Origin of the sequence: Bacillus sp. MYb56 (assembly GCF_002976445.1) — a bacterium.
GTDB lineage: Bacteria > Bacillota > Bacilli > Bacillales > Bacillaceae_G > Bacillus_A > Bacillus_A mycoides.
This window is the reverse complement of sequence record NZ_PCOH01000012.1, coordinates 1-57,671: the sequence shown is the minus strand read 5'-3', so window position 1 is coordinate 57,671 and position 57,671 is coordinate 1. Positions and strand designations below refer to the sequence as shown.

Sequence of the window (57,671 nt, the reverse complement as noted above, 5' to 3'; positions counted from 1 at the left end):
ACTTCCTATCGAAAGCGTGCGAACATCTTGCAACAGGGACTGTATATGCTGTGTTTGCCGGAGCTGGTACGGTTGGTACTTTCCTAATGGATGTATTCCTTTTCGGCGGCAGTTTCAGTTTAGGAAAGCTATTCTTTATCGTAATGGTCGTAGCGGGCGTGATCGGTTTAAAATTAGCTGATAATAAAGAAGAAACCGCGGAAGAAATTGTGAAAGGAGCTGCTTAAAAATGGGTTGGATTTTCGTATTTTTTGCTGCAATTAGTGAAATAGTCGGTGTGATAGGCCTTAAAATGTATAGTAAAGATAAGACGTTAACAAATGGAGCGATTTATATAGGTGGATTTGCAACTTCCTTTGCATTCTTATACACATCTTTCTTGTTCTTACAAGTAAGTGTAGCTTATGCGGTTTGGATTGGCATTGGAACAGCAGGAGCTGTTTTATTAAATATGTTTCTGTTTGGTGAATCGAAAAGTAAGGCACGTTTGATTAGTGTAGCTCTTATCGTATGTGGAGTTACGGGATTAAAGGCTCTTTCATAAGAAAAGGATATTAAAGTTAAATCTCCTAACGATTTGTTGGGAGATTTTTATTATGAAAAGTGCACGATGATTGACAGTACAGCTAGTTATTTTATAAAATGAGTGACAGTCATTCAATACGCGTGTGAAAGGGTTTAGATGATGAATAAAAAAGAAAAAATTGTCTATGCAGCTATTGAGGTGTTTCAGGAAAAGGGCGTTGAAAAAACGAAGATTTCTGATATCGTGAAATTGGCTGGCATTGCACAAGGAACTTTCTATTTATATTTTCCTTCTAAGTTATCTGTTATGCCTGCAATAGCAGAAGTGATGGTTGAGAAGATGATACTTGCAGTGAAAGAAAAAGTACAGAACGATTCACCTTTTTCAAGTAAAGTTGAGCAAGTAATAGATGCAGTATTTACCTTTATAGCTGAATATCGTGAAATACAAGCATTAATGTATGCGGGCCTTGCATCAACTGAACATATAAAAGAATGGGAAGCTGTATATGAGCCTCTTTATATATGGCTAAGTGACTTTTTAAGTGAGGCAAAAGAATCAGGTGAAATTCGTGATTCGGTTCACGCTGAGCGAACAGCGAAGTTATTTATCGCTCTTGTTGAATCAGCAGCGGAACAAGTTTATTTATATGATCATAAAGATGATGAGCAAGTCGAGCTACAAAAGGCAGAAGTACTAGATTTTTTAACACATGCACTACATATAAAGAAGTAGTAAGATGAACCTGTCTGAAAAGGTAGGTTCATTTCTGCGGGAAACTGAATGATAGTCATTCACCCTGTGTTTATGTATGTGTGGAAGGATAGAGTGAAATTCTAATGAGTGGGGACATCTTTACTCAGTGTGAGCCCACAAATAGCAGGATAAAGAAAAAGCTTCTTGGGCATTATTTTTGAGAGGAACTACGGGAAGAGGTGTTAAAAATTGAAGAAACCGATAAAAGAACAAAAGATGGTATTGATCATTCTTTTGAGTAATATATTTATCGCTTTTTTAGGGATTGGATTAATCATTCCGGTTATGCCGTCCTTTATGAATGATATGAATTTAACAGGAAAGACGATGGGTTATCTCGTTGCAGTGTTTGCAATGGCGCAGCTTATTACTTCACCTATTACGGGTCGTTGGGTCGACATTTACGGTAGGAAGAAAATGATAATCATTGGATTATTTATTTTTGGTGTTTCAGAGCTTCTTTTTGGATTAGGTACAGATGTGTGGATGCTTTATGCAGCTAGGGTGTTAGGCGGAATTAGTGCCGCGTTTATTATGCCGGGTGTTACGGCATATGTTGCTGATATTACTTCTATTCAAGAACGTCCAAAGGCGATGGGATATCTTTCAGCGGCTATTAGTACCGGATTTATTATAGGGCCTGGAATCGGCGGGTTTATTGCAGAATACGGTATACGGGTGCCGTTCTTTGTGGCAGCAGTGATTGCCTTTGTTGCATGCGTGATTTCTATATTTATTTTGAAAGAGCCGTTAACGAAAGAAGAACTTGCAGAGATTGCAGCTAATACGAAAGAATCCAGCTTTATCGGAGATTTAAAGAAATCATTAAATCCAATGTATGCAATCGCATTTATTATTGTATTTGTACTCGCATTTGGATTATCAGCATATGAAACTGTGTTTAGCCTGTTCTCTGATCATAAGTTTGGTTTCACACCGAAAGATATTGCTGCAATTATTACGATTAGCTCCATCTTTGGGGTAGTTGTGCAAGTATTTATGTTTGGCAAATTGGTTGACATGTTCGGTGAGAAAGTATTAATTCAAATATGTTTAATTGTAGGTGCAGTATTAGCATTCGTCTCAACTGTAGTCTTTAATTATTGGATTGTACTTCTCGTTACTTGCTTTATTTTCCTAGCATTTGATTTGCTTCGTCCAGCTTTAACGACGTTTTTATCAAAAGCAGCTGGAAAAGAGCAAGGATTCGTTGCTGGTATGAACTCAACGTATACGAGTTTAGGAAATATCGCAGGACCAGCGATGGGCGGAATATTATTTGATATAAACATTAATTATCCATATGCATTTTCAGGTGTTGTTTTAATCGTTGGTCTCGGCATTACATTTATGTGGAGAGAGAAACAACTAGCTCAAAGTTTTGCGAAGTAATGTAGTGAATAACGAAAAGCCTCTTACTATTTTTATGGTAAGGGGCTTTTCGTTTATAAACTTAATCCAAACCGCTTTAATTCAATAAATATCCCCTCTAATTGCTTTCCTTTATCCGTTAACGTGTACTCTACGCGAGGCGGAACTTCTGGGTATACTTTTCTCGTTATAATCCCTTGCGTTTCCAATTCTTTTAGGCGAAGCGATAAAGTTTTCGGACTAATCCCATCCATTGATTTTTGTAAATCGCTAAATCTTAATGTTCCTTCGATAAGAAGATCGCGAATGATTAAAAACGTCCATTTTGTACTAATTACGTCAAGAGTTTTAGCGATAGGACAAGGTATACCAGGTAAACCTTTCGTTAATACAACTGGATCTATATTGCTCATGGAAATAGCCTCCATAAAAATTTTTTGAATGAATTTTCCTTATCGTATCACAAAACTATACTTTTGGTAACTATATGAAAAAAATATCACTACTTCCATAAAGGAAGTTAGTGCATATACAATAGCAATACGAAATACAAAGGGTTTGTATGAGGAGGAGGTGATTTTCATGGGTATGAAAAAGTTGTTTATGTTTCTTAGTTTTTTTGTCATTTGTATTGTGCTTGTAGCATGTAGTGTTGAGCAAAAAAATGGAATTCAGTTATTAAAGGAAATGCCGAAGCCAAAAGCAATGACAATTGATTCTTCATTAAGTAAAAAGGAAGCGACAGAAATCGTGCATGCAGCTCAGCGTTTTTATGCATTTTGGGATACAGGTAAAGAGGAGCTTATTCCGCAGACGGTTACTGAAAATTTTTTCGATAACACACTGCCGAAAGGTCGACCACAAGGCACTGAAGGATTAAAGCTTGCGGCGCAAAACTTTCGTAAAGTAGTTCCAGACATACATTGTGAAGTTGAAGATTTATTAGTGGTTGGTGATAAAGTAACAGCTCGTCTTTCTTTTACAGGAACTCATAATGATAAGAAAATCAATTTTTTTGCAATTGATATTTTGCATGTGAAAGACGGAAAGATAACGGAAGATTGGCATTTAGAAGATAATCTTACGCTGAAGCAGCAACTCGGCTTAATAGCTGAAGAGTAAAATAAGGGAGAGAAAAGTGATGAAAAATATATTCATTATAAATGGGCATGAAAAATACGGTACGAAAGAAGGACGATTAAATAGAACGTTAGTTGATTATATGGTAACTGTATTAAGTGAGAATCATCATGTGAAAACAACAACGATTCAAGATGGATACAGTATTAAGGAAGAGCAAGAAAAGTTTTTATGGGCTGATGTTGTAATTTATCAAACACCTATTTACTGGTTTAGTGTACCGGGATTATTTAAAACATATATGGATGAAGTGTATGAATACGGTTTGTTCTTTAAAGGTGCAGATGAATACGGAACAGGTGGTTTATTAAAAGAGAAGCAGTATATGTTTTCTACAACTTGGAATGCACCTGAAAAAGCATTCGGAGATAAGACGAAGTTCTTTGAAGGAGAAAGTTTAGAATCAGCACTTAGTCATTTACATCGTGTGCAGAAGTTTCTTGGTATGAGTCCGTTAAAGAGTTTTGCTTGTTATGATGTAGTGAAAAATCCGGATATTGAGCAATATTTATTGAACTTGAAAGATCACTTAGATAGAGTAATTAAATAATAGTTTGTATCTGTATGTGAAGAAGGTACTACTAAGGATGTAGTACCTTCTCTTTCATGAAATACGTTGAAAATCTTTACTTATACAGGACGGTTTTAGTTTTTTTGATTTGATTAAATGTTTAATATCAGAGATGTTATCGTATGAAAGCTGAGTATGATAATAGTTAATGTACTCAAGTAATGCAAAAATATAAATAAATAGAGTGAATGATACCCCGCCTAAAGGTAAGTGGGGATACCAAATTACAAAATCAATAGTAAACGTAATAAATCCCGTGATAAGTAATGCTATATTTATCTTTTTAAGTATTTTTAAATATTGAATCATCCTAATGGGTGTAACAGATGTTTTCTCTTTTTTTAGTCGTTTCCACTTTACGTACCAGTAAAGTGTTCCTTGTAATAAGATAAACTCTAAAAGAAGAAATGAGATCCAAAAAGAATATAAGGAATATAAATGTAACGTAGGATAAGCATAATTAAGTAAGTAACTTGTGAAAATAAAAGTAATGACTGAAAATAACTCACCTGTGTATAGATAGGAAAGCCTTTTTTCTAGGTTGCTTTTCATGGTTCTTCTCCTTTTATAAAAAACTTCACATTTTAATGCGGGGATGGCTGTATCCATAACTTCGCAAAATTCGCCCAACCGAATGAATCAATTGTTACGTTTTTTAAAGAAGAAGGGTATGTTTTTCTTTTTAAAACGTGATAGTTAAATAAAATGATGTTTTCAGCTTGTAAAAACTCTTCAATCTCATACATGAGCTTATACCGTTTTTCTTTATTGTCTTCTAATAAAAAGGTATCAAGTAAACAATTAATTTGTTTTGCATAGTGTGGGTCCATGAATCGATTTACGAAGCAACTTTTATTTTTAAATACATTTAAAAATGCAATTTCATGATCGGTAGCAAATACTTCCCCCATGAAAATAATATCCGCATGTTTATCAATAGAACGATCCATATAATCTGAAACGAGAAATGGGTGAAGCTCTACTTGTATACCTAAACTTTCACACCGTTCTTTTAGGAAATGTGCGTCATTTTCACTATCTTTAAATGCGAAGAAATAAATATGTATCGTTTCTCCGTTATAGGTGCTCTTTTTTAAATACGCTTTTGCTTTTTCTAAAGAGTAGGACCTTTTAGTAGCTTGGCGGCTTCTTTCAGGAAAAAAGCTTGATGCAGCAATTGTCCGTCGACCCTCTATGCTACGAAGTATCGTTTCAACGTCATATAGTTCTCTCCAAGCTTTTCGAAAGTACATGTCGTGATGAGGACCAGGTTTTGTAAAGTTGAAGCTAGCATAAATACAACCTATTTCTTCTATTTGTATATTATGTCTTTCATTTTCTTCTTCATTTGGTAGTTCATAATCAGCATCTATTTGCACATGATCAGGAATACCCCAAAATTCAATACGCTCTAGTAACGCGCGCTCTTTAAAATAGTGGGTGAACGCTTCGAGGACGATATTGTCTTCAGAGTAATGAGCAAGTTTGAAAGGTCCAGTACCTACATAATGATGATTTTGAATGACTGCATCATGTGGTAAAATCGCGAGTTGAATGGAACTCACATAACGTAAGAAAAAAACGTTAGGTTTTGCTAAATGAAATCGTATTTGCAGTGGTGATGGTGTTTCAATTTGAACAATTTCCTGTGTTAACCATGCGTAAGGAGATTGAGCTTGCTGCAATCTTTCAAATGAAAATTGTACATCTTTAGAAGTTAGAACAGTTTCGTTATGAAAATATATATCTTTTCGTAAATGAAACGTCCACGTAAGCCCGTCTTCGCTTAATTCCCACGTATGTGCAATGTGTGGTTCCATTTTTTCTGTAATATCGTTATAAATGACTAATGTATCAAAAATTTGGTTAATAAGATGACCCTCTGTTGTTACAGCCGTAAAAGCGGGATCTAATGGTAATATCTTTCTTGATATAGGGATCTTCAATATGTCATACATATCATTTGAAGGTTCGTATCCAAAATGATGATGTAGTTTATTTTCTATCTTTTTTTGAATTGCAAGAGGAAGGGGCTCTTTTAAAAGAAGAAAGACATCTTTTAATTTTTCTTGGGTCAACAGTTCATCTGTATAGGATTCAATCGCTTCTGCTAAAGTATGTGCAAATATAATTTCTGTTTTATTTCCGCGACCACGCCCTGGTGTCCACTTAATGAATTGCTCCTCGTTCATTTTCTTTAATAAAATCTTTACGTTTTTCGTACTGCAATATAAAACATCCGCTAATTCTTGTAAGCTATTTCGTATATGCTGTTGGTCTTGTGCATGTAATCTTAAACGAATGTAATAGTCCATAATTTTCATATATACACTTCCTTCTATAATAAAGTGAAACTTTAATCAGTGGGGGACGCCCCCCACTGATTATTAGCCTTCACTAATCGGGCTTTTACGGGCAGTTGATCCCCATCTAACTTCTTTGCTTTCGCTGAATTTTGAGGTGGGGGTCTTACTGCCCGTTAATGCGGGATAAAAGGGGAAACTCTTTAGAATATTCTAACCTTTTTCTTCCTCTTTTTCAAAGTAAAATGAATAAGCATAAGGAGGGGGAAACAATGGGATTTTGGAGTATGCACCGAAATATAAAAATTAGAATTATAACTTCGTTTTTAACACGCACTGTATCCACAATGATTTTTCCATTTATGGCAATTTACTTTTCAATAAAGTTAGGTAGTGCGATTGCTGGTGCTTTATTACTCATCAATGTGCTAGCTGCATTAATTATCGGTTTATATGGTGGGTATGTTGGAGATCGGCTCGGTCGTAAAAAAGTAATGATTATCGGCCAAAGTATACAAGTCGTTTCCATAGCTTGTATGGGAGTTGCGAACTCAGATTATGTAGATTCACCGTGGCTAACATTTGTGTTTATGTTAGTGAATAGTTTAGGATCTGGACTTATGAATCCAGCGACGGAAGCGATGTTAATAGATGTGAGTACACCTGAAAATCGAAAAGTGATGTACAGCATTAACTACTGGGCTATTAACTTATCAATTGCGATTGGAGCAATATTTGGCGGATTACTATTTGAGAACTATAGATTGCAATTGTTTATCGGATTAACAGTTATTGCAGTTATTACTTTATATGTGATGGCTGTATATATGGAAGAAGTGTATGTGGCACGAAAAACGGTGGAGAAGAAAAATGTATTAAAAGATATGGCAGATAGTTATAAAGTCGTGATGAAAGATAGAGCGTTTTTAATTTTTTGTGCAGCAAGTATATGTACACTATCGTTAGAGTTTCAAATTAATAATTATTTAGGGATACGTTTACAGAAGGAATTTGAAACGGTGCACTTTTTCTTTGGGAATGGTTTTACATTCGATTTAACAGGTATTCGAATGCTCAGCTGGATATCGGCAGAGAATACAATTTTAGTTGTGTTATGTTCAGCGCTTCTTATTAAAATGCTGAAAAGATTCAATGATTTGAAAATCTTATATGTAGGTTTGTTCATTTATACAATTGGATTTACAATACTCGGAACGAGCAATAGTTTATGGATCTTATTAATCGCAGGGCTTTTCCAAACTGTAGGAGAGATGATGTATGTGCCAGTTCGTCAATCTATAATGGCGGACATGGTGCCGGATGAGGCAAGAGGTTCATATATGGCGATTAACGGAATGGTCTTTCAAGTGGCGAAAATGAACGGTGCATTAGGAGTTATGTTAGGTTCATTTATTGCATCTTGGGGCATGAGCACTCTATATTTCATCGTTGGTATGAGCAGTATTTTATTATTTATGAAGGCGATAGGGAAAGAGAAGTATCAGAATGAAGGAAATGTTTCTCAGATTGGATGAAACTATATAAAAGCGAACCAGTTATACTGGGACTCGCTTTTTATATAATTTTTAAAACGGATCAACTTCAGCTAAATCAGGATTGGCGTTAGGGTTTGTTAATAAGGTTTTCAGCTCACCTACTTCTGAGAGAGCGACGAGGATATAACCACTAATAAGGACGATGAGTCCGATGACACGTAATGTTTGCAATTTAATGTCACGGCTATTTTCTTCTGAGTTGTTTTGGGGCGTTGCAGGTGGATTGTTGTTCATAATAGAGCTCCTATCTTTTTTATTTATATGTGTAAAATCATTATTTAACTTATGGATAGGAATTATATAGTCATTTTCACTATATGAGAACTGCCTATGAAAAGTGATTAGAAATTTGGGGACGAAAAAAAGAGGCTGTCTCAAAAAATCATTAAAGATGAAGAAATGTTTCATATGGTGTTAATTTTGGTTTTTACAAATAAAAAGGTTAACCAAAGTAGTTATTTAACTACTTTGGTTAACCTATAATAACTATCCTAATATACGCAATGATTCTTCAATAAACACTGGGATGTCCTCTGGTTGTCTACTTGTTACTAGCTGATTTTGGCATACAACCACTTCTTTATCATGAAAATTTCCACCGGCATTTTTCAAATCGACCGCAATGGATTTATATCCAGTCACATCGCGTCCTTCAAGTGTTTGTGCAGTGATGAGTAATTGGGGGCCGTGACAAATAGCAAAAACAGGTTTTTTCGCATCCATAAATGCTTTGCTAAAGCGAACAAAACGTTCATCTGCACGAAGTATATCTGGGGAAAATCCGCCTGGTATAAAGAGGGCATCAAAGTTCTCTGGAGAAACATCATCAATACTTTTATCAATTACGACTTCACTTTTTCCTTGTTTACCGTGTACCGTTTTACCTTTTTCCATTTCAATAGTTGTTAATTCGTATCCCTTTTGATTAAAAGCTTCTACTGGCTCTGTGTATTCTGTGTCCTCGAAATAATCCGTTATTAAAATAGCAATTTTTTTACTCATTGCAATCAGCTCCTTATATTATATAATCGGTTCCAGAATCGTCCTTGAGCAACGCCTTTTATAAAGTGAAACCTTAATTCATATTTTTTCATTCCCTCCAGTTCCTTTGCCCTGTTAATTTAATAAATACCCTTTTTATTAGGACGTAAACATGTATTATCGTTTTTGTATGTAAAAATCATAAAATATCGGTTGTTTCAGTGATTCTTGTTTGAGGAAGAAAAATAAAAAAGCCAAGGAGGTAATTTATTTTCTCCTTGGCTTTTAAGATAATTCTTTTCGTTAAAACGAAGAAACGCGTTGCTTCGTTTTTGGTACAATAATAAATTTGATCCAGATTAACCCGATAATCATAATGATAAGACTATGTGAAAATTGCCCTGTAGCAATGAGTATAATACTTGAAAATACAATGAGTTGAATGCTTAGCAATATGAAAATTAAGCGGAGAAATTGATTCATTCGTTTTTCAGTATCAATTGGATATAATGCTACAATAATATTTCCTGAAAAATATTTCCACAGAGAACGAAGCTGCATAGAAATCATATATAGGACGATATAAGCGATAGCACCTTTTACATATATATTCGGAATAAAATATAGAGCGAAAGTACCGATCAACCCTAAGCGAATATATATACCGAAATAATCATTACCGCGTAAAAATGCTAGTGTATGTAAATAGAAGAAAGTTGCTCGTTTTTTATGTAATAAAGGTTCAATCCAATTTGTAAGCCATTTTCTTTTATTTACTTGCTTATTTAGTTGCGGAACATCGGTGAAAATGCTAGCAAATTGATAGAAACGAACGTCCATTTTTTCTTCTTGTTCGATTATGTAATCCCACGGTATTCGTTTTGTAGGTTGTTTCTTCGTGTATAGAAGTAGGAAAGCAAGAAGTAAGAGTAGTCCGCCTAACACGATCACATTTGCAGTATAAAACAGCATGTAAATGATCAGGGCGTTACAAGTAATGCGAATGATAAACCATATGCTTTTTTCATAACTATCACGCCACATCCAATGTATGTATATGTTCCAGCCCTTTAGAATCATTAAAATTATAAAGATTGTACATAAGAAAGGTACGGTTAGTTGTAATGATTGCATGGCAAGCGGTACGATAACAAGGAACGTAAATATAAGCGGGAAAAGCTGAATGATGTAATTATATAGAAGAGATTTTTTAAAATAAGATGTTAATTTCTCTTCTAATGCAAGTAAATAGACAGCGTCCGGTTTTTGAATAAATGTGCGAACTTGGCATCTCGTTATAATGAGTGTAAGTACGATCGTGATGAGTAATAAAGATATTCCTTTAGAAGGATCCGTTTTAAGAAACTTAGCGTAATAATATGCACCTACACATGAGACGAAGATGAAGCTATATAGTAAACCGTTAATCATACGTGCAAAGTATGTGATAGCATTTTGAATATGTTGTTGAAAGCGAGAGCTCCATAGTGATTCGATTGACATGTTTTTCACCTCTTTTTTCTATTATATATGTTTTATAAAGTAAAAAACGAGCAAATTGCGTTACGCAACTTGCTCGTTTTTCTTTTCTTTATTTTTTTTCTGATCACGATTCATTAATGGATAGAAGGCAAAGCCAATCCCGAATAAACCAATTCCGAGAAGAAATGTTTTTATATCGGATGCGCCGGTTTTAATAACCCATAGTGCATAGCAAAGTGCGATAACTGCAACTACACCATCCATAATTCTTGAACCCATTTCATTTTTATATGTTTCACCAGTTGCGACTAGTTTTAACTGGAAGATTGGTGAAACGAGATATGGAATGAGGTAGGCCAGTGTTGATACGGTAATAACGAATGTATAAGCTTCCGCAATTGTTCCTGATAATGTTGAGAATAAGAACACTTGCGACATAATGTTTGTTAATCGTAGTGAATGAATTGGACTTCCTTTTTTATTCGTTTTTGCGAAGAAGGAAGGGAAGAAACCTTCTTTTGCTGCTTGATAAGGTACTTCTGAGCTTAATAAAATCCAGCCTAATATTGAACCGAATAGGGAAGTAAGAGCAAGTAATGCCATAAGTTTCCCGCCGCCATGACCCATTGCAGCGTTTAATGCATCTGCTAATGGACGTTCAGAAGCTTGTAATTTATCAACGTGAAGTACACCCATTGTTAAAATTGTAATTCCTAAGTAAATTGCAACTGTGATAAGTAATCCTGCAACAGTTGCGCGTTTTACCGTTTTTGGAGAGGTAGCTCGGTTTGATAAAAGAACGGCTGATTCAATCCCGATAAATGCCCAAAGTGTTGTAAGAGCAGCTAAGTTTACTTGTGAAAGTAGACCGTGTGATACGCCTTCTTTATCGATCATTGGTGTGTACCATTGTCCAAATTTTGAAGCTTCGAACGCAAATAACGTAACGACGATGAATAGAAGGAATCCAGTTACTTTCGTTGTTGTTGCTAAGAAGTTTAGCTTCCCAGCTCCGCTTACACCGTTTGTTAAAATTAAATGTGTTCCCCAAAGTAAGATGGAACAAATAGTAAATGTAATTAGTTTTCCAACTTCTATATTGAAAGAGCCAATTGAAAATAGTAGTCGTGTATCTTTCATAATTGGGAAGAAGAGCGATAAATATCCCGCGAAAGATGTAATAATGGCAACGTTACTTGCCCAGTTTGCAACCCAATATCCCCATACCATGCTGAAACCAGCCATTTTCTTTCTTTTTGGTGTTGAGAATAAAGCATATGCATGACTTTGTGGTCCTGTCGTTAAATCAGGACGACGAATTGCTAAATTACCGAAAACAAGAGCTAGCATTAAAACACCAAACCCTGTTGTTAACCAAGCTAAAGTGACACCGAGTGGGCTTGCTGTTTGTGCTAACGTACTTGGCACCATGAAAATACCAGCGCCAACCATGTTACCGACAACGAAAGCTGTTAGTACCCAAAAGCCCCATTTTTTTTGTTGCATAGAAAATACCTCCAAAGTTAGTATAACCAAGTCAAGCGAGGAGATATGTATGTCTTCCTGATAAGGAAGAGAAGGTCCAAACAAAACAAAAAAAGCACGTAATTTGCCGCTACATGCTTTCTATCTTATAAGAAACCCACGACATACCTCTCGATAGCTCTCCACAAACGGAACGTTTGTGACAGTTCTGCACTTATTAAATGCAGACCCAGCAAGCGTGTGTGGTGGACACGACTTACTTCGGCAATCATTCCTTTCTCATTTCTTCATCAATGCCACTACATCTCCTGAAATGATACTCTTAATGACTGCAACCTCTACCTCACCGAGATACGAATGAGGATTTATGTATTAAATTAACATGTTTAAGAGTAACAAATGTATTTTTATACGTCAATGGATATAGTAATAATCAGATTATAGAGAAGAATTTGTTATTAGGTCCTGGAGAGTTTTAACTAAAAAGCAGCTGACCTAAATATTAGATCAGCTGCTACATATAAGATTAAACTAAGTTTAATACAGTTACTTTTTGACGAGTCATAGACTCAAGGCTCTTACGAATACCTTGTGCGCCCATACCTGAACCTTTTACACCGATGAATGGGAAGTGGTCAGGGCCGCGCTCTGTGCGTCCGTTAATTTGAACAGAACCAGTGTCGATTTTGTTAGCAATTGCAAATGCTTTGTTAATGTCTTTTGTGAAGACACTTGCTTGCAGACCGAACTCTGATTTGTTAGCAATTTCAATCGCTTGTTCGTCAGAAGAAACACGGATGATTGGAAGGATTGGGCCAAATGGCTCTTCCCAAGCAACTTTCATTTCTTCTGTTACGTTGTCGATTAATGTTGGATAAATTAGGTTGCGCTCACGTTTGTTACCGATAACGATTGTTGCACCTTTTTCAGCAGCATCGTCAATTAAACCTTGAACGAAGTCAGCAGATTTGTCGTCGATTAATGGAACGATTGTGCTGTTTTGTTCTGGAGATCCAACTGATAGTTCAGCTACTTGCTCTTTTAATAAGCCAGCTAGTTCGTCTGCTACATTTTCATGTACAAGTACACGCTTAATAGCTGTACAACGTTGACCTGAGTAAGAGAATGCACCGCTTACGATATGCTTTGCAGCTTCTTGTAAGTCTGCATCTTCACAAACGATACCAGGATCTTTACCACCAAGTTCTAATACAAGTGGAATCATCGCAGCTTTTTTCGCTAAATGTTTACCTGTATTTGTACCACCTGTGAACGATACCATATTTACGCCAGGATGTTCTACTAAGTAGTCACCAATTACAGAACCGCGTCCTGTAGCTACGTTTACAAGACCTTTTGGAAGGCCAGCTTTATGAAGTGCTTCAACCATTTTAACACCGCTAATTGCACCTTGAGTTGCTGGTTTGAAGATAACAGCGTTACCCATAATAAGTGCTGGTGCAAGTTTTGCAGCAGATAAGTTTACTGGGTAGTTAAATGGTGCAATTGCTAATACAACACCAAGTGGTGCGCGCTGAATAATCGCAAGTTTAGATTTAGAGCCACCAGGGAAGCTATCACCCATCATGCTTTCACCGTGCATGTGAAGTGCTTCGTCAACTGTGTAACGAATTAAGTCAGCTGTACGAACGACTTCTTTTTGCGCATCTTTATAGCCTTTACCGACTTCTTTCATAATGATATCGGCAATTTCATCTTGCATATTTACGAGCTCATCAGCCCATTTATATAAATATTTTGCGCGATCTTGTAGAGAAGCTTCAGCCCATGATTTTTGAGCTTCTTTTGCAGATGCAATTGCTTCATCTACTTCTCCTTGCGTAATTGCTTGTACTTGCCCAATTACTTCGTGTAAGTATGGAGATGGAATGTCGATTGTTTGACCTGAAGAGCTTTCTCTCCATTCTCCGTTTAAATAAAATTTGTACGTATTGCTAGTTGTCATGATTAGTCCTCCTAAAATAGCAACTTGTAAGAGTGAGTATAAGGTGATTGTAGGTGGTTTGATAATATTTTTCAAATGAAATGTTTGTGAAAACGATTTCTTACTATTTTTTTATTTTGTATGCCCTTTCTTACAGAAGATTCCCTTATTTCAAACTGAATTATAAGTAGAATGCATCACTTTTATTTTTTGTGATAAAAGATTATTTTATTCTAAAGCGAAAAAAACAATTGACAGAATACTCAATAAAGTTGTAAGATTATAAATGGAAAATAAATGAAGGGGGTGTGCGTAATGATTGTAATCGTAAATGTAATGGGCTTAGCTCTGTTAAATGGCGGAAAACATTCATATCATTACGCAACCCGTGCGGATATATAGGACCTTTTTGTCTTATGAGAAGCGTACGTTGCGTATATCGTAACGTACGCTTTTATGCATTCTATTGCATATCGTCAAGCGGCGGTATGCTTTTTTTTGTTTATCCCGCATTAACGGGCAGTAAGACTCCCGCCTCAAAATTCAGCTGGAGCAAAGAAGTTGGGCGGGAAATCAACTGCCCGTAAACGCCCGATTGGTGAAGGCTAATAATCAGTGGGGAATGAACAAAACCCCCACTGATTAAAGTTTCACTTTATTTTCCTTGTTACTATAAAAAATCAGAATTTGGAAGGTGGAAAAATGTGATGAAATTGTATGGCTTACGAAATGTAAATGTGATGGGTTTGGATAGCGGATAAAGAAATGTGAATCAAACGGGAACGAGAAAGGAGAGGTTATATTGTTTTCAGTATTACTAAAGTTAAGCTGGTTTTTTAGAGAGCATTGGAAAAGGTATAGTATTGCAATTGGGGTACTTTTAATTGTAAACGTGATAGAGGTAATTCCACCGAAAGTGTTAGGAATTACAATTGATAATATTAAAACGGGAGCCTTAACGAATGAGGCGATTATGCAATATATTCTTATTTTACTTGGGGTAACGATTGGTGGGTATGTACTTACTTTCATTTGGCAGCACCAACTATTTGGCGGTGCGTTCGTACTTGAGAAAATGATGCGTTCAAAATTTATGGGGCACTTACTTAAGATGACACCGACGTTTTATCAAAAAAATCGTACTGGCGATTTAATGGCGAGAGCGACAAATGATTTAAAAGCAATCTCCATGACAGCTGGTTTTGGTATATTAACGCTCGTTGATTCTAGTCTATATATGCTTACAATCGTTTGTATGATGGGCTTTTCAATTAGTTGGCAGTTAACATTTGCTGCGCTTATACCGCTTCCGATTATGGCGTATGCGATGAATAGATACGGAAAGAAGTTGCATGAAAGATTTACAGTCGCGCAAGATGCGTTCGGGGATATGAACGATAAAGTACTTGAATCAATTGCGGGTGTACGCGTTATTCGTGCGTATGTACAGGAGAACGCTGATCAAGAAAGGTTTCATCATTTAGGAGATGACGTATACGAGAAAAATATGAGAGTAGCAAGAATCGATGCATTATTCCAGCCAACTGTAAAAATGCTCGTCGGTCTTAGCTATTTAATTGGTTTAGTGTACGGTGCATATCTCGTATTCCAATCAAAGGTGACACTTGGTGAGCTCGTTTCTTTTAACGTCTATTTAGGGATGATGATTTGGCCGATGTTTGCAATTGGTGAATTGATTAATGTTATGCAAAGAGGAAATGCGTCGCTCGACCGTGTAAATGAAACGTTAGCTTATGAACCGGATGTAAAGAATCCGAAAGATCCAAAGGTTGTACAAGAGCCAGATTACATTCAGTTTGATAACGTTACTTTTTCATATCCTTCATCAAATGAAACGAATTTGAAAAATGTTTCGTTCTCTTTAAAACAAGGAGAGACACTTGGAGTTGTTGGGAAGACAGGAAGCGGGAAAACGACGCTCGTTCGTCAGTTTCTTCGTCAATATCCACTTGGAGAAGGGGATATTGCGGTTTCTGATGTGAAGCTAGATAAAATTACGAATGATAACGTACTTGGCTGGATTGGGTATGTACCTCAGGAACACATTTTGTTCTCAAAAACAGCGAAGGAAAATATTTTATTCGGAAACAGAGAAGCGACTGAAGAAGAACTTGAAAAAGCGATTGAAATAGCTGCGTTTAAAAAAGATTTAGAGTTTTTACCGGAAGGTTTAGAAACGCTCGTTGGAGAGAAAGGTGTTTCTTTATCAGGTGGGCAAAAGCAAAGGATTTCAATTGCAAGGGCTGTTATTCAAAATCCGGAAATTTTAATTTTGGACGATTCTTTATCAGCTGTTGATGCTCGTACAGAAGCAGCAATTATTGAAAATATACGAACAGAAAGAAGCGGGAAGACGACGATTATAACGACGCATCGTTTGTCAGCAGTGCAGCATGCTGATTGGATTCTCGTTATGGATAACGGTGAGGTTATTGAAGAAGGCTCGCATGAAGCGCTCGTTCGAAATGGGGGCTGGTATGCAGAGCAGTTCGAAAGACAACAAGGTGAAAGTGAAAGTACGGATAGTGGGGTGAAAATATGAGTGTTTCAAAACGATTGTTTCAATACGCGATGAAAGTAAAAGGGCCGATTTTTGCAGCGATGGCGATGCTATTTGTTTTCGTTATTGCAGAACTCGCGGGTCCTTTCGTCGCAAAAACGATGATCGATGAGCATATCGTTGGAATAGAGAGACCCTGGTATGAAACAGAAAAGAGTGAGGATGCTGTTTCATATAATGGCGCCTTTTATAAGCGAAGTGATCGCTTTGAACAAGGTGAGCAAAAAGGGAAAGAAGTCCGAGTGATTCAAGTTGGTTTTCAGTACTATTTTGTACCGAATAAAATAACGCTTGAAGGAACTCGTTCTGTTAAGGGTGATGTGCTTACAGTACAAAGTGGTAAGGCAGTGCAAGTGTATAAATCGAAAGCCTTAACGAAAGAAGAAGTATTTGCGTTTTATAAACCAGAAATAAATAGGTTATTACTACTTGGCGGTGGATATTTCGCTTTATTAGTAGTCGTATCATTATTTGCATACGGAAAGCAGTTCTTCTTACAGAAGGCGGCAAACAAAATTATTCAAATTATGAGGGAAGACGTCTTTTCCCATATTCAAACGTTGCCAATTCGTTATTTTGACCATTTACCAGCAGGGAAAATTGTATCGCGTGTAACGAATGATACAGAAGCGATTCGTGATTTATATGTAACAGTGCTTGCGACATTCGTCTCTAGTATCATCTATATTATCGGGATTTTCGCTGCGCTATTTTTACTTGATGTAAAACTGGCGGCACTATGCTTACTCATCATCCCAATTTTAATTGTTTGGGCGATTATGTATAGAAAGTATGCGTCTGTATACAATCATAAAATGCGTTCGCGTTTATCGGATATTAACGGAACAGTGAATGAATCAATTCAAGGGATGCCAATTATTCAAGCATTTCGTCAAGAACATGAAACGAAGAAGGAATTTGAAGAGTTAAATGGTGATTATTTTAAATATCAAAATAAAATTTTAAATTTAAATGCAGCAACTTCGCATAATTTAGTGTCTGTATTAAGAAACATCGCTTTTACAGGTGTAATTTGGTATTTCGGTGGTGCTTCATTAAGTGCTTCTGGCCTCCTTTCTCTAGGGATACTGTATGCTTTCGTCGATTATTTAACGAGATTGTTCTCGCCAATTACGAACATGGTGAACCAACTTGCTAACTTAGAGCAATCGCGTGTTGCATCAGAGCGCGTCTTTGAATTGCTAGAGGAAAAGGGAGAGGCAGTAGAAGAAGAACGTATGCCTCGCTTAACCGGAAATGTGAAATTCGATAATGTTTCGTTTTCTTACAATGGAAAAGATGAAGTATTAAAAAATATTTCTTTTGAAGCGAAACAAGGGGAGACAGTGGCACTTGTCGGTCATACTGGATCAGGAAAAAGTTCCATTATGAATGTGCTCTTTCAGTTTTATGAATTTCAAAAAGGGAAGCTTACGATTGATGGTCACGATGTAACAGAGATGCCGAAACAAGCAACACGTGAACATATGGGAATTGTATTGCAAGATCCGTTTTTATTTAGCGGGACAGTGGCATCCAATGTAAGCTTAGAAAATGAAGAAATTTCAAAAGATCGCATCGTAAAGGCGTTACGTGATGTTGGTGCGGAAAGGTTTGCGAACAATATAGATGAAAAAATTACGGAGAAAGGAAGTACACTTTCAACCGGAGAACGTCAGCTTATATCGTTTGCTAGGGCACTTGCTTTTGATCCTGCTATTTTAATTTTAGATGAAGCGACTTCCAGTATTGATACAGAAACAGAAGCGATGATTCAACAAGCGCTAGAAGTTGTGAAGAAAGGACGAACGACGTTTATTATCGCTCATCGTCTTTCAACAATTAAGAGCGCTGATCAAATTATTGTGCTTGATAGAGGAACGATTTTGGAAAAAGGTTCCCATGATGAATTAATGAAAAAGCGCGGGCGTTATTACGATATGTATAAAACGCAAATGGAAGGAAACCAGAGTGCTTAATTTTTAGAAGAACTTGCGATTTTCGCAAGTTCTTTTTTGATCGGATTGTCCGCTTAGAAGTTAATATATTTCACCGGCTGAAAAACTTATAAATAAGTAGGTATTGTTTTACCTTTTTCTTTATAAATGCTATATTAAAAAATGTTACTTATTTTTTGTATGTAGCGCTATTTTTCCATTTTGTTTGATTATGAAGAAAAAGGTTAAACTAAATAAGAACATTTTCATTGAAAAATTGTTCGAAATTGCATACAATCAATATAGTTTTTAAATTCCTATCAGAATACTTGGAGGACTACTATCATGAAAAAATTATTTTCAGTGCTTGCAGTAACTACATTAGCGATTGGGATTGTAGCGGGCTGCGGTAAAGAAGAGAAAAAAGATACAGCTAATCAAGATGCATTACAGAAGATAAAACAAAGCGGTGAGCTTGTAATTGGTACAGAAGGTACATATCCACCATTTACGTTCCACGATACAAACGATAAATTAACTGGGTTTGACGTTGAATTAGCAGAAGAAGTTGCAAAACGTTTAGGTGTAAAGCCTGTATTTAAAGAAACACAATGGGATAGCTTACTTGCAGGAATAGATGCAAAACGTTTCGACATGGTTGCGAACGAAGTTGGTATTCGTGAAGATCGGCAAAAGAAATATGACTTCTCTAGTCCATATATTTCTTCTTCAGCAGCATTAGTTATTGCGAAAGATAAAGATAAACCTGCTACATTTGCTGACGTAAAAGGATTAAAAGCAGCACAATCTTTAACAAGTAACTACGCAGATATTGCTAAGAAAAATGGTGCGGAAATCACAGGTGTAGAAGGATTTAGCCAAGCAGCAGAATTATTAAGTTCTGGCCGCGTTGATTTCACAATCAATGATAAATTATCAGTGTTAAACTATTTAGAAACGAAAAAAGATGCAAAAATTAAAATTGTAGATACAGAAAAAGAAGCGTCACAAAGTGGATTCTTATTCCGTAAAGGTAGCGACAAACTTGTACAAGAAGTAAATAAAGCGTTAGAAGATATGAAAAAAGATGGTACGTACGATAAAATAACGAAAAAATGGTTCGGTGAAAATGTATCTAAGTAGCGCATTGATGTCAGATCGATTGTCTACTTGGATAGATATTATGCAGACTTCCTTCGCGCCTATGCTGAAGGAAGCTGTCTTTACGACAATTCCGTTAACGCTTATTACATTTGTTATCGGTATTATACTTGCGACGTTAACAGCGCTCGCACGTATTTCAGGTAGTCGTATTTTACAATGGATTGCTCGTATCTATGTATCTATCATTCGCGGAACGCCACTTCTTGTACAGTTATTTATTATTTTCTATGGTCTTCCAACTCTTAATATTGAAGTTGAGCCATATACAGCAGCAGTTATTGGATTTTCATTAAATGTAGGTGCATATGCATCTGAAATTATTCGTGCTTCTATCCTTTCAATCCCGAAAGGACAGTGGGAAGCAGCTTACACAATTGGGATGACATACCCGCAAGCATTAAAACGTGTTATTTTACCACAAGCAACACGCGTATCAATTCCGCCGCTTTCGAATACATTTATTAGTTTAGTGAAGGATACTTCATTAGCGTCGTTAATTTTAGTAACAGAAATGTTCCGAAAAGCGCAGGAAATTGCGGCAATGAACTATGAGTTTTTAATTGTTTATTTTGAAGCAGGTCTAATTTATTGGGTAATTTGCTTCTTATTATCTATCGTGCAACAAATATTAGAAAAACGTTCAGAACGTTATACTCTAAAATAACCCTTTCATAAAAGGAGTTTTTGTTTTTATGATTTCAATTCAACATTTACAAAAAAGTTTCGGAGATAATACCGTATTAAAACATATAGACTTATCAGTTGAGAAGGGCGAAGTGGTTGTTATTATCGGGCCATCTGGATCTGGTAAAACGACATTCTTGCGTTGTCTCAACGTGTTAGAAACGCCGAACGCTGGTAACATTCGCATCGGCAATAAAGAGCTCGATTTCTCTCAAAAAGTATCGAAGAAAGATATTGTAAATCTTCGTACGCAAACAGGTATGGTATTCCAACACCATAATCTATTTCCTCATTTAACAGCAATTCACAATGTAATGGAAGGGCTCGTTACAGTGAAAAAGATGGGGAAAGAAGAAGCGAAGAAAAAAGCAAACTATTTCCTTGAAAAAGTTGGTCTTGCGGATAAAGTAGACTTATATCCGTTCCAATTATCAGGTGGACAACAACAGCGCGTTGGAATCGCTCGTGCGCTTGCGATGGAGCCGGAAGTTTTACTATTTGATGAGCCAACGTCAGCACTTGATCCTGAGCTAGTTCAAGAAGTTTTAAAGGTTATGAAAGAACTTGCTAAAGAAGGAATGACGATGGTCATTGTAACGCATGAAATGCGCTTTGCTCATCAAATTGCGAACCGTGTTATTTTCATGGATGGCGGTGTCGTTGTCGAACAAGGTACACCGGAAGATGTATTTACAAATCCAAAAGAAGAACGAACGAAGAAGTTTTTACAAATGTTGCAATAAATTAAGGAAGGTCTCAAGGCATATGCCTTGAGACCTTTTTGCCATATATATTTATTTTTGGAATCCGCCAAGGCTTTGCTCAGCCATTGCAACTAGACGTTTTGTAATTTCTCCACCAACAGAACCGTTAGCGCGAGCCGTAGAATCTGCTCCTAATTGTACACCAAATTCTTGAGCGATTTCGTACTTCATTTGATCGATTGCTGCTGTTGCACCTGGTACTACTAATTGATTGTAAGAACTTTGGTTTGCCATAGGAATATATCCTCCTTAGAGTTATAAAAATTTTTTTGGTTGGACTAGCTGGATTTGAACCAGATTATCGCCCCGTTTGGCGCTAATCCATCGGTAATTAAGTTTGTACTCATAGTATGGATGTTACCTAGAAAGATATACAAAAAAATAATTTGTAAATTTTGTAAAAAATATTTCATCATTTCGTAAATTATGAAATAAGAGTAATCGTTGTATTTTTAAGAAAGAAGGCTAAACTAAGAGCGAAATCATATGCGTTTTTTTCCTTGTATAACCAGCTTGGCTTACTTAACTTATGATTTGTTAAAGTGAGACAAATTCCAGTTTAGTAAAATGAAAATTAAATCGGGAGCAACTACATAGTTCTGTTTTAACCCAGGATGGGGCAGAAAAAGGAACTGACCGCGTCTATGCACGGCTAGATGCTCTCTTCAATCTAAAAAAAGGGCTTTTTAATTGTTTTTAAACGATAACGTATGGAGGAATCATGATGGGAATTTGCCCGCTTTGCAACGCGCTAGAATCACAAACATATTCTTGTCAAAATTGCCAAGGTATACTCCAAGATTATGGGAAAACTGTAGATTACATAGACGATTACAGTGCATATATGGATCAAGAATTATTAAGTGCAGTAGACGGTTTAACACATAATAATTCACAGGAGTATTGCAATCATGTTTTTTATTGCGGAGTATGTAATGTGGAAACAGAAGTTGTAGTGAAGCTCGTTTAAATAAAAAACTTCCACCTTATGAAGGAGGTGGAAGTTTTTGTTTTTGTATTTGTGAGTTAATCATAGGGGAAGGGATGTTTTCGGTATGTGACGAGGGATCTGATTTTATTTGTGACATTTTTTCTTTCGTGTCGCGCAAAGAGTGTTCAGTTAAATAGATGGCATATTCATAAAATAATTGGCGCGTAAGTTCACTTTGTTCTTTTAACTTTTCATCTTGGAATACAGTTCGCCCCGGTTTAGAATTTGCTTCAAATAGCCACGGGTTTTCCGTGGTGTCTAAACCAATGTCAAAACCAATTTCTCCAATGTTCCCGGTTACTTGCCCATCAAGTGCATAACTGATTTGTAAGGCTGTTTGTTTTAGTTTATTTTCAATTTGAACTTGCTTTGTTGAATCAGGAAATAGTTCCTGAAGTAATTTCGTATCACCGCCGCTATTTACGTGAGTTGTTAAGCTACCTTTGCCGGCGATTTTTGCGACGATTGCACTGACTACCCAATTACCAAAATGGTTTTTATTTGTATGAATGCGAAAATCGACGGGTTGCCCTTCGAAGCGGAGCAGTGAGATACCTTGTTGTACGATAAACTTTTTTAAATCATGTCCTTTTAACACATGGTTAAGAAGGGCTTCTAATGATTGATACTTTCTTAGTTTGTTTTGTTCATTTTCACGATAACGACAATAGTAGCAATTATCAGTTTGAGAATAGAGTATTTGATGAATATTTCTTCCGAAGCTACCGTGTATTGGTTTCATATAAATGTACTTATGCGTACCGAGAAGTCGTTCTACTTGTTCAAAATGTTGAAATACTTCTGTATTTGGTAAGAATGGTTTAATTGAATCTTCTTTCATTAAAAGTTGATGCACTTCCCATTTATTGAAAAATCCCGGATTAAACCACGGAATCGCATAGTCGCTTTCTAAACGTTTTTTTGCTCTTACGATAGGTTTGTAATTTTCTGCTTGCCGATTTGGTAATCGGTCGTAAATGACATTTGGTAAAGGGACTTTGTTTTTTACCCATTTTCCTTCTTGAAAGAAGTACCCTTCAATTGTTTCCTCTTCCCAGTTTATATGTTGAATGCCAAAGACAAATACAAATGGCTGCAATGTGAATGGTGGTGTTAATAACTCACTGAGAGAGATGGAACGACTTCCTAAAGGAGAATTAGAATCATCGTTAAAGCCAGTTGTGAAAATCCCGATTAATGGGCCGAAAACAATGGTTTGATTGTGTAAGAAGGCATGGATTGTTGCTGAATGCGGTAGTAAAAGATCGGCTGCAATCTGTTCGCCAATAATAATTTCTCGCGTGAATGAATAATGAATTTTAATATTCTCACATGTAATATAACGTAAGCCAAAGAAAAAGGATGTAATTGGTGGTGTAATAGAAAAAACGTAAGGTAAAGTAATACTATTTGGATGCTCATCTGAAATACTTAATGTATATATGTGCTCTTTCAACGGGGATTTCCTCCTTTCATTATGGTGTAAATCGGCTAAACTTTAATGGACCATGAAAAATTTGTTCAGCCAGTTCGTCGTTGTACCTAGTATAAACTTCGTAAGAAGGCATCGTATTGACGTACATAAGCCAAATGGCACCTTTTTGATCCATAATGGTAGAAAGCTCTAGTTCAAATAATGAAGAATAGGACTGATCGAGTGTTTTAAACACTTCATTTACAACATCATGTAAAGCATCTTTTAATAATTGAACGCCAGTTGGAGAAAGTAAATATTTAATTTTAGAAAATGGATGTAACATAGAACGTTCTGTTGCTGAAAGTAAAAATTGTGCTGGGAATGAAGATTTTTGTATAAATTGACCGAGCACTTTCCAATTCTGTTCTTTATTTTTTTGCATAATGGTTCGAATATGAATCGGATATGATAGTTGATTTGGAGGTTGTAACATTGGATGAATCATATAACGGAATGAGTGTATGTTCGATTTGCACCATGATATAAATTTATCTGTTCGTTTGAATTGAGTAGAAGTATGATGTTGTTCATTTATTGTATCGATATGAAATGTTTTATTTTTGTAAGTGGCCCGATATAAATTTTCATTGGAGTGTATATTGATTGGTCTTATAATAATATCTCTTGTTTCTAGTAGTAATTTAAAAATTCCTTGTACTGTTCCTTTTATTATTTTTGGTACGTAAGGGGAAAGACGTTTATTAGTAAGAAAAAGATTGTGTAAATCGCTTGGGTTAATAAGTGTGTTGTTTAAAAAAGTAGTGGAAGAACGTTTGTGTAATGAATGAATAATCGCATTTGCTTGTTGGAATTCCTCATCCTCTTTGAAATGACAACGATCATATATATATGAAGGAATGGGAAAGGTTTGATCTATCCAATTTCCTGTATCTGTATCGTAAATAAGACCAGAAACAAGATCTGTCTTTGAATCAATGCTAAACGGTGTGAATTGGGCAACGACGTTATGATAAAGACGAGCTCGCTTAGCGATTTCGGTGTAATACGTTTGCTCGTGATGGAGCCCGGAAGTTAAAAGACCAAGAACCAACGAAATCACTCCTTTAGTAATAAGATGTTTGCATTATAGGCGAAGCTATATATTGCAAATACGTTTTTATACCATTATACTTTTGTCCGTATGATGATATGCTATAGTTTTGGAGAAGTGAAAGGTTGATTGTGATGAATATATGGTTAAATATGTTAATGACGACAGGGCTCGGGGCAATTATTGGAGGGTACACAAATCATTTAGCGATAAAAATGTTATTTCGTCCTCATCGTCCGATTTATATTGGGAAGTTTCAGGTTCCATTTACGCCAGGGTTAATTCCGAAGCGCCGCGATGAGCTTGCTGTTCAATTAGGTAAAATGGTTGTAGACCATTTGTTAACACCAGAAGGAATCGGAAAAAAACTAACAAATAAAGATTTTCAAACCAGTTTAATTCGCTGGACACAAGTGGAAGTTGATAAAGTAATTACAAATGAACAGTCGTTACGGGATATGTTAGAAAAATGGAATTTAGAACATGTAGAAGAAGAGGCGATCGGGAAAATCGAACATGTTATTACAGAAAAAATTCATGCATTTTTAGCAGAGTACTATACATATACATGGGAACAGGCGTTACCTCATTCTGTTCATGAAAAAGTAGAGAATGCGATTCCGAATGTAGCATCTTTTATTTTTAAAAGAGGAATTAGCTTTTTGGAAAGTGAAGAAGGAAAGGAACGCCTTTCAAAAATGATTGATGACTTTTTCGCTTCCAGGGGAACGCTGCTTAACTTAGTTGGTATGTTTTTAGGGAATGTAAGTTTAGTTGATCGCGTGCAGCCGGAAGTCATTAAGTTTTTAGGACAAGATGGAACAGAGCGTCTGTTAACAGATGTACTGCAAAAAGAGTGGGAAAAGTTAAAAGGAAGAGACGTAAAAGAATTAGAAACGTTCGTAGAGAAAGAAATGATTGTGAACTCCATATTGTCAGCGGTTAAAGTAGAGGAAACAGTGAGTAGATTTTTAAATCAGTCTGTTCAGCAAGTATGTGAGCCAGTGCGAGAAACAATCGTTGAAAAAGTGGTCCCTAGCGCAGTAGAGAAAGGCTTGAAGTGGGGGACAGAAAATGTGGGAAGTATATTGGGAAATCTACAGCTTGCGGAAATTGTCCAGCAAGAAGTATCTACATTTTCAACAGAGAGACTAGAAGATCTCGTATTGTCCATTACAAAAAATGAGTTAAAAATGATTACATATTTAGGGGCGTTATTAGGAGGAACAATTGGATTTATTCAAGGGTTGTTACTCTTGTTCCTTAAGTAATAAAGATGGGTGCATAGAAATAAAAGTGAAATTTCTTCCCATCTCTTGCATAGTTTGATATGGTAGGAAGAGGTGCGTATGTAAATGCACTTAAAAGGCAGTGCGAGCGAAAAGCGCTAGCCTTCTAAAGGAGGAAAAATAAAATGACAAAAAACATTCATGATGTTGCATATGAATTACAAAAAACAATCGCTGAAAACGAAGATTTCCAAACATTAAAAGCAAGCTACGCAGCAGTACAAGGAGATGCAGAGTCAAAGAACTTATTCGAAGAGTTCCGCGCGATGCAACTTGGCTTACAACAAAAAATGATGCAAGGCCAAGAAATCACTGAAGAAGACAACCAAAAAGCACAAGAAGTTGTAGCTCGCATTCAACAAGATGCAAAAATCACAAAGTTAATGGAAACTGAGCAACGTTTAAACATCGTTATCACTGACGTTAACAAAATTATCATGAAGCCACTTGAAGAATTATATAGCGCGCAACAAGCGTAATGATAGAAGACGCTCCTAGTATGGGGGCGTTTTTTTGTGTAGGAAATTTGATAGTCCTTCCACAAAAAAATCCCCTTCAAAATAGCCATGTGTTAGTGACTGTTTTGAAGGGGATATATGATGTATCTTTCAATTTCTCTTTTACATATATAATTACTTGTTGAAATACTCAGTTCTAATATTTTTTTCTTTCAAAAACTTTTCAATTTCTTTTTGCTTCCTACCATTAACTTTCTCAAAGCGTTTTGTAAAAGAAAAATCAGTTTTGAATAAGTTACCATCTTGCGCGATTTTGTCTAATTCGTGCTCTAGTTCTACTGAAAGTGCCGTAGATGCTGAAATGAATTCATACATTTCTTTCGAAGGTTTTTTGTAATCATCAGGGATCGTATTGTTACTAATAAAATCATGGAAATTCGCATCATTTTGTTGCGCTAAATCTACTAGTTGCTTTAATTTCTCTCGGTCGGATTCCGTGACATTCTCGTCAGACATAGATGATGAAAGTGGAACGATGTTTTCGTCTAACTCTCCGCTATAATCTAAATAAGTTTTTATATTTTGTTTCATTTCGTTTTCGTTAATCGTTTCATTCTTTTTTGAGGAAGTGAATATAGTTTCTGGAATTTTTATCCTTACATCTTTAATAGATTGCACATCGTTTTCTTCCTTAGGTTGTGCACTGTTTGAACAAGCTGATAGAAATAAAATTGTAAGTAACATGAGTAGATATAAAGTATACTTCTTCATTTTAATCTCCTTTTATATTCATTATTATCTTTGTAAAATAGCTATATTCCATTTCAAATACTTTACTAAAGTTGCGTATAGATGTTTTACCATTTGGTAAGATATGACGGATATGAGTAAACCGCTGCAAAAAGCGATGAACACATTATAAACATCGGAATAACTAATTTGATGAAATCCTTTAAAAAAGCCTAACCCTATTAATAAAATAGGTGAAATGATTAATAATGGAGTGGCAATGATAAGGGCTAGAAGAATCGGTAATAAAAAGAGTAGTACGAAAAAGGCGATAATGATAAAGGCAAAGTTTAAAACACTTAAGCTCATAACAGAAAATAGTGCGGTTATCATATTTTTGAAGCTTCGTTTATTGTCCGCGTTTTGTATTGCATAGGAAACATTAAGTTCTTTAGCAATAGTTTTAGGGTCTCCTAGTTTCCTGGAAATTTCTTCTTCAGATTTCCCATCCTGTTTAGCACTGATAAAATGAGTTTCATACTCTGAAATAATATCTTTCTTTTCTAAACTAGGCATATTCCGCAGGGAAGAACTAAGTTGTTCCAAAAATTCACTTTTGTTCATAACAATCACTTTCCTTTATAAAATGATGAATTACAGCTGAGAATCCTATCTTTTGAAAAGGGGGATACGAATTACAAAGTTCGTTCCAATTATTAGGCATTCCAATATTTACAAATATATCATTTAGTAGTGTTCTTTGCAAGGTACTATAATCTTATTAATACTGTGATTAGATGGGATTTTTTCGTGCATTTTTAGAGGAGATATAAAAATATTATTTTAGGATAAACAAAGGGTTGTAAGCGTATTCCTTAGAGGTTGTCAAAAAACTGTCAAATTCATATCGTTGGAAAAATAATGCATTTGTACTATAATGATAAACGAGATATATTACACTATGTTAATTAATGTGGTGAAGTATATAAAATTAAAATCTTTATTACACACATTATGAAATAAAGGGATGATTAGTTTGAGTACAGGTGTAAAAGCAAACGACGTGAAAACAAAAACAAAAGGAGCAGATCTTGTTGTTGATTGTTTAATTAAACAAGGTGTTACACATGTTTTCGGTATTCCAGGAGCGAAGATTGACTCTGTATTTGATGTACTGCAAGAAAGAGGACCAGAGTTAATTGTTTGTCGTCATGAACAAAATGCAGCTTTTATGGCAGCTGCTATTGGTAGATTAACAGGGAAACCGGGCGTATGTCTTGTAACTTCAGGACCAGGGACATCAAATTTAGCGACAGGTCTTGTTACTGCGAATGCGGAGAGTGATCCCGTTGTTGCTTTAGCTGGTGCAGTTCCGCGTACAGATCGATTAAAACGTACGCATCAATCTATGGATAATGCTGCATTATTCGAACCAATCACTAAATATAGCGTAGAAGTCGAGCATCCTGATAATGTACCAGAAGCACTTACTAATGCATTTCGAAGTGCTACTTCTACAAATCCAGGAGCAACACTTGTAAGTCTTCCGCAAGACGTTATGACTGCGGAAACGACAGTAGAATCTATCGGTGCGCTTTCTAAGCCACAGCTTGGAATCGCTCCCACAAATCATATTGAATACGTAGTAGAAAAAATAAAATCAGCAAAATTACCAGTTATTTTACTCGGTATGAGAGCAAGCACCAATGAAGTAACGAAAGCAGTTCGTGAGTTAATTGCTGGTACAGAACTTCCTGTTGTTGAAACATATCAAGCAGCTGGTGCAATTTCACGTGAGTTAGAAGATCATTTCTTCGGCCGCGTTGGATTATTCCGTAACCAACCAGGTGATATTTTACTAGAAGAAGCGGATTTTGTTTTATCTATCGGCTATGACCCAATTGAGTATGATCCGAAATTCTGGAATAAACTTGGCGATAGAACAATTATTCACCTTGATGATCACCAAGCAGATATCGACCATGATTACCAACCAGAGCGTGAATTAATTGGCGATATCGCTTTAACTGTAAATAGCATTGCGGAGAAATTACCGAAGCTTGTATTAAATACGAAATCAGAAGCAGTTTTAGAACGATTACGCTCGAAATTATCAGAGCAAGCAGAAGTTCCAAATCGTGCTTCAGAAGGTGTTACGCATCCACTTCAAGTCATTCGTACACTTCGTTCTTTAATTAGTGACGATACAACCGTTACATGTGACATCGGTTCCCATTCTATTTGGATGGCGAGATGTTTCCGTTCTTATGAACCACGTAGACTATTATTTAGTAACGGTATGCAAACGTTAGGTGTTGCACTTCCTTGGGCAATTGCAGCTACTTTAGTTGAACCGGGCAAGAAAGTTGTTTCCGTGTCAGGTGATGGTGGTTTCTTATTCTCTTCGATGGAGTTAGAAACAGCGGTACGTTTAAATGCGCCTGTTGTCCATCTCGTTTGGAGAGATGGTACATATGATATGGTTGCGTTCCAACAAATGATGAAATACGGTAGAACATCAGCTACAGAGTTTGGCGATGTTGATCTTGTGAAATATGCAGAAAGTTTCGGTGCAATAGGTCTTCGTGTCAATACACCAGACGAATTAGAAGGTGTATTGAGAGAAGCGTTAGAAGCAGAGGGTCCTGTCATTATTGATATTCCAATTGACTACCGTGACAACATTAAATTAAGCGAAAAATTATTACCAAACCAATTAAACTGATGGGGGCATGAGTGAGATGACTGTTGCGGAATTAATTGATATTGATGCAAAAAGAACGAAAATGAGTAATGAAGTATATCAAACATCTACAATGCTTGCGCTATTAGATGGTATATACGATGGTGTTATTAACTTTGAGGAACTGAAAGAACGTGGTGATTTTGGCATCGGTACATTTGATCAATTAGATGGTGAAATGATTGCGTTTGATAATGAGTTTTACCATTTACGTTCAGACGGTTCAGCGGAAAAAGTAGAACCGGAAGAAACAACACCTTTTGCGACTGTAACGTTTTTTGAAAAAGAAATGAGTTATACGGTAGAGCGTCCGATGAATCGTGAAGAAGTGGAAGCATTATTACATGAGTTAATGCCAAGTAAAAACTTATTTTACGGTATTCGAATGGACGGTACGTTCCGTGAAGTTAGAACGAGAACTGTTCCAAGACAAGAAAAACCGTATACGCCGCTCGTTGAAGTGACGAAATCACAACCGATTTTTTCGTTTAAAGATACAGAAGGTACGCTAGCTGGATTTTGGACACCAGATTATGCGCAAGGTATTGGTGTAGCTGGTTTCCACTTACATTATATTGATGATGAAAGAAGCGGGGGAGGACATGTTTTCGACTATGTTGTAGAAAACTGTACGATCCAAATTTGTCAAAAAGCTCATATGCATTTAGCACTTCCAGAAACAGCTGATTTTATGGCGGCGGAATTATCAAGAGAAAACTTAGAGAATGATATTGCGACCGCGGAAGGTGCGGAGTAAAAAGGAATCGGAATTATGTATTCTCTATATAAAGAACCGAAGTCTTGTTCAGGCTTCGGTTTTTTTCATTGATTTGCAATCTTCGAGTGAAATTCCCCTATCCAATTTCACTGCACCGCCTCATTATGTTTCTTTTGTAAAATGAAAACTCAATTTTGAAGCAAAAGAAATATAAATTTCTCTCCAAACATATACATCAAAAGGATAGGGGGGATATGATGGAAAACTCCATTACTATTAGTTTATGCATGATTGTAAAAGATGAAGAACAAACTATATCAAAATGCTTAGAATCGGTTAAAAGTGTTGTGGATGAAATTATTATTGTAGATACAGGTTCCACAGATGCTACAAAAGAAATTGTGAAGAAGTACGACGCGAAAGTTTATGATTTTCAATGGATTGAAGATTTTTCAGCGGCACGAAACTTTGCGTTTTCTAAAGCTACAAAAGAATATATTCTTTGGCTAGACGCAGATGACATAATAGATACGGAAGATATAAAGAAATTGTTGCAGTTAAAACATACGTTAGATCGTAGTACGGATGCAGTATCTATGAAATATTATTTAACTTTTGATATAGAAGGAAATCCAACACATTCTTTAAGGAGATATCGATTAGTCAACAGAAGTAAAAATTTTCAATGGTATGGATTTGTTCATGAATATTTAGAGGTGTATGGAAATCTTATAAATAGTGACGTAGGGGTAAGTCATAAAAAAGAAAAAGCATATACTAATCGTAATTTGAAAATATATGAAAAACATCTTGAGAGTGGAAAAGAGTTTAGCCCCCGCGATGTGTACTATTATGCAAATGAATGTAAGGATCACAGATTATTTGATAAGGCTGTTAAGGGGTATTCTAGGTTTTTAGATGAAGAAAAGGGTTGGGTTGAAGATAACATTCAAGCATGTTTAAAAAGAGCCGAATGTTATTTAGAATTGGGAGACTTAAAAAAATCTATACAGTCTTGTTTACAATCATTTACGTATGACACGCCTAGAGGAGAACTTTGTTGCCACTTAGGACGTGTATTTTTGCAACAAGGGGAATATTCTAAAGCGATATATTGGTACCATGCAGCAATTGACGGGCCACGACCAAAGGATTCGCCGTTTGTTCGAGAAGAGTGTCATACATGGTTGCCGCATATTCAACTATGTATTTGTTATGATCGAATAAAAGAATATGAAAAGGCAATTTATCATAACGAACAAGCTGCACTGTTCATACCTAATAATCCGAGCATTGAATATAATAGAAAATATTTTGATAGTTTATCGGAAAAATAATATTTAATAATACTAGATAATCATTTTGGCTGCTGAGAGGAGTTTGATTCATGCTCACAAGTATAATTATATTGACTCATAATCAATTACAGTATACAAAAGAATGCATCCAAAGTATTAGAACTTATACAGTGGAACAAGAGTATGAGTTAATAGTTGTGGACAACGCGTCAACAGATGGTACTGTAGAATGGTTACAAAAACAATCGGATATTATGCTAGTGGAAAATGCGGAGAATATGGGTTTTCCAAAGGGATGCAATCAGGGAATTAAAGAGGCAAAAGGTGACAATATTCTATTATTGAATAATGATGTGGTCGTAACTGAAAATTGGCTAAGCAACTTAATTCGGTGTTTATATGAAAGTAAGGATACTGGAGCGGTAGGGCCCATAACTAATAATGCCGCTTACTATACTGCTATACCAACCTTTTATAAAGATATTGAAGGAATGCAGAAGTTTGCAACTTTATATAATCAAAGTGATAAAGATAAATGGGAAGAACGTATGAAATTAATCGGATTCTGTATGCTTATAAAAAAATCAGTGTTAGATGAAGTTGGATTATTAGATGAACGATTTACACCGGGGAATTATGAAGATGATGATTTGTCACTAAGAATGTTTGAAAAAGGATATAAACTGTATTTATGTAAAGATACATTTATTCATCACTACGGAAGTGTCTCATGGAAAGAAGATAGTATGAAATTTTCTGTAGTTTTACATGCAAATAATATAAAATTGTATGAAAAATGGGGATTTTATGGTGAAAGTTTATACATTCATTATGATTTACTAGCAATTGTAGATCGATTTGCGCCTGATCAAGTGAATATTCTTCATATAGGAGCTGGATGTGGTGCAACTTTATTAGAAATGAAAAGGCGTTACCCGGCAGTTTCCATATTTGGAGCAGAAATTAATGAAAAAGCAGCAGCTCTTGCAAATAGGGTAGCTCCTACAACTTCTGCTGAGTATGATAAGTTACATGAGGTATTTACAGATGAAAAATTCCAGTACATTTTGTTATCACATCCTATTGAGCCAGCGAAATTACCGCAGGTCATACAATCTATGTCACAACTTTTAACGCCAACAGGAACTTTCATTATGTCGAAATTCAATTTGGATAATTATTATGCATTAAAAAAATAATGCTTTTAAGATTTTCTCTTTGGAGATGAGCTGTATTTGGCAATGTTGGAGGAACAACGGTTTCTTTTATAGAAACAAAACCGAAATCCGAGCCCGGATTTCGGCTTTTCGACGTGTGATGAATTACGAAAAAAGAGCTATCCTATAAGTTGGTTTCACTTACTTATAGGATAGCTTCTTTATTTTGAAACAAACGGATGCTTTTCATAATAAAACCGCCATGGGTAGTGAATGGCTTCTTCTGAGTAATCAATATTAATACGAGGGCCAGCTATTATGTTATGTGTGGATGATAAATGTTCTTCTTCCGGAACTAGCTCAATATGTAACGTATCACTTTGAAGTGATACGCCGCGCTCTTCTAAAGTGATTCCGAGCGCGCGGCATAGTTTTCCGGGGCCATTTGTTAAGTTTTTATACTGAGCTTTCGTAATGTCAGTTTTGTTGTAGCGCGCTAGTTTCATGTCTTCGATTCCATCTACAGGTTCAAGGGCACGAATGAGAACTCCTTGCGGGGTGCCGATTGGTGCTGTAATTACGTTAAAGCAATGATACATGCCGTAAATTAAATATACGTAAGCATGTCCGGGTGCACCGAACATTACTTCTGTTCGATCAGTCCGTCTGCCTCCGTAACTATGAGCGGCCTTATCATCTGGACCTTTGTATGCTTCTACTTCTACAATAAAACCGCTCCGCTTTATGCCGTCTACAATATGAACGAGTTTATGTCCGAGTAACTTCTTTGCGACCTCTAACGTATCGCCTTCATAAAAAGAAGGAGGTGCCTGCATTGTACTATCTCCTTTGCCAGTTGTATATGTATATAGTAAACCAAATTTTCAGTAGTAATTCTAACTCGTTCTATTTACTACATTTATTTCATAAATTATGGATAGAGTACAACAGCGAAGAGGGGGAGTGCGACATGATTTATCGCTTACTAGCTCTTAATATAGATGGGACACTACTATACAACAACGGAAAAATCGCAAAAGGGATACGAGAAACAATTGACTTTGTGAAAAGAAAAGATGTATACGTTACATTATTTACGAATCGTAATTTTCAATCTGCTCATAAAATAGCGAAGGCGTTAAAATTAGATTCTATATTAGTTACGCATGGCGGTGCTTTCGTTTCAGCATCGTTAGATAAGCCGTTCGCTCAAAGGAGATTATCTGAAGAGAAAACCTTTAATATTGTGCAAGTGTTAGAGCATTTTGATTGTAATGTTCGCATTTCTCATGAACGATATTCAATTGGGAATCGTGAGAGAAATACACCAAACTTAATTGCGCGTACTGTATTATCAAGCGCAGATCCATTATTTTATCCGGTTCAATTTGTAGATTCGCTAGGGGATGCACTGCGTGATCATCCAGTAGCTGCACCAAAAATTGATATTGTTTTCCATACGAAAGGTGAAAAAGAAAGAGGGATGAATACGTTAAAAAAGGCATTTCAAGATGTAGAGTACGTCGAGTGTGATGAAAGACATATAGAAATTCTCCCTCAAAATGTATCAAAACTACGTGGTTTACAATTACTTGGGGAGCATTTAAATATTAACCTTAGTGAAATGGTTGCGATTGGAGATAGCGTAGAAGACTTAGAGGTAATTGAAAATGTTGGGCTTGGGGTAGCGATGGGGAACGCTCCTGTAGAATTAAAGCAAGCGGCGGACTGGATTACACGTTCTAATACTGAGAACGGCGTAGAGTACATGATTAAAGAGCATTTTCGTAAGCAATTCCCGCTTCCTTTTTTAAAGAATCATAAACATACACCGAAACGATGAAAGAAAAACGTAGCTTTTTGGCTACGTTTTTTTGTCGACTTTATTTGAAAAGTTTAAATCAATATTCCAATAAGAAATGAAAGCGTTTCAGGCGAGGAATTGTGTCTGTAATCCATACAATTCACTTGAATACTTTAGAAAACTGTTGTAGAGTGGATGATGTTGCCAAAATAGTTACACCACATGAAATATTCTTCGAGTTAATTTTATTGAGCTCCCGTACGTAAAAACACTTCAGCATGTTAGTTTAGTTCACGTATTATCTCAAAAATGAATTGTAGTAGTTTCGCCAATTAGTTGTAGAGCTTCTTTGTTTTATTTAAATGGATTATTTGTAAATTAGTATGAATAGGTTTTAAGTACATCTGAAATGTACTTCTTGTTATAAGTTTTTGAAATTTGAAAAGGGGGAATGAATTTCTTGAGGAAATCATTAAGTCAAAAAGTAAAAAAGATATGCAGTAGTTTTATAATTATATTGTTAGTATGTATGAATTTTTTAATCCATTTACCGTATAAAGCGGAGGCAGCTACAACAGAATTAAAAGGTTTAGGCGATACATCTTATTATAACGCAATCATTTTTGGTGATCATAGTGCAACGAGTGCGGATATTGAGGGTGCGATGGCTGTTCAAAAGAACATGAACGCATCAAGTTATACAGTCGTAGCGGCTGCAACTGAAGCAAACAACTTAGCTGGAGCAACATGGAAAGATGAAGGATATCCATCATTATTACTAGGTGGTCAATTTACGAAAGCGGGAGCAGGACAAGTAATCATTCAAGATGGAACAGTGGCGATGACAAAAGATGGTGACCCAGAAGGTGCAATGAAGTCATCTTATGACCGTATCTCTTATAAAGAGCAAGCAGAGATTGATGCCAAGTTCAAAGAATTTAGAAAAGACGTTGATGGTGTAATTGGAGATGCGAGTCAATTACATACTGATAAACCAAAACCTAATATGAGTTTTGGCATCGGAGAGGATGTAAACAATCCTAATATTTATGTTTCTTCAGGCTTAACAGGAAAAAAAACATTTGATGTAAGAGATGTTTATCTTCCGAATGTAAATAACAAAGACTTTATTGTTATTTATTCAGACGCAGAAGAAGTGAATTTTGGTAGCGGTGCAATTTTGTACGATACGAAAAATACTGGGATGGCAACAGACTTAATTAATACATCACAAGCATATGATCCTAATTCACCTTTTACTGAGTTAGCTAGTAAAGTAATTTGGGCGTTTCCGAATGCTACAAAAATATCAACAAAAGGATATGGCGTAGTAGGAAGTGTGTTTGCTCCAAATGCTGTTGTAGAGACAAAGGGTGGTTCTATTAATGGACAAGCCTATGTTGGGGGATTACACCAAAGAGATGGGTTTGAGGTTCACAATTTTAAATTTAACTGGCCGAAATGGAAAAATCCATCAGTTGAAAAAGGAAATTTACAAATTAAAAAAGTTGATGCAAACGATGAAAACATTGTTTTAAAAGATGCAAAATTTGATGTTATAGACAAAGACAATAATGTTGTAGCTACTGTTACAACGAATGAAAAGGGTATTGCTGAAGTCAAGGATTTACCACTTGGTGACTATTTTGTAAAAGAAATAAGTGCACCAGAAGGATATATAAAAGTTGATACACCAGTAAAAGTAACAATTAATGGTACAAACGTAATTGAAATTGTTATGAAGAATACGAAAAAAGTAGAGAATGGTCAATTTAAATTGTTGAAAAAAGATAGTGAATCTGGTCAACTTCTACCAGGTGCAAAATTTGATGTTATAGATAAAGATGGAAATGTTGTTGAAACAATTATTACAGATGGTAAAGGTGCAGCTTTATCAAAACAACTTCCAGTTGGAACATATACATTAAAAGAAGTTGAAGCACCAAAAGGTTATGAACTATCATCTAGCTCAGTTCGTGTTGATGTAGCTGCTAATAAAACAGTGACTGTAGATGTGTTGAATAAAAAAATCGCTGAAAAAGCTACAGGCCAATTTGAAATCGTAAAAGTAGATGCGAATGATAAAACGAAGCTATTATCGGACGCAGAGTTTGAAGTGTATAAAGATGGTGAAAAGGTAGATACGTTACGAACAGATAAAACAGGTAAAGTAATATCTACGAAATTAGAACCAGGAAAGTACACATTAAAAGAAACGAAAGCACCACAAGGATATAAGTTGTTAAAAGAAGAAATTGAAGTCGTTGTGGAAGCAAACAAAGTAGTACAAGTACAAGTAGAAAATGCGAAAGAACTAGGAAGCTTACAAGTAATCAAAAAGGATGCAGAGAGTGGAAAAGTTCTAGAAGGCGCGGAATTTAGACTGAAGAACGAAAGTGGTCAAGTAGTTGGAGAAGCGAAAACAACGAATAAAGATGGTGTTGTGACATTCGAAAACTTAGTGCCAGGTAAGTACACGTTAGAAGAAACGAAAGCGCCGGAAGGCTACAAAGCGGTAGAATTAAAAGTGGAAGTAAATGTTGTAGCAAATGAAGTAGTAAAACAAGAAGTATTGAATGAAAAAGTGAAAGAAAAAATCACAGGTCAAGTAGAAATTACAAAGATAGATGCTAATGATACAGATAAAAAATTAGAAGGTGCAGTGTTTGAAATTCTGAAAGATGGAATAAAAATAGACACATTAACATCAGATAAAAATGGTAAAGCAACTTCGAAGAAACTGGAACCAGGAGATTACGTTTTAAAAGAAGTCCAGGCTCCAGAAGGATATAATTTATCTGATAAGGGAATTGAATTTACGATTTCTAATGAGAAAGTAGAAGTTATAAAGCTTCAAATTACCAATGAAAAAGAAACAGGAAAAGGTCCAGAGAAACCAGGTGGAGAGACAGAAACACCAGGTGGAGAGACAGAAACACCAGGTGGAGAGACAGAAACACCAGGTGGAGAGACAGAAACACCAGGTGGAGAGACAGAAACACCAGGTGGAGAGACAGAAACACCAGGTGGAGAGACAGAAACACCAGGTGAAGGAACAGAAACACCAGGTGGAGAAACAGAAACACCTGGTGAAGGAACAGAAAAGCCAGGTGAAGGAATAGAAAAGCCAGGTGAAGGAACAGAAAAACCAGGTGGAGGAATAGAAAAACCAGGTGGGGAAACAGGAACACCAGGTGAAGGAATAGAAAAGCCAGGTGAAGGAACAGAAAGCCCAGGAGAAGAAGTAGAAAAGCCTAACTTACCAGAAAAAGAACAAGGCGGTTCTAATAATCAAAAACTTCCAGCTACAGGGCATAATACGGATTACCTTCCATTTATAGGTGTAATTCTGGTGTTATTAGGAATACGTTTAAGATTTATGATTAAAAATAGCTAATAGGTTTATAAAAGGCATAAGAGAAATGTTATCTCTTATGCCTTTAAGTTTTTAATAGACGAAATAAGGTAAAACCTTCTGTATTGACCTTCAAACGCCCTTCAAGTAAACTAAAGAGAGTTTGCAAATGAAAAGGTGATAATGTTGTTAATTTCAATTAAAACGTTACAAGATGATCGTTTTTTACGTCCGCTACAAAATATTGGCGGTTTATTTTTTGAAGAGAGCACGATAGGGTTTGAGAAAGAAGAAGCAAATCTTATCGTTGATATACAGATAGAAGGTAATGTGACAGCATCGGCTCGTTTAACAGATGTTGCAACCGGAAATGTATATGAAGAAACATTCGCGAAAGATTTATCTGCTTTCACAGAAGAAAAAGAACGTATGAAGCAAGTGAAACATGTTGTTTCTTACGTATATCTTTCTGTACTTCAACAGCTAACTGGACTTGAACAGAGCTGGGGAATATTAACTGGGGTACGCCCAACGAAACTTCTTCACAAACTGCTTCAAAATGGTATGTCAAAAGAAGAAGCGCATAAAGAACTTCGTGAAAGTTATTTAATTCATGAAGAGAAAATTGAACTTCTTCAGCGTATTGTTGATTGCCAATTAGCGGTTGTTCCGGATTTATACCGTTTGAAAGAAGAAGTAAGTATTTACATCGGTATTCCGTTTTGTCCTACAAAATGTGCGTACTGTACGTTCCCAGCTTATGCAATTAACGGACGCCAAGGATCAGTTGATTCGTTCTTAGGCGGGTTACATTATGAAGTTCGTGAAATTGGTAAGTTTTTAAAAGAAAAAGGTGTTACAGTTACGACGATTTATTACGGCGGCGGTACACCGACGAGTATTACAGCAGAAGAGATGGATATGTTGTATGAAGAAATGTACCAAGCTTTCCCTGATGTGAAAGATGTACGTGAAGTAACAGTTGAGGCAGGTCGCCCAGATACGATCACACCAGCAAAGCTAGAAGTGTTAAATAAATGGAATATTGACCGTATTAGTATTAATCCGCAGTCATACCACCAAGAAACACTAAAAGCAATTGGACGTCATCACACTGTAGAAGAAACGATTGAGAAGTATCATTTAGCACGTGAAATGGGAATGAACAATATTAATATGGATTTAATTATTGGTCTTCCTGGTGAAGGATTAGACATCTTTAAGCATACGTTAGATGAAACAGAAAAGTTAATGCCAGAATCGTTAACAGTTCATACGTTATCATTTAAACGTGCTTCTGAAATGACGCAAAACAAACGTAAATATAAAGTAGCAGGTCGCGAAGAAATTACTGCGATGATGCATGAGGCGGAAGAGTGGACGAAGAACCATAATTACGTGCCATACTATTTATATCGTCAAAAAAACATTTTAGGTAACTTAGAAAACGTTGGGTATGCAATACCGACGCAAGAAAGTATCTACAATATTGTTATTATGGAAGAAGTACAATCGATTATCGGACTTGGTTGCGGGGCATCAAGTAAATTTGTTCACCCACAAACAGGAGCAATTACACACTTTGCGAATCCGAAAGATCCAAAATCATATAACGATGGCTTCGTGAAATATACAGAAGATAAACTGAAAATTTTAGAAGAGCTATTCGTGTAAGAAGAAGGGGGTTGTTCCGATTTGGAACAGCCTCATTTTATATTGTCAGTTTTTGTCGGTAAGTCGATATATTCGAAAAATAGCTGATATAAATTGAGTTGCGTCCGATATATTCAAAAAATCGCCGATATAATTTCATTTACCATCAAACGGTCCATATGTAAAACTATGTCGATAATAATCAGAAAAATTAGTCAGATTATTAGAGGACAATGTCTACTTATAGACGAAATGATAGATTTATGAAAGAGAAAAGGGGGAAATTGTTGGCATGTACATGACGATAGGGAGAATTTTTGATTTGACAGTTGGCAAATATCCGAATAAAGAGGCGTTAGTAGAACCAGAAAAAAATATTCGTTGGACATATAAACAGTGGGATGAGCAAATAAATAAAACGGCGCAAGCTCTATTGAAAGAAGGAGTAAGAAAGGGAGATTGTGTATCTGTTTACCTATATAACTGTCGTGAATTTGTAAACGTTTACTTAGCCTGTGCGAAAATTGGCGCGATCTTCAATCCAATTAATTTCCGCTTAAAAGCAAAAGAATTATCGTATATCCTCCAAGATGCAGCCTCGAGAGTAGTTGTCTTTGAAAAAGCAGTCGAATCAACAGTTACTATGATTGAACGAGATTTTCCAAATTCGTCTTTTTGGTACGTGGAAGACGATGCACCTTCCTATGCTAGTTCTTACCATGAAAAAGTAAATGAAGCATCAGCTGAAAAAGTAGATATTGTAGTCGATGAAATGGATTTTTGTTCTATGCTTTATACGAGCGGAACGACGGGTCATCCGAAAGGCGTACTACATCGCCATCGTGATATGGCTGAGCATAGTATGATTTGTACGTATTTCATAAAATATAATAGGGATAGCGCCGGGCTTGTGGTAGCACCTTTATATCATTGCGGCGAGTTAAATGCTGGAATTATACCGCGCATTCAAGTTGGCGGAAAGAATGTTATTTTACATCATTTTGATACGGATAGAGTATTACATACCATTCAAGAAGAGAAGATTACGACGTTTTTTGCAGCACCGACGATGTGGAATATGTTATTGCAAAAAGATCTAGTCGAGTATGATTTAACTTCGATGAAGATCGGTGTATATGGCGGGGCTGCGATGGCTCCAGCGCTAGTGAAGGAATGTAAAGAGCGCCTTTATATTGATCTTGTCCAAATTTACGGAATGACAGAAATGGGACCGGTTGTTGCGTTTCTCGTAGAAGAGGATCAAATTACGAAAGCTGGTTCAGCAGGAACACCGTGCTTTAGCCATGAAATTCGAATCGTCAAACCGAACGAAGATGGACCAGCAGAGCCAGATGATATGTTGCCTCCTTATGAAGTAGGGGAAATTATTTTACGCGGCCCGACTATGATGGCTGGATATCATAACCGAGAAGAAGCAAATGCAAAATCGATGTATAAAGGATGGTATCATTCTGGTGATTTAGGTTACTTCGATAAAGACGGTTATTTATTCGTTGCAGACCGCGTTGATGATATGGTAATTAGTGGCGGCGTTAATATTTATCCTCGCGAAATTGAAGATTTCCTTCATAGTCACCCTGGTGTATTAGATGTTGCGGTACTTGGTGAGCCCGATGAACTATGGGGAGAGCGTGTCGTTGCGGTTGTTGTAAAGAAAGATGAAAATATTACAGAAGCTGATTTAGAAACGTATTGCAAAGAAAGTGATGAATTAGCAGACTATAAACGTCCGCGTCATTACTTATTTGTAGATGAACTTCCGCGTAATGCGAGTGGGAAGTTGCAAAAATTTGTGCTGAGAGAGTCGTTAAAAGGTATGAAAAAATAATGAAAAAATGCCTTTCCAAATTTGGAAAGGCATTTTTATTATTTGCGTGAGAAACCTTCTTCATCAAGGTATTCCGCTGCTTCTGGATAAGAGTTGAATGTACCGTCTAAGTTTACGCCAGCGTAAACGTTCCACATGTCATCCTCTTGAATAAGAGTTAGGATATGACCGTCTTCGTTCTTCCATTCCTCTTCGGCAGCAGGTTCTATTGGTGCTACAATTTCCTCTTGCTCCTGTGATAGACGTTCAATTACTTTTTCAATTAATGAACGCAGTTCTTCTTCTGAAAACTCACGGATGTTAATCATACCTTTATCATCTGTTCTATAACCTTTAATGAAGTTTGCATATACAAATCCGTTTCCATTTGGGTGTAAATGATATACAACGTTCTTTTTATCTAAACGACTTTCTTCAAAGTGAAAGTTTACGCGTTTTAATGATACGTTCTTTCTTTCTAATTCCGGGAAAGATTCAATAATTGATAATTTTTCTTCAAAAGTTAGCATAGTGCCTCCAAGTATATAGTAAAAGATTTAATTTGTTCATTATAGCATAGTCAAGTTTGTTTCCAAAGGTAGATTCGTCATATTGCTGTTTTTTAGTTTGACTTGGGAAGGCTATTTATCAATGTAGACGTTTACTTCACGAGACTGTAAAGAGTTTTTTATAAATACGCTAACGAATGATTTGTTTTAGATGTACAATGGAACATGGACTTTATAAGAAGGTGGTTATTTATATGTTTCAAAAAATAGCAAAGGAATGTTTAGCAGGGTTTACTGTTGCGATTGTTGCCTTGCCGCTAGCGATTGCATTTGGTATTGCTGCAACGGGAACGTCTGAGGGAGCACTTGTCGGATTGTATGGTGCAATTTTTGCAGGTTTGTTTGCGGCGTTATTTGGCGGTACACCGGGGCAAGTAACGGGTCCTACTGGGCCGATTACAGTAATTGCAACAGGCGTTATTGCAACTCACGGATTGGAAGCAAGCTTTATTGCATTTATGATGGCGGGGTTATTTCAAATTTTATTTGGTGTATGTAAGCTCGGCTCTTACGTTCGTTACATTCCGTATCCTGTTGTTTCAGGGTTTATGAATGGGATTGCACTGATTATTATTTTAGGTGAAATGAAGCACGTACAAAATAGCTTTCTGCTTGTGTTATTAACGATCATTGTAATGATTGTTTCTGGAAAATGGATTAAGGCCATTCCATCAAGTTTAGTAGCGTTAGTAGGTGTTACAGTAACGTTGCCGTTATTTTCTTCTATGCTACAAGGAATTACGGTAAACTTACCAGTTGTAGGAACTCTTTCTTTAAATAAGATGATTGAAAAAATAGGTGCAATTCCAGAGGCGATGCCATCTCTTCACGTACCGAATTTAGACGCAAATGGCATGTTAGCACTTGTATTACCAGCACTTAGTATTGCTTTACTAGGATCAATTGACTCGTTATTAACGTCTGTCGTAATGGATAATGTGACGGGGACACGTCATAAAAGTAATAAAGAATTAATCGGACAAGGTATTGGCAATATTGCGAGTGGTTTGTTCGGTGGATTAGCAGGAGCAGGTGCAACTGTTAGATCTATCGTCAATATAAGAAGCGGGGGGAAGACGGCACTGTCGGCTTGTATGCATAGTGTCATATTATTTATTTTCATTATGGGACTCGGTTCAGTGGTACAATATATTCCGCTTGCTGTATTATCAGGTATTTTAATTTTAACTGGCATCGGGATGTTTGATTGGGAAAGCATGAAGAAAGCACATGTAGCACCAAGAGGTGATGTGATTGTTATGTTCGTGACGATGGTTGTGACAGTGAAATTCGATTTAATGGTTGCTGTTGCGTTTGGCATTATTCTTTCCTTCATTATATACATGGTGAAGTGTAAAGAACGTAAAGCTTCTATTATAAAAGAAAAAGAAGCGACGTATACGATTCAGGGACCACTTTCATTTCTATCAGTAGATCGTATTTTTGCTTCTTTACAAGATGTGAAGTCACCAGTTAGTTTGCGTATGAAAGATGTACATTATATGGATGTATCAGGAGCTATAGCGTTATTAAACTTTGTTGAGCAATCGGATAAAGCAGGAGTGAGTGTGACACTTGAACATGTACATCCGCATGTTGAAAAGACGATAGTAATGATGGCGAATGATGAGCAAAAAGAGAAACTGCAGTTTTTAAAAGTTAAGGCAATATAACAATAAGAACCTTCACATGAATTGCGTTATAGAGTGTGAAGGTTCTTATTATTTGTATATGTGCTTACTATGTATAAAATCATTATATCTAAATGTTATACGTCTGTTGATAATTGATTTTCTACACAGTGTAGTAACATCTTAGATTAGCAATGTGCTATTATAAGAAGGTATATGAATTTTGAGATTCCTTTATATTCAGAAGGAAGAGCTTTAAGCTGGAGGGAATATTTGATGTACAAACAGTTACCACATGGAGTGAAGATCGGGATTACACGATCAATTGTTGTTTCTTTTGAGAGATATATGAAAGAAATTGAATGGAATGAAGAAAAATTTGATATGCAGCAATTTGTTGAACAGTGGAAACAATATTTATACACAAAATCAACTTGGATTAATAAAGTAGATGACGAGTTGAAAGGACATCCAGATTTCCATCAAGCATTAGCGATGAAAGTAAATGAAAAAATTAATGAGCTTATTAGTGAGCAGCCGAGTGAAGAACAATTAGAGCTGTTAAACAAGAGCGAAGTAAAGCATGTAGATGAAATGTGTAAACTAGAAGCTGAGTATCATATTGAACGTTTATTAGTAACGAAGTAGATTTTACATAAAAAATAGAGCCTATCCTAAAGGTGTGATGACCATCTTTTAGGATAGGCTTTTTTGTATATTAGTCTTGTGGTACAAATGCTTTCCAGCTAGATAAATCCATATTTTGTTTCAAGGTGGATGAAGCAGGGAAAACAAATGACCAAGGTTTTGTAGTATTCGCTTTAATTTCAAGATTCGGTAACGTGAAAGCACCTTTAACAACGATTTCTCCAGAAGCATCTTCAATATGAAGAGGAAGTTGTTCTAGTTGAATGTTATCTTTACAGCCGTTACGAATTAGAAGTGTTGTATGTAAATCACCGTTCTCTTTCAGTGCGGCTTGTAAACCTAGGAAGTTAATTTCACCTTCATTTGGAGGTGTTAAATTGTCTACAAAATTACGTAAAGCATCTTTGCTTGCTTCAGGTAACTGAGATTCCCAAGATGGATCTAAATCTAGTTGATGCTTACTTTCAATTTCGAAAGCTAATTCCCAATCTGATTGAGATAGTTCAGCTTCCGTTATTGTTTCTTGCTCAAATGTAAATACGAACGGCATATTTACGTTTTCAGGAATATCGCCAAGTGCAGACAGGTTAAATGTTTTACGTGCGCACAGCTTTTTATCTTTGTTTAATAGAAGTAATGTAACTTCTTCGAAAGAAATCGGTTTTGGGACACTGCTGCGAATGAAAGCAGCTACATCGTATGCGCCATCACGTTTTTCAATTTCAATTCCTGATAAAGAAATTTGATATTCTTGTAAACGTGGTAATTCTTTATGTAAAAATTGATAAATGTATTTTTGTTCTTGTGCTACGTCACCCCAGCTAGGATGGAAGTAAAGAACTGGCTTTACCGTTTTATTTTGAGAAGTAGTTTCTTCTTGTCCAAATAATTGATTACTAGAAACAGTAGTATCTTTTCCTTTTTTCTTTGCCTTTTTCAGGAATGATAACATAAATTTTCACCTCATGATTGTACGTTTTCTGGAACTGCTAAATGTCTCGCGATATATCGGCACATTTCTTTTTCAAAATTACCGTAAGTGTATAAGAAAATATCCAAACCTTCTTTTTGATAAAGGCGAGTTGGATCTTCTTGTTGATATTGTCTTAAGCCAATACCTTCTTTTAAGTGAGTCATTGCATCTAAGTGATTTACCCAGTTTTGATCTAGGAAGTGTAAACCAACGTAGCGCAGTGATTGTTGTAAATCCGCATGGTCATTTAATTCTTGTACACGTTCGATATAGCTAGAAATTGTATCTTTTAAAACGATTTGTAAATCCTCAGGTGAATGTACGTTGTTCGCAGATAATGGCGGCAAAGTTTCAGCCGCTAAAACTTCTTTAATAGATGCTGTTAAACTAGTGAAATCCCATTCTTCAGGAAGCATTCCTTCAAGAAGGTGCTGCTTAGCAATTGCATCCACAGAGTGTTCAATCATTGGAATAACAAGTTCTATCATATTTGTTTCTTCTTTTAGAAGGTTGTTACGTAGTGTGTATATAACATTACGTTGATCATTAATTACGTCATCTAATTTTAAATTATATTCACGCATTGAGAAATGACCACCTTCACAAATTAATTGTGTACGGTTAATGAAATCATGAACTTTAGATGTATTAATAAGCCCCGTTTTGTCAGATTTCAGTGATTTTTCCAACTTTTCTACTTCTTCGTGAGCGAAGCGCTTTAGCATCTCATCTTCTAAAGATAGGAAAAATTGAGAGCTTCCCGGATCACCTTGGCGACCAGCTCGTCCTTTAAGCTGGTTATCAACGCGGCGAGATTCATGACGTTCTGTTCCAATTACATGTAATCCACCAAGGGCGTGGACACCTTCACCTAGTAAAATATCAGTACCTCGGCCTGCCATATTTGTAGCGATTGTAATTTGACCTTTTTGCCCAGCAGTTGCAATTAAGTCTGCTTCTTGCTCTGCACTTTTAGCGTTTAATAATTGATACTTTATGTTTGCTTCATCTAAATAACGAGCAACAGTTTCAGATTGCAAGATAGACATCGTCCCAATTAAAATAGGGCGTCCTTGCTTATGCTGTTTTAGAACTTCTTCACGCACAGCTTTATATTTATCATCAGCTGTTACATATACTACGTCATTTTTATCTTCACGAAGAATAGGACGGTTCGTTGGAATTGGAATAACTTCCATATTATATACACGGTTGAATTCTTTTTCTTCCGTTTTTGCGGTACCTGTCATACCTGATAATGCCGGATACATACGGAAGAAGTTTTGAATTGTAATAGAAGCTTGTGTTTGGTTTTCTTCTGTAATTTCTAAACCTTCTTTTGCTTCTAGTGCTTGATGTAAGCCGTCACTTAAAGAGCGCCCATCCATAACACGTCCTGTGAAAATATCTACAAGTAGTATTTTTTCATCATGCACAATATAGTCAACGTCAAGCTGGAAAGCGACATTGGCACGTAATGATTGAATCATATAATGGTATAGAGTTTGATGCTCTAAATCATATAAGTTATCGATGTCAAATAAATCTTCTATTTTTGTAATACCGTCTTCTGTAAAACTAGCTGATTTCGATTCTGCATCGTATGTATAGTGAAGGGTATCTTGGAATGATTTAATAACTTTTGCACATAAATAATGCAAATCAGAGCTACCTGATTTCTTCCCAGCAATGATAAGTGGCGTTTTCGCCTCATCAATTAAAACGCTATCAATCTCATCGATAATAGCAAAGTGATAGGGGCGCTGGACTTGATCATTTTGTGAAGCAGCCATATTATCGCGAAGATAGTCAAAGCCAAACTCTGTTCCAATACCGTATGTAATATCAGCTTTGTACGCAAGTTTCTTTTCAGAAGGATCGATTTGAGGAATATTTAATCCAACTTGTAAGCCTAGAAATTCATGAACTTGGCCAATTAACTCTTTATCACGCTTCGCTAAGTAATCGTTTACAGTAATAACATGAACGCCTTTTCCTTCAAGGGCACGTACATATGTTGGGAGAGAGGAAACTAATGTTTTTCCTTCACCAGTTGGCATCTCCGCAATATTACCTTCTAGTAATACAAGTCCTCCGATTAACTGCACATCGTAATGGCGTAATCCAAGCACGCGTTTTGCGGCTTCGCGTACAACAGCGAATGCTTCTACTTTTATGTCATCAACTGTTTTACCATCCTTAAGCATACTTTTGAAGGTGACAGTTTTGTGACGTAATTCTTCGTCAGGTAAATCAGCCATTTGTTTTTCCAAATCATTAATATCTTGAACGAGTTGTTCATATTTTTTTAGCTTTCTTTTTTGAGAATCTCCTAACAATTTCTTTACCGAATTCAGCATGTTGTAAACACTCCTCTTACTGACAATAGCTACATTATAGCACATGTTTATCTTGAACAAGTAGAAGTAGTAAATTGAAGAAAATACTGGATAAAAAAACATATATATGGCACATATTATATTTAAAACATAAAAAGAAAGAGAGTATTCAATATATAAGAAATTTGGTATGATAACTAAATGAGATAAAGTGATGATTCTCAAGTTGAATGAATAATACGGATTTAATATTTTATGTAGATTATATATTGAAAGAAAAGAGATAGAAGATGAATAAAAAGTTTGTAAAAGGCGCTGCGATTTTAACCGTTACAACGTTTATATCGAAAGTAGTGGGGAGTTTTTTTCAAATTCCATTGCAAAATATAGCAGGGGATGAAGTACTTGGGATTTTTCGCCTTGTTTTTCCTGTATATATGATAGCCTTAACTTTATCAGTAGCGGGAGTCCCGCTAGCAATATCCCAGTTAATAGCTGATCTTCATGAAAAGAATGATCGTGACGGAATAGCTAAATTGTTTACGTCCGCATCTATTATCGGTGTTATATTTGGGGTGCTCGGATTTTTAATTATTATCATTGGATCGAGTGGCATTGCAAATATGCTTGGTGGGCAAGAGACGAGGCTAGCATTAATTGTTACTTCGTTTGCTTTATTAATCGCACCGTATATGGCAGTGTACCGTGGATATTTCCAAGGGTTCGGAGATATGATACCTACTGGTGTATCACAAGTAATTGAACAGTTGATACGCGTATTCTTTATGCTAACAATAGCCTGTATATTTGTATATTGGAATAAAGGTAGTGATATCATAACAGGCGGAGCAATGATTGGTTCTTGCTTTGGTGTTATTACGTCACTCATATATTTGCGAATGAAATATGTGAAAAGCACGTATCGCTATAAGAGTGAAACATATTCATTACAAGACTTTAAGAAAAACGCGAAAAGTATACTCCGTGTTTCAGTTCCTATTGCAATCGGAGCGTTATCGATGCCTGTTTTAAATTTAGTTGATTCTGTAACAATTCCACATGTGCTACATGAATCTTCTACAACTATTCAGGAACAATTTGGTATATATAGCCGTGGTTTTGCATTTACGCAATTAATTGTTGTATTTGCAAGTGCGATAGTATTTCCGTTAATTCCATTATTAACAGCGGCTTTAACAAAAAAAGATATAGCTTTAGCTAAACTGACAGTAAAACGTACAAATGAGTTTGCACATGTTTTAACAATGCCGATAACGATATGGCTTATGGCGCTTGCAGTACCGCTTAATGTTGCGTTATTTACAGATACAAAAGGAAGTGGCATGTTAGCTATTTTAATTGGTAGCTCGTATTTCACATCACTTATGGTATTATCAATAGGAATCTTGCAAGGGATTAATCGTTCGATGCAAGCAGCATGGATTGTCATCGGTGTAAGTTTTGTAAAAATTGTATTAAATATAGCGCTAGTAAACCAATTTGGTATAAATGGAGCAGCGTATAGTACTCTAATTATTTATATAATGATTTGTATCGCAAATCATATTTATATTAGAAAAGATCTTTCCTATCCAATAGCTATAGGGAAATTTTTGGCTGTGATTGGAGTATCTAGTATTTTAGGTATAGCATTATACTTTGGGACTACATTAATCAATGTGACAGATTCCAGGATTTTAGCAATGATATATAGTGCTGTGGCGCTAAGTATAGCTTCAGTGTTATATGGCATATGTGCATTGAAACTAAACTGGATATCGAAAGAACAAATTCCATTTTTACGTAAATAAAATCGTTGATTATAGAAAATGAACAATATTATACATGGGTATGACTTGTTAGATGTTTGTGAAAGAAATCAATTTGAAGTTATCAAACCTTTCTCGGCAAGGAATGGATAACAATTTGTTTAATTACAAAAAGAGTTGATTGCGAAATGTTGGAGGAGATTAAGAGTGCGGTTAGTTTTATCAGGATATTATGGTTTTTATAATGTTGGGGACGAAGCAATTTTGCAATCAATTATTAAAGCGCTACATGAAGAGGATCCTACTCTTGAGCTTGTTGTACTTTCAAATGACCCCGACTATACAAGAAAAATGTACGGTGTAGAAGCAGTAAACCGATGGGATATAAGAGCGATTTACCGAGAAATAAAGAGAAGTAATGGTTTAATTAGTGGAGGCGGAAGTCTCTTACAAGATAAGACGAGTATTAAGAGTATTTTATACTATACGGGTATTATGCGGCTTGCCCGTTTTTTGAAAAGGCCGTATTATATTTACGCCCAAGGAATCGGACCTATTACGAAGAAGCAAAATCGTTTATTAGTGAAATGGCATGTATCAAAGGCTGAATATATATCAGTACGTGATGAAGACTCTTTTTTGTACTTAAAAGAAATTGGTATTAAGAAAGACATCGAACTTGTTCCAGATCCAGTATTAGCTTGTCAGCCAGAAGAAAAGAAATCCGATTGGCTTCAAAAACATGCGCTGCAAGGAAAGGTCGTTGCGGTTAGTGTAAGGTACTGGGATGCAAAAGAAGATTATATGAAGAAGTTAGCAGATACGCTGAAAAAGCTTAAGCAAGAGGGATACCATATTTTATTTGTACCGATGCATGGACCATTTGATCAAAATGCATCAAGGGATATCATTAATTTGATGGGAGAAGAAGCGCACATGCTCCCTTATAAAATGGATATTCATGAGAAAATCTCTATTTTATCAGAATGCTCTCTTTTAATAGGAATGAGACTGCATGCTCTTATATTATCGGCAGTTGCAAACACGCCTATGATTGGAATTTCATATGATCCAAAGATCGATTCGTTTTTACAACAAGTAAATCAGCCGATTATTGGGAATGTGGATGGAGACTGGACGACAGAAACATTACATAGTATGGCGATTAAACAATTAGGGCAGACAGAATATGTACAGGAAACATTAGGACAAAGGGTAGAGGAATTACGAGAGCAAATTTCCATAGCGTCCAAATATATTATTAATGACTTACATGCAAAAGAGTCTATAAAAAGAGGAATGGAATAGAGGCCATTCCTCTTTTAATTCAATAATTGAGTAGAAAGAAGAACAGGAATCACCTGTTCTTTTTTGCTATGTAAGTAAGAATTTGAAAGAGAAGTGTATGAAAGAAAAAAATGTCGAAAAAAACAACAGATTGAAGTTTTAGTTGTTCCTGAATAGATGTTTTTTCATCTTAAAATCTCAACATTATTATATAAAGAATATCGGTATAATGCGTTTTGTATGAAAGTAACTGGATAATGATGTCGGTCTTCTTCAAAAAAGCGACCTTAAGAATTATGTCGAACGCCAGAGAAATATAGTGTTTATTAATTTTATTATCTTTATATTTATATATTGAAATTGTAAGTGTTTTTCTGCTATAGTTGTAAATGGTTATATAAATATTGTACAAATTTAGTTCTGATGCATTGTTTCGTACATTTTAAATATCCCGATTTTAAAATCTGGTTATTTAAAATAAAAGTCGAAAAAAAAATGAACGTTAGAATTATGAGAATTCACTTTTTTGTCGAATTTAAGGATTTAAATTCGGGTAAAAACGGTTTGATGTCGTTATTATTCTGTATTACGGAGTAATTTATATATATAGGATCTTAACTACATTTATATTTACTAGTTTCAACATTAAATAGAATATCTATTTAAAATATTATGGGACTAGTATTACATTCCTGAAGGAGGAAATATATAAAATGGCAAAGACTAACTCTTACAAAAAATTAATCGCTGGTACAATGACAGCAGCAATGGTAGCAGGTGTTGTATCTCCAGTAGCAGCAGGTAAAACATTCCCAGACGTTCCAGCTAAATTCTGGGCAGAAGATTCTATTAACTACTTAGTAGAAAAAGGCGCAGTTAAAGGTAACGATGCAGGACTATTCGAGCCTGGAAAAGAGATCACTCGTGCAGAAGCAGCTACAATGATGGCTCAAATCTTAAGCTTACCAATCGAAGAGAACGCTAAACCATCTTATCCTGACGCTCAAGAAGGCTGGGCTGTAAAATACATCGCAGCTGTAGAAAAAGCGGGTGTAGTTAAAGGTAAAGATAACGGCAAATTCGAGCCAAACGGCAAAATCGACCGCGTTTCAATGGCATCTATGCTTATAGAAGCTTACAAATTAGATACTAAAGTAAACGGTACTCCAGAAACTAAATTCAAAGACTTAGAAGATAGCTGGGGTAAAGCAAAAGCTAACATCCTAGTTGAATTAGGAATCTCTGTAGGAACTGGCGACAAATGGGAGCCAAATAAAACTGTAACTAAAGCAGAAGCAGCTCAATTCATTGCTAAGACTGACAAGCAGTTCGGACAAAAAGAAGCAGCTACAGTTGAGTCAGTTAAAGCGATCAACGCTAAAGAGGTCGAAGTTAAACTTGGCGCTACAGTGAAAGAAGAAGATGTGAAGAACGCGAAATTCACAATTTCTCAAGGTGGTACTCCAGTAGCAGTTCCTGCAAAAATCGGTGAAGATAAAAAATCTGTAATCTTAACTCTAGAAGATGCTGATATGCTTAAAAATAACAATGCTTATGTTGTGACTGTTGAAAAATTAAAAACTGATGAAGGCAAAGAAATTCCAAAAGCATTAGAAGTTATCTTCTTTAATGATGAAGTAGCTCCAACTGTATCTACAGTATCTATTCCAGAAGGAAAACTTAAAGTTGTATTCAGTGAAAAATTAAATGCAACAAAAGGTGCAACTGTAGTAGTTAACGGCCAAAAAGTTGAAGGTAAAGTGGAAAACAATACGTTCACTTCTAAAAATGCTTTAAATTTTGAAAACGGTAAAGAATTCTCAATCATCGTAACTGGTGCTACAGATTTAGTTAATAACACTATGGAAATGTACGAAAGTAAAGCTACTTATAAAGTAGAAAAAGATGTTACAGCTCCAGAAGTTAAAGATGTTAAAGTGAAAGAACTTGCTAAAGGAAACGCTACATTAGAAGTTACATTCTCTGAAGAGATGGCTAACGCGAACCTAGGTACTGTAACAGTTAAAAAAGGCAAAGAAACTTTAGTAGCTACAATTTCTGCTGATGCTCAAGATAAAACAAAAGCGGTTGTTGAAGTAAAAGACGCTCTTAAAGCAGATGAAACAGCTACAAATCTTACAGTTGAACTTGTTGGTTATAAAGATGCAGCTAACAACGTAGGTCAAAAAGTATCTAAAGAAGTAAAAGTTACAAAAGATGAAGTAGCTCCTAACTTCGTAAAAGCTGTAGCAGAAAAAGAACAAAGCGTAGCAGCTACATTTACATTTGATAAAGAAGTAAATGTTGAAACAACTACATTTGATAAAAAAGTTGTTCGTATTATTAATCAAGATACAAGTGAAGATGTAACAGAACAAGTAACTGCAGCAGCAGTTAAAGATAATAAAAAAGCAATCACTTTAACATTCCCAGCTGCAGGTAACTACAAAGTTGCTGCTTCAAAAGGATTTATTCAAGATACAGCTGGCAATAATTCAGCAGCATTTACTGCAGATGTAAAAGTTGATAAAAAGAAAGATGAAGAAGTAGTAAACGTAGATAAAGTAGCTCCAAAGGTAACAAGTGCAGCATTTAATAAGGCTGAAACTACTCTTGTAGTGAAATTTGACAAGGTAGTAAAAGGTGGTCAAGGTGCAGAGTCAGCTGCTAATGTAAGCAACTACACATTAGCAGGTGCTAAATTACCAGAAGGTACACTAATCACTTTATCTGGTGATACTGCAACTATCGAACTACCAAAAACATTCACTTTCGAAAAATCAGAAACAGTGAAGTTTACAGTAGCTAACGTCGCAAATGCATCTGGAATAAAAATGGGTACAACAAACCTATTATTAGATGTTATTGATACAAAAGCTCCTGAATTCAAATCAGCTAAAGTTACAAATGTAGGGAAACAAGAAGTAACTCTTACATTCTCTGAAGCTGTAAACGTTGATGCAACTGACTTTGTATTTGACTTAAATGGTGTGCCATTTACAGTAACAGAAGAATCTGCTAATAAAGCAAAAGAAGCTGCTTCTAAAGAAGTAGCACTTAAGCTAACAACTACAGAGAATGTTAACTTTGCAACTGGTACATTAACGCTTAAAGCTAAAGAGCTTAAAGCGAATGAAACTTTAAATACAGTTGACGGCCTAGCAAATAACAAACTTGTTGCTTTCAAGCCAGTAACAGTAGCTCGCTAATTGAAATAAATTTCAATAGAAAGAGTCCACATTATGTGGGCTCTTTTTTATGGTCTAATTTTTATAAAGAACGATTTTTGAAAAATTAATCATATTTTGAAGATTTATAGTTAGTTTTATTGAGAAATAAATTGACAACGTTTTCAAAAATAGAAAAACATCTAATTAATATGTAAATCTTTTGTAAATTCACACCGTTTTTCGTTAAAAAAACATTCGAAAAAAAGAAATAAACGTCGAATTATAATAATTTAAGTCGAATATAGTCCAGAAATTGCATTTATTGTAAAAAACATTTAGGTGATGAAGTGGAAATATGTGCTATAATTCCAATTGTGTATTCGATATGAAAAATATACGAAGCGCAGTGAGGGTGGTTTATAGGAAAACAGTTTGTTCATTTCTATATTTTGGTATTATTGATATCCAAATAATACAATTAAAAGACTGAATTATCAGAATGTGTCGAATCTTCTTTTGAGAAAGTTCTTGATAACGAATAGTTTTGTATAGTATGATGAACTTGTTTCAAAAAATGGTATTTAAACCTTATATTTACATCTATAGGTTTATATCATTTTATTATGTAAACTGCTTTTTTATGGTATTTTATATTTTTGTTAATGTTTTTTATTGTTTTATGGCTTTTCTAACTAGCTAGTTTTCAAATTACATATGATATGAAACTAGTAGCATATTCCTGAAGGAGGAAAATTATAAAATGGCAAAGACTAACTCTTACAAAAAATTAATCGCTGGTACAATGACAGCAGCAATGGTAGCAGGTGTTGTATCTCCAGTAGCAGCAGCAGGTAAATCATTCCCGGACGTTCCAGCTGATCATTGGGCATTAGATTCTATTAACTACTTAGTAGAAAAAGGTGCGATTACTGGTAAACCAGATGGTACATATGGTCCAGCTGAAGCAATCGATCGTGCTTCTGCAGCAGTAATTTTCACTAAAATTTTAAGATTACCAGTTGATGAAAATGCTCAGCCATCTTTCAAAGATGCTAAAAATACATGGGCTGCTAAATATATTGCAGCAGTTGAGAAAGCTGGCATCGTTAAAGGTGACGGAAAAGAAAACTTCTATCCAGAAGGAAAGATTGACCGTGCTTCTTTCGCTTCTATGTTAGTAAATGCTTATAACTTAAAAGACAAAGTTAACGGTGAGTTAGTTACAACATTTGAGGATTTATTAGATCATTGGGGTGAAGAAAAAGCAAACATCCTAATCAATCTTGGAATCTCTGTAGGAACAGGAAAAAAATGGGAGCCGAATAAATCTGTATCTCGTGCAGAAGCAGCTCAATTTATCGCAGTAACAGATAAAAAATATGCAAAACCAGATAGCACACAAGCGTATGTAACTGATGTGAAAATTTCTGAACCAACGAAATTAACATTAACAGGAACTGGTTTAGATAAACTTTCTGCTGATGAAGTAACTCTTGAAGGTGACAAAGCAGTTGCGATTGAAGCAAGTGCTGACGGTACATCTGCAACTGTAACACTTGGTGGTAAAGTTGCTCCAAATAAAGAACTTACTGTAAAAGTGAAAAATCAATCATTCGTAACGAAATTCGTATACGAAGTTAAAAAATTAGCTGTAGAAAAATTAACATTTGATGACGATCGTTCTGGTCAAGCAGTTGCCTTCAAATTAAACGATGAAAAAGGTAACGCTGATGTTGAGTACTTAAACTTAGCAGATCATGACGTCAAATTTGTTGCAAATAACTTAGACGGTTCAAAAGCAAACATCTTTGAAGGTGGAGAGTCAACTTCTACTACAGGTAAACTTGGTGTTGGCCTTTCACACGGTGACTACAAAGTAGAAGTACAAGTTACAAAACGTGGTGGTTTAACAGTTTCTAACACAGGTATCATTACAGTGAAAAACCTTGATACACCATCTACTGCAATTAAAAATACTGTATTTGCAGTAGATGCTGATAAAAATGGTGTAGTATACGGTAATACACTTACTGGAAAAGACTTCAAGCTAAATAGCCAAAATTTAGTTGTTGGTGAAAAAGCTCAAATCCATAACGTAGTTGCTACAATTGCTGGAGAAGATAAAGTAGTTGATCCAAACTCAATTAGCATTAAATCTTCAAACCACGGCATTATCTCTGTAGTAAACAACTACATTACTGCTGAAGCTGCTGGTGAAGCTACACTTACTATTAAAGTAGGCGATGTAACGAAAGACGTTAAATTTAAAGTAACTACTGATTCTCGTAAATTACAATCAGTAAAAGCTAACCCAGACAAATTACAAGTTGTTCAAAATAAAACATTACCTGTTACATTCGTAACAACTGACCAATATGGCGATCCATTTGGTGCTAACTCAGCTTCAATTAAAGAAGTTCTTCCAAAAACAGGTGTAGTTGCTGAAGGTGGATTAGATGTAGTAACAACTGATGCTGGTTCAATTGGTACAAAAACTGTTGGTATTACAGGTAACGAAGTAGGCGAAGGTACAGTTCACTTCCAAAACGGTAACGGTAATACTTTAGGTTCATTATACGTAAACGTAACAGAAGGTAACGTTGCATTTAAAAACTTTGAGCTTGTATCTAAATTAGGTAAATACGGTGAATCACCTGATACAAAACTTGACTTAAATGTTTCTAACACAGTTGAGTATCAATTATCTAAGTACACTTCAGAGCGCGTATACTCTGATGCTGAAAACTTAGAAGGCTATGTAGTAGAGTCTAAAAATCCAGCAGTAGCTGATGCTGAAATTGTTGGAAATAAAGTTGTTGTAACAGGTAAAACTCCAGGTAAAGTTGATATTCACTTAACGAAAAATGGTGCAACTGCTGGTAAAGCGACAATCGAAATCGTTCAAGAGAAAATCGCTATTAAATCTGTAAACTTCAAACCAGTTCAAACAGTAAACTTCGTTGAGAAGAAAATTAACATCGGTACTGTGTTAGAACTTGAAGGAAGTAACCTTGATGATATCGTTAAAGGTATTAACTTAACGAAAGAAACACAACATAAAGTACGTGTTGTAAAATCTGGTGACAACCAAGGTAAACTTTATCTTGATACAAATGGCAATGCTCACTTCGATTTATTCGATCAAGAGCTTGGTCATGTAACGGTAAATCAAACAAGTGATTCTGCACTTCCAAACTTCAATCCGGACATCTATAATACTTTAACTACTAAGTACACTGACAAAGGTACATTAGTATTCAAAGTATTAAGAGATAAAGACGTTGTAACAAGCGAAATTGGTTCACAAGCTGTACACGTGAACGTGCTTAACAACCCAAATCTATAAGTTGATTATAGATAGAGTGAAAAATCAGTGGGGATTCATCCCCACTGATTTTTTATTATTTGTTTAATACAAAGAAGCCTCTTGTACTGAACTGTACCCTATAAAATGGACAGTTTAATAAAAAAGCCCTGAAAAATCAAGC

General features: G+C 35.8%; 46 protein-coding genes and 1 riboswitch (1 of these 47 running past the window's edge). Of the genes, 29 read left to right on the top strand and 17 right to left on the bottom strand.

Annotated features, from left to right (window positions below):
* The 4 genes from CQ058_RS15890 to CQ058_RS15875 form a co-directional block, all read left to right on the top strand.
* A protein-coding gene (locus CQ058_RS15890) for a DMT family transporter (protein ID WP_002188428.1) crosses the window boundary here: on the top strand, nt 1–227 show its 3' portion. 130 nt of this gene lie to the left of the window's left edge; the window shows 227 of its 357 coding nt (coding positions 131–357); its start codon lies off the left edge, out of view; its stop codon occupies nt 225–227.
* A gap of 2 nt (nt 228–229) precedes the next feature.
* Nucleotides 230–544: a DMT family transporter gene (locus tag CQ058_RS15885; RefSeq protein WP_002063959.1), complete on the top strand. Its 315-nt coding sequence runs from the start codon at nt 230–232 to the stop codon at nt 542–544.
* Nucleotides 545–682: 138 nt separating this feature from the next.
* The gene (locus tag CQ058_RS15880; RefSeq protein ID WP_002063960.1) at nt 683–1,261 is read left to right on the top strand and encodes a TetR/AcrR family transcriptional regulator; all 579 of its coding nucleotides are present in this window, start codon (nt 683–685) and stop codon (nt 1,259–1,261) included.
* 210 nt (nt 1,262–1,471) lie between these two features.
* The gene (locus CQ058_RS15875) at nt 1,472–2,674 is read left to right on the top strand and encodes an MFS transporter (RefSeq protein WP_002140503.1); all 1,203 of its coding nucleotides are present in this window, start codon (nt 1,472–1,474) and stop codon (nt 2,672–2,674) included.
* A gap of 53 nt (nt 2,675–2,727) precedes the next feature.
* On the opposite strand, the gene CQ058_RS15870 is transcribed toward CQ058_RS15875, so the two are convergent.
* On the bottom strand, nt 2,728–3,066 hold the full coding sequence (locus tag CQ058_RS15870) for a winged helix-turn-helix transcriptional regulator (RefSeq protein WP_002188429.1): 339 nt from the start codon (nt 3,064–3,066) through the stop codon (nt 2,728–2,730).
* Between the two features lie 169 nt (nt 3,067–3,235).
* Here CQ058_RS15870 and CQ058_RS15865 point away from each other — a divergent pair, with 169 nt between their 5' ends.
* A complete protein-coding gene (locus CQ058_RS15865) occupies nt 3,236–3,775 on the top strand; it encodes an ester cyclase (RefSeq protein ID WP_105589863.1) in 540 nt (179 codons plus the stop codon).
* A gap of 19 nt (nt 3,776–3,794) precedes the next feature.
* Nucleotides 3,795–4,343 (top strand): NAD(P)H-dependent oxidoreductase, encoded by a 549-nt coding sequence (locus tag CQ058_RS15860; protein ID WP_002188431.1) that lies wholly within the window; start codon nt 3,795–3,797, stop codon nt 4,341–4,343.
* 54 nt (nt 4,344–4,397) lie between these two features.
* Here CQ058_RS15860 and CQ058_RS15855 read toward each other — a convergent pair whose 3' ends face one another.
* Nucleotides 4,398–4,916, bottom strand: coding sequence for a hypothetical protein (locus CQ058_RS15855; RefSeq protein ID WP_002188432.1), 519 nt, complete (start codon nt 4,914–4,916; stop codon nt 4,398–4,400).
* 32 nt (nt 4,917–4,948) lie between these two features.
* Nucleotides 4,949–6,688 (bottom strand): SgrR family transcriptional regulator, encoded by a 1,740-nt coding sequence (locus tag CQ058_RS15850; protein ID WP_105589862.1) that lies wholly within the window; start codon nt 6,686–6,688, stop codon nt 4,949–4,951.
* A 251-nt stretch (nt 6,689–6,939) separates the two neighbouring features.
* Here CQ058_RS15850 and CQ058_RS15845 point away from each other — a divergent pair, with 251 nt between their 5' ends.
* Entirely contained in the window at nt 6,940–8,202 is a 1,263-nt protein-coding gene (locus tag CQ058_RS15845) for an MDR family MFS transporter (RefSeq protein WP_002188435.1), read from the top strand.
* A gap of 51 nt (nt 8,203–8,253) precedes the next feature.
* On the opposite strand, the gene CQ058_RS15840 is transcribed toward CQ058_RS15845, so the two are convergent.
* The 5 genes from CQ058_RS15840 to gapN form a co-directional block, all read right to left on the bottom strand.
* Nucleotides 8,254–8,457 carry a hypothetical protein gene (locus tag CQ058_RS15840; RefSeq protein ID WP_002010828.1) on the bottom strand — a complete coding sequence of 68 codons (204 nt, stop codon included), beginning with the start codon at nt 8,455–8,457 and terminating at the stop codon, nt 8,254–8,256.
* 252 nt (nt 8,458–8,709) lie between these two features.
* Nucleotides 8,710–9,225 (bottom strand): type 1 glutamine amidotransferase domain-containing protein, encoded by a 516-nt coding sequence (locus tag CQ058_RS15835; protein WP_002029999.1) that lies wholly within the window; start codon nt 9,223–9,225, stop codon nt 8,710–8,712.
* A gap of 282 nt (nt 9,226–9,507) precedes the next feature.
* On the bottom strand, nt 9,508–10,707 hold the full coding sequence (locus CQ058_RS15830; RefSeq protein ID WP_105589861.1) for an ABC transporter permease: 1,200 nt from the start codon (nt 10,705–10,707) through the stop codon (nt 9,508–9,510).
* A 60-nt stretch (nt 10,708–10,767) separates the two neighbouring features.
* A complete protein-coding gene (locus CQ058_RS15825; RefSeq protein WP_002010833.1) occupies nt 10,768–12,192 on the bottom strand; it encodes an amino acid permease in 1,425 nt (474 codons plus the stop codon).
* 146 nt (nt 12,193–12,338) lie between these two features.
* A riboswitch (Lysine riboswitch) is annotated at nt 12,339–12,520 on the bottom strand.
* Nucleotides 12,521–12,697: 177 nt separating this feature from the next.
* Nucleotides 12,698–14,137, bottom strand: coding sequence for an NADP-dependent glyceraldehyde-3-phosphate dehydrogenase (gapN, locus tag CQ058_RS15820; RefSeq protein WP_002010835.1), 1,440 nt, complete (start codon nt 14,135–14,137; stop codon nt 12,698–12,700).
* Nucleotides 14,138–14,918: 781 nt separating this feature from the next.
* Here gapN and CQ058_RS15800 point away from each other — a divergent pair.
* The 5 genes from CQ058_RS15800 (at nt 14,919) to CQ058_RS15780 (ending at nt 21,225) form a co-directional block, all read left to right on the top strand.
* Nucleotides 14,919–16,679, top strand: a complete 1,761-nt coding sequence (locus CQ058_RS15800; protein ID WP_105589860.1) for an ABC transporter ATP-binding protein — start codon at nt 14,919–14,921, stop codon at nt 16,677–16,679.
* Entirely contained in the window at nt 16,676–18,676 is a 2,001-nt protein-coding gene (locus CQ058_RS15795) for an ABC transporter ATP-binding protein (protein WP_002188440.1), read from the top strand. The genes CQ058_RS15800 and CQ058_RS15795 overlap by 4 nt, the downstream gene beginning before the upstream one ends.
* Nucleotides 18,677–18,979: 303 nt before the next feature.
* Nucleotides 18,980–19,777, top strand: a complete 798-nt coding sequence (locus CQ058_RS15790; protein ID WP_002030008.1) for an amino acid ABC transporter substrate-binding protein — start codon at nt 18,980–18,982, stop codon at nt 19,775–19,777.
* The gene (locus tag CQ058_RS15785; RefSeq protein WP_012260384.1) at nt 19,764–20,462 is read left to right on the top strand and encodes an amino acid ABC transporter permease; all 699 of its coding nucleotides are present in this window, start codon (nt 19,764–19,766) and stop codon (nt 20,460–20,462) included. The genes CQ058_RS15790 and CQ058_RS15785 overlap by 14 nt, the downstream gene beginning before the upstream one ends.
* 28 nt (nt 20,463–20,490) lie before the next feature.
* Nucleotides 20,491–21,225 (top strand): amino acid ABC transporter ATP-binding protein, encoded by a 735-nt coding sequence (locus CQ058_RS15780; protein ID WP_002010843.1) that lies wholly within the window; start codon nt 20,491–20,493, stop codon nt 21,223–21,225.
* Nucleotides 21,226–21,276: 51 nt separating this feature from the next.
* Here the strand turns inward: CQ058_RS15780 and sasP are convergent, their stop codons facing one another.
* Nucleotides 21,277–21,480: a small acid-soluble spore protein, SasP family gene (gene sasP / locus CQ058_RS15775; RefSeq protein WP_000013349.1), complete on the bottom strand. Its 204-nt coding sequence runs from the start codon at nt 21,478–21,480 to the stop codon at nt 21,277–21,279.
* A 490-nt stretch (nt 21,481–21,970) separates the two neighbouring features.
* Between sasP and CQ058_RS15770 the strand changes: the two genes are divergently transcribed.
* Nucleotides 21,971–22,216, top strand: a complete 246-nt coding sequence (locus tag CQ058_RS15770; RefSeq protein WP_002087367.1) for a hypothetical protein — start codon at nt 21,971–21,973, stop codon at nt 22,214–22,216.
* Nucleotides 22,217–22,232: 16 nt separating this feature from the next.
* Here the strand turns inward: CQ058_RS15770 and CQ058_RS15765 are convergent, their stop codons facing one another.
* Nucleotides 22,233–23,693 carry a YheC/YheD family endospore coat-associated protein gene (locus tag CQ058_RS15765; RefSeq protein WP_002188444.1) on the bottom strand — a complete coding sequence of 487 codons (1,461 nt, stop codon included), beginning with the start codon at nt 23,691–23,693 and terminating at the stop codon, nt 22,233–22,235.
* Between the two features lie 19 nt (nt 23,694–23,712).
* Nucleotides 23,713–24,765, bottom strand: coding sequence for a YheC/YheD family protein (locus CQ058_RS15760; protein WP_002188450.1), 1,053 nt, complete (start codon nt 24,763–24,765; stop codon nt 23,713–23,715).
* 125 nt (nt 24,766–24,890) lie between these two features.
* Between CQ058_RS15760 and CQ058_RS15755 the strand changes: the two genes are divergently transcribed.
* On the top strand, nt 24,891–26,036 hold the full coding sequence (locus tag CQ058_RS15755; RefSeq protein WP_105589859.1) for a DUF445 domain-containing protein: 1,146 nt from the start codon (nt 24,891–24,893) through the stop codon (nt 26,034–26,036).
* A gap of 143 nt (nt 26,037–26,179) precedes the next feature.
* Nucleotides 26,180–26,533: a YlbF/YmcA family competence regulator gene (locus CQ058_RS15750; protein ID WP_002125511.1), complete on the top strand. Its 354-nt coding sequence runs from the start codon at nt 26,180–26,182 to the stop codon at nt 26,531–26,533.
* 153 nt (nt 26,534–26,686) lie between these two features.
* On the opposite strand, the gene CQ058_RS15745 is transcribed toward CQ058_RS15750, so the two are convergent.
* Complete coding sequence (locus CQ058_RS15745; RefSeq protein WP_105589858.1) at nt 26,687–27,283, bottom strand: NDxxF motif lipoprotein; 597 nt, start codon at nt 27,281–27,283, stop codon at nt 26,687–26,689.
* A gap of 24 nt (nt 27,284–27,307) precedes the next feature.
* Complete coding sequence (locus CQ058_RS15740; RefSeq protein ID WP_002188462.1) at nt 27,308–27,865, bottom strand: HAAS signaling domain-containing protein; 558 nt, start codon at nt 27,863–27,865, stop codon at nt 27,308–27,310.
* Between the two features lie 412 nt (nt 27,866–28,277).
* Here CQ058_RS15740 and alsS point away from each other — a divergent pair, with 412 nt between their 5' ends.
* The 4 genes from alsS to CQ058_RS15720 all read left to right on the top strand — a co-directional run bounded on the left by alsS (nt 28,278) and on the right by CQ058_RS15720 (nt 33,199).
* Nucleotides 28,278–29,966 carry an acetolactate synthase AlsS gene (alsS, locus tag CQ058_RS15735; RefSeq protein WP_002125517.1) on the top strand — a complete coding sequence of 563 codons (1,689 nt, stop codon included), beginning with the start codon at nt 28,278–28,280 and terminating at the stop codon, nt 29,964–29,966.
* A 16-nt stretch (nt 29,967–29,982) separates the two neighbouring features.
* Nucleotides 29,983–30,741 carry an alpha-acetolactate decarboxylase gene (gene alsD, locus CQ058_RS15730; protein WP_105589857.1) on the top strand — a complete coding sequence of 253 codons (759 nt, stop codon included), beginning with the start codon at nt 29,983–29,985 and terminating at the stop codon, nt 30,739–30,741.
* A gap of 218 nt (nt 30,742–30,959) precedes the next feature.
* Nucleotides 30,960–32,039, top strand: a complete 1,080-nt coding sequence (locus tag CQ058_RS15725; protein ID WP_002125520.1) for a glycosyltransferase — start codon at nt 30,960–30,962, stop codon at nt 32,037–32,039.
* 50 nt (nt 32,040–32,089) lie between these two features.
* Nucleotides 32,090–33,199, top strand: coding sequence for a glycosyltransferase (locus tag CQ058_RS15720; protein WP_002188467.1), 1,110 nt, complete (start codon nt 32,090–32,092; stop codon nt 33,197–33,199).
* Nucleotides 33,200–33,378: 179 nt separating this feature from the next.
* Here the strand turns inward: CQ058_RS15720 and CQ058_RS15715 are convergent, their stop codons facing one another.
* A complete protein-coding gene (locus CQ058_RS15715; protein ID WP_002188469.1) occupies nt 33,379–33,993 on the bottom strand; it encodes a DNA-3-methyladenine glycosylase in 615 nt (204 codons plus the stop codon).
* A 134-nt stretch (nt 33,994–34,127) separates the two neighbouring features.
* On the opposite strand from CQ058_RS15715, the gene CQ058_RS15710 reads away from it, so the two are divergent.
* The 4 genes from CQ058_RS15710 to CQ058_RS15695 all read left to right on the top strand — a co-directional run bounded on the left by CQ058_RS15710 (nt 34,128) and on the right by CQ058_RS15695 (nt 41,818).
* Nucleotides 34,128–35,000, top strand: a complete 873-nt coding sequence (locus CQ058_RS15710; protein WP_000640394.1) for a Cof-type HAD-IIB family hydrolase — start codon at nt 34,128–34,130, stop codon at nt 34,998–35,000.
* A gap of 421 nt (nt 35,001–35,421) precedes the next feature.
* A complete protein-coding gene (locus tag CQ058_RS15705; RefSeq protein ID WP_142396361.1) occupies nt 35,422–38,358 on the top strand; it encodes a SpaA isopeptide-forming pilin-related protein in 2,937 nt (978 codons plus the stop codon).
* A 141-nt stretch (nt 38,359–38,499) separates the two neighbouring features.
* Complete coding sequence (locus CQ058_RS15700) at nt 38,500–39,990, top strand: coproporphyrinogen III oxidase (RefSeq protein ID WP_002010930.1); 1,491 nt, start codon at nt 38,500–38,502, stop codon at nt 39,988–39,990.
* Nucleotides 39,991–40,261: 271 nt separating this feature from the next.
* Nucleotides 40,262–41,818: a fatty acid--CoA ligase gene (locus tag CQ058_RS15695; RefSeq protein WP_002188474.1), complete on the top strand. Its 1,557-nt coding sequence runs from the start codon at nt 40,262–40,264 to the stop codon at nt 41,816–41,818.
* A gap of 38 nt (nt 41,819–41,856) precedes the next feature.
* On the opposite strand, the gene CQ058_RS15690 is transcribed toward CQ058_RS15695, so the two are convergent.
* Nucleotides 41,857–42,327 (bottom strand): hypothetical protein, encoded by a 471-nt coding sequence (locus CQ058_RS15690; protein ID WP_002030036.1) that lies wholly within the window; start codon nt 42,325–42,327, stop codon nt 41,857–41,859.
* Nucleotides 42,328–42,560: 233 nt separating this feature from the next.
* Between CQ058_RS15690 and CQ058_RS15685 the strand changes: the two genes are divergently transcribed.
* Nucleotides 42,561–44,039, top strand: a complete 1,479-nt coding sequence (locus tag CQ058_RS15685; protein ID WP_105589855.1) for a SulP family inorganic anion transporter — start codon at nt 42,561–42,563, stop codon at nt 44,037–44,039.
* 234 nt (nt 44,040–44,273) lie between these two features.
* Complete coding sequence (locus CQ058_RS15680; protein ID WP_002125538.1) at nt 44,274–44,645, top strand: hypothetical protein; 372 nt, start codon at nt 44,274–44,276, stop codon at nt 44,643–44,645.
* 70 nt (nt 44,646–44,715) lie between these two features.
* Here CQ058_RS15680 and CQ058_RS15675 read toward each other — a convergent pair whose 3' ends face one another.
* Both CQ058_RS15675 and secA2 read right to left on the bottom strand, forming a co-directional pair.
* Nucleotides 44,716–45,597: an accessory Sec system S-layer assembly protein gene (locus CQ058_RS15675; RefSeq protein ID WP_002188479.1), complete on the bottom strand. Its 882-nt coding sequence runs from the start codon at nt 45,595–45,597 to the stop codon at nt 44,716–44,718.
* 11 nt (nt 45,598–45,608) lie between these two features.
* Nucleotides 45,609–47,978 carry an accessory Sec system translocase SecA2 gene (gene secA2, locus CQ058_RS15670; RefSeq protein ID WP_105589854.1) on the bottom strand — a complete coding sequence of 790 codons (2,370 nt, stop codon included), beginning with the start codon at nt 47,976–47,978 and terminating at the stop codon, nt 45,609–45,611.
* Nucleotides 47,979–48,247: 269 nt separating this feature from the next.
* Between secA2 and CQ058_RS15665 the strand changes: the two genes are divergently transcribed.
* The 4 genes from CQ058_RS15665 (at nt 48,248) to CQ058_RS15650 (ending at nt 57,529) form a co-directional block, all read left to right on the top strand.
* Complete coding sequence (locus CQ058_RS15665) at nt 48,248–49,768, top strand: putative polysaccharide biosynthesis protein (protein ID WP_105589853.1); 1,521 nt, start codon at nt 48,248–48,250, stop codon at nt 49,766–49,768.
* A 165-nt stretch (nt 49,769–49,933) separates the two neighbouring features.
* Nucleotides 49,934–51,034, top strand: a complete 1,101-nt coding sequence (gene csaB / locus CQ058_RS15660; protein WP_002030044.1) for a polysaccharide pyruvyl transferase CsaB — start codon at nt 49,934–49,936, stop codon at nt 51,032–51,034.
* 692 nt (nt 51,035–51,726) lie between these two features.
* A complete protein-coding gene (locus tag CQ058_RS15655) occupies nt 51,727–54,222 on the top strand; it encodes an S-layer homology domain-containing protein (RefSeq protein WP_105589852.1) in 2,496 nt (831 codons plus the stop codon).
* A gap of 721 nt (nt 54,223–54,943) precedes the next feature.
* A complete protein-coding gene (locus tag CQ058_RS15650) occupies nt 54,944–57,529 on the top strand; it encodes an S-layer homology domain-containing protein (RefSeq protein WP_002188483.1) in 2,586 nt (861 codons plus the stop codon).
* Nucleotides 57,530–57,671 lie beyond the last annotated feature (142 nt).

Coding starts and splice junctions, on each gene's coding strand:
- CQ058_RS15725 (WP_002125520.1), top strand. CDS start 30,960: ATGGAAAACTCCATTACTATTAGTTTATGCATGATTGTAAAAGATGAA.
- CQ058_RS15665 (WP_105589853.1), top strand. CDS start 48,248: ATGAATAAAAAGTTTGTAAAAGGCGCTGCGATTTTAACCGTTACAACG.
- CQ058_RS15745 (WP_105589858.1), bottom strand. CDS start 27,283: ATGAAGAAGTATACTTTATATCTACTCATGTTACTTACAATTTTATTT.
- CQ058_RS15860 (WP_002188431.1), top strand. CDS start 3,795: ATGAAAAATATATTCATTATAAATGGGCATGAAAAATACGGTACGAAA.
- CQ058_RS15715 (WP_002188469.1), bottom strand. CDS start 33,993: ATGCAGGCACCTCCTTCTTTTTATGAAGGCGATACGTTAGAGGTCGCA.
- CQ058_RS15750 (WP_002125511.1), top strand. CDS start 26,180: ATGACAAAAAACATTCATGATGTTGCATATGAATTACAAAAAACAATC.
- CQ058_RS15835 (WP_002029999.1), bottom strand. CDS start 9,225: ATGAGTAAAAAAATTGCTATTTTAATAACGGATTATTTCGAGGACACA.
- CQ058_RS15845 (WP_002188435.1), top strand. CDS start 6,940: ATGGGATTTTGGAGTATGCACCGAAATATAAAAATTAGAATTATAACT.
- CQ058_RS15710 (WP_000640394.1), top strand. CDS start 34,128: ATGATTTATCGCTTACTAGCTCTTAATATAGATGGGACACTACTATAC.
- CQ058_RS15795 (WP_002188440.1), top strand. CDS start 16,676: ATGAGTGTTTCAAAACGATTGTTTCAATACGCGATGAAAGTAAAAGGG.
- CQ058_RS15840 (WP_002010828.1), bottom strand. CDS start 8,457: ATGAACAACAATCCACCTGCAACGCCCCAAAACAACTCAGAAGAAAAT.
- CQ058_RS15770 (WP_002087367.1), top strand. CDS start 21,971: ATGGGAATTTGCCCGCTTTGCAACGCGCTAGAATCACAAACATATTCT.
- CQ058_RS15700 (WP_002010930.1), top strand. CDS start 38,500: ATGTTGTTAATTTCAATTAAAACGTTACAAGATGATCGTTTTTTACGT.
- secA2 (WP_105589854.1), bottom strand. CDS start 47,978: ATGCTGAATTCGGTAAAGAAATTGTTAGGAGATTCTCAAAAAAGAAAG.
- CQ058_RS15695 (WP_002188474.1), top strand. CDS start 40,262: ATGTACATGACGATAGGGAGAATTTTTGATTTGACAGTTGGCAAATAT.
- CQ058_RS15880 (WP_002063960.1), top strand. CDS start 683: ATGATGAATAAAAAAGAAAAAATTGTCTATGCAGCTATTGAGGTGTTT.
- CQ058_RS15855 (WP_002188432.1), bottom strand. CDS start 4,916: ATGAAAAGCAACCTAGAAAAAAGGCTTTCCTATCTATACACAGGTGAG.
- CQ058_RS15675 (WP_002188479.1), bottom strand. CDS start 45,597: ATGTTATCATTCCTGAAAAAGGCAAAGAAAAAAGGAAAAGATACTACT.
- CQ058_RS15680 (WP_002125538.1), top strand. CDS start 44,274: ATGTACAAACAGTTACCACATGGAGTGAAGATCGGGATTACACGATCA.
- CQ058_RS15850 (WP_105589862.1), bottom strand. CDS start 6,688: ATGAAAATTATGGACTATTACATTCGTTTAAGATTACATGCACAAGAC.
- CQ058_RS15785 (WP_012260384.1), top strand. CDS start 19,764: ATGTATCTAAGTAGCGCATTGATGTCAGATCGATTGTCTACTTGGATA.
- sasP (WP_000013349.1), bottom strand. CDS start 21,480: ATGGCAAACCAAAGTTCTTACAATCAATTAGTAGTACCAGGTGCAACA.
- alsD (WP_105589857.1), top strand. CDS start 29,983: ATGACTGTTGCGGAATTAATTGATATTGATGCAAAAAGAACGAAAATG.
- CQ058_RS15865 (WP_105589863.1), top strand. CDS start 3,236: ATGGGTATGAAAAAGTTGTTTATGTTTCTTAGTTTTTTTGTCATTTGT.
- CQ058_RS15740 (WP_002188462.1), bottom strand. CDS start 27,865: ATGAACAAAAGTGAATTTTTGGAACAACTTAGTTCTTCCCTGCGGAAT.
- CQ058_RS15830 (WP_105589861.1), bottom strand. CDS start 10,707: ATGTCAATCGAATCACTATGGAGCTCTCGCTTTCAACAACATATTCAA.
- CQ058_RS15825 (WP_002010833.1), bottom strand. CDS start 12,192: ATGCAACAAAAAAAATGGGGCTTTTGGGTACTAACAGCTTTCGTTGTC.
- CQ058_RS15790 (WP_002030008.1), top strand. CDS start 18,980: ATGAAAAAATTATTTTCAGTGCTTGCAGTAACTACATTAGCGATTGGG.
- CQ058_RS15885 (WP_002063959.1), top strand. CDS start 230: ATGGGTTGGATTTTCGTATTTTTTGCTGCAATTAGTGAAATAGTCGGT.
- CQ058_RS15690 (WP_002030036.1), bottom strand. CDS start 42,327: ATGCTAACTTTTGAAGAAAAATTATCAATTATTGAATCTTTCCCGGAA.
- CQ058_RS15720 (WP_002188467.1), top strand. CDS start 32,090: ATGCTCACAAGTATAATTATATTGACTCATAATCAATTACAGTATACA.
- CQ058_RS15780 (WP_002010843.1), top strand. CDS start 20,491: ATGATTTCAATTCAACATTTACAAAAAAGTTTCGGAGATAATACCGTA.
- CQ058_RS15650 (WP_002188483.1), top strand. CDS start 54,944: ATGGCAAAGACTAACTCTTACAAAAAATTAATCGCTGGTACAATGACA.
- CQ058_RS15685 (WP_105589855.1), top strand. CDS start 42,561: ATGTTTCAAAAAATAGCAAAGGAATGTTTAGCAGGGTTTACTGTTGCG.
- gapN (WP_002010835.1), bottom strand. CDS start 14,137: ATGACAACTAGCAATACGTACAAATTTTATTTAAACGGAGAATGGAGA.
- CQ058_RS15870 (WP_002188429.1), bottom strand. CDS start 3,066: ATGAGCAATATAGATCCAGTTGTATTAACGAAAGGTTTACCTGGTATA.
- CQ058_RS15655 (WP_105589852.1), top strand. CDS start 51,727: ATGGCAAAGACTAACTCTTACAAAAAATTAATCGCTGGTACAATGACA.